Genomic DNA, 57,671 nt, shown 5'->3' with positions numbered 1-57,671 from the left:
ACAAGCAAGCGAACCAAGCCGCCCACCGCGGCGGACAAAAGCCGGTCACCACCGGTGAGAGGGGTCAGGTCACTGTGACCGCACCGATCGAGACCACCGGAGCGGCAGCCGAGGCACAGCCGGAGGCTGTGCTGGCGAACGCCACCAAGGGGCAGATCGAGGGCCGTTCCCTCGGGCAGATCGCCTGGACCCGGTTCAAGAAGGACAGGGTCGCCGTGGCCGGCGGCATCGTTGTCTTCCTGCTGATTCTCGTGGCGATCCTCTCCCGCCCCATCCAGGCCATGTTCGGCCTCGATCCCAACGCCTTCCACCAGGACCTGATCGACGCCAACACCTCGCTGCCGACCGGCGGTTTCGGTGGCATGAGTCTTGATCACCCGCTGGGTGTGGACCCGAAGTTCGGTCGGGACATCGCCACCCGCGTGCTGGAGGGCTCCTGGGTGTCGCTGGTGGTCGCTTTCGGCTCGACCATCCTGTCGAACGTGATCGGCGCGATCATGGGTGTCGTCGCGGGCTACTACGGAGGCCGTGTCGACTCGGTCATCAGCCGGCTGATGGACACCTTCCTGGCCTTCCCCCTCCTGCTGTTCGCGATCGCCATCTCCGCCACCCTCCAGGGCGGCGCGTTCGGCCTGAACGGACTGCCGCTCCACCTCAGCGTGCTGATCTTCGTCATCGGCTTCTTCAACTGGCCCTACCTGGGCCGGATCGTGCGTGGCCAGACCATGGCCCTGCGGGAGCGCGAGTTCGTCGACGCCTCCCGCGGCATGGGTGCCAAGGGCCCGTACATCCTGTTCCGCGAGCTGATGCCCAACCTGGTCGGCCCGATCATCGTCTACTCGACGCTGCTCATCCCGACCAACATCCTCTTCGAGGCGTCCCTGAGCTTCCTCGGCGTCGGCATCCAGCCCCCGCAGGCGTCCTGGGGCGGCATGCTCCGCGAAGCCGTGACGTACTACCAGGTCGATCCGCAGTACATGATCGTGCCCGGCCTTGCCATCTTCGTGACCGTGCTGGCGTTCAACCTGCTCGGTGACGGTCTCCGCGACGCTCTCGACCCCCGCAGCCGCTGACGCCTGCTGTCACCGAGAGCCCGACAAGTTTCCGACAATGGAGGGGAACCCACCCATCATGCGAAGGTCAGCGCTGGCCGCGATCGCGGCCATCGGCTCCGCCACCCTGCTGGTTGCAGGGTGCAGCAAGGCCGATGACAACAAGGACAGCAACGGAGGCGGCAGCTCTGCCGCGGCCAACGCGGCTACCACGGGTGTCGTCAACGCGTCCGACAAGAAGGGCGGGACGCTCACCTACGAGCTGTCCGACGTCCCGGACTCGTTCGACCCGGGTAACACGTACTACGCCTACATGTACAACCTCAGCCGGCTGTACGCCCGCCCGCTGATGACGTTCCAGCCGGGCCCCGGTTCCAAGGGCAACACCCTGGTCCCGGACCTCGCCGCGAGCAAGGGCGTCCCGAGCGACGGCGGCAAGACCTGGACGTACAAGCTGCGTACGGGCCTGAAGTACCAGGACGGCACGGCGATCACGTCCAAGGACGTCAAGTACGCCGTCGAGCGCTCCAACTTCGCGCGTGACGTGCTCTCCCTCGGCCCGAACTACTTCCAGCAGTTCCTGGTCGGCGGCGACAAGTACAAGGGTCCCTACAAGGACAAGAGCGCCAAGGGCCTCTCGTCCATCGAGACCCCGGACGACACCACGATCGTCTTCCACCTGAAGCAGGCCTTCCAGGAGTTCGACTACCTGGTCTCGGCCCCGCAGACGGCCCCGGTCCCGCAGGCCAAGGACAACGGCGTCGACTACGTCAAGAACATCGTGTCCTCCGGCTCGTACCAGTTCCAGAGCTACGAGGACGGCAAGCAGGCCGTGCTCGTCCGCAACAAGAACTGGGACGCGAAGACGGACCCGCTGCGCAAGCAGCTGCCGGACAAGATCGTCGTCAACCTGAAGGTCAACGCCGAGACGATCGACAAGGACGTCCTGGCCGGCGACGCGATCGACCTCGGCGGCACGGGTGTCCAGGCCGCCACGCAGGCCCAGGTGCTCACCGACGCCAGCAAGAAGGCCAACACGGACAACACCTACGGTGGCCGTCTGGTCTACATGGCGATCAACACCAAGCTGAAGCCGTTCGACAACGTCGCCTGCCGCAAGGCCGTCGAGTTCGCGGTCGACAAGGTCTCGGTGCAGACCGCCGAGGGCGGCCCGATCCGCGGTGACATCGCCACCACGGTGCTGCCTCCGGACATCCCGGGCTACACGAAGGCGGACGCCTACGCCACCGCGGGCAACAAGGGTGACGTGGCCAAGGCCAAGGAGCAGCTGAAGGCCTGCGGCAAGACGTCGATCAACACCAACATCACGGCCCGTTCGGACCGTCAGCCGGAGATCGACGCCGCCACGGCGATCATCAACTCGCTGAAGAAGGTCGGCATCAACGCCACCCTCAAGCAGTACCCGTCGGGCAAGTACTTCACCGACTACGCGGGTGTGCCGAACTTCGCCAACAAGCAGAACGTCGGCCTGATGATGATGCAGTGGGGTGCCGACTGGCCCTCCGGCTACGGCTTCCTGCAGCAGATCCTGAACGGCAAGGCGATCAGCCAGTCCGGTAACACCAACCTGTCGCAGTACGACAACAAGTCGGTCAACGACCAGCTGGCCAAGGCGATCGGCACGCAGGACGACACCGAGCGCAACACCATCTACACGCAGATCGACAAGCAGACCATGGACGACGCCGCCCTGGTGCCGCTGACCTACTTCAAGGTCCTGCTGGCCCGCCCGACCACCTTCACCAACCTGGTTTCCACGGCGGCCTTCAGCGGTCAGTACGACTACCTCAACATCGGCGTAGCGTCGAAGTAGCAGCCCCGGAAGGCAGGTGAAGGCATTGGTGCCCGCGGGCCGAGAGGCCCGCGGGCACCAGCGCCGATCCCCGTGATCTCGTACATCCTCCGTCGGACGCTCGCAGCGGTGATCCTGCTGCTGGTCGTCTCCGCGGTCACCTTCGCCATCTTCTTCGTGCTGCCGCGGCTCGCCGGGCAGACCGCCGATCAGTTGGCACAGCAGTACATCGGCAAGAGCCCGTCGAAGGCGGACATCGTCGCGGTCAAGCACAACCTCGGTCTGGACCAGCCCGTCTACGTCCAGTACTGGCACTTCATCAAGGGGATCGTCTCCGGCGCCACCTATGATCTGGGCCCGTCCACGGTGCACTGCAACGCGCCGTGCTTCGGCTACTCCTTCAAGACCCACCAGGCCGTCTGGCCGCAGCTGACCAACCGCATGCCGGTGACCCTGTCGCTGGCCCTCGGTGCCGCGGTGCTGTGGCTGGTCTCGGGTGTGGCGATCGGCGTGGTCTCCGCGCTGAAGCCGCGCTCCTTCTTCGACCGCACCTTCATGGGTGTGGCCCTGGCCGGCGTCTCGCTGCCCATGTTCTTCACGGGCAACCTGGCGATCCTGCTCTTCACGTACCAATGGCCGATCTTCGGCCGGACATACGTCCCGTTGACCGAGAACCCGGCGCAGTGGGCCAACACGCTCATCCCCGCCTGGTGCTCGCTGGCTCTCCTGTATTCGGCCATCTACGCGCGGCTCACCCGCTCGGGCATGCTGGAGACGATGAACGAGGACTACATCCGCACGGCCCGCGCCAAGGGCCTGCGCGAGCGCAAGGTCGTGGTCCGGCACGGACTGCGCGCCGCGCTCACCCCGATCATCACCGTCTTCGGCATGGACCTCGGTCTGCTGCTGGGCGGCGCGGTGATCACCGAGACCGTGTTCTCGCTGCACGGCATCGGCCAGTACGCGGTGCAGGCCATCGACGACAACGACCTGCCGCCGATCCTGGGCGTGACCCTGCTCGCCGCGTTCTTCGTCGTCATCGCAAATCTCCTGGTGGACCTGCTCTACGCATCCGCCGACCCGCGGGTGAGGCTCTCGTGACCGAACTCTCCAAGACCGGCGCGGCCGTGGGCGAGCCCACGCCGACCCACACGCCCGAGGCATTCCTCGAGGTCCGGGACCTCAAGGTGCACTTCCCGACGGACGACGGCATCGTCAAGTCCGTCGACGGCCTCAGCTTCTCGCTGGAGAAGGGCAAGACCCTCTCCATCGTCGGCGAGTCCGGCTCCGGCAAGTCCGTCACCTCGCTGGCCGTCATGGGCCTGCACCGGCTCGGCGCCCGTGGCAAGAACGTCCGGATGTCCGGCGAGATCTGGCTGGGCGGCAAGGAGCTGGTGAGCGCGTCCCCGGACGAGGTGCGCCGGCTGCGTGGCCGCGAGATGGCGATGATCTTCCAGGATCCGCTGTCCGCGATGCACCCCTACTACAAGGTCGGCGACCAGATCGTCGAGGCGTACCGGGTGCACCACAACGTCACCAAGAAGGTGGCCCGGACCCGCGCCATCGAGATGCTCGACCGGGTGGGGATCCCCGAGCCGGCCAAGCGCATCGACGGCTACCCGCACGAGTTCTCCGGCGGTATGCGCCAGCGCGCCATGATCGCCATGGCCCTGGTCAACAACCCCGAGCTGCTCATCGCGGACGAGCCGACCACCGCGCTCGACGTGACGGTCCAGGCACAGATCCTCGACCTGATCCGCGATCTCCAGAAGGAGTTCGGCTCCGCGGTCATCCTCATCACCCACGATCTCGGTGTGGTCGCCGAGATCGCCGACGACGTCCTGGTGATGTACGGCGGCCGGTGTGTGGAGCGGGGTCCTGTCGACGAGATCTTCGAGAAGCCGCAGCACCCCTACACCTGGGGCCTGCTGGGCTCGATGCCGCGCATCGACCGGGAGACCTCCGACCGGCTCATCCCGGTCAAGGGTCAGCCGCCGAGCCTCATCAACGTCCCCTCGGGCTGCGCCTTCCACCCGCGTTGCCCGTACGCGGACCTTCCCAAGGGGAACGTCACCCGCACGGTCCGTCCCGAGCTGCAGCAGGTCGACGGCGGCCACTGGTCCGCCTGCCACCTCTCGGCCGAGGACCGTACGCGGATCTGGACCGAAGAGATTGCGCCGAAGCTGTGAGCGACACGAACAAGACCGATGACGCCGTCATCCCGCAGCAGGCGTCGCCCTCGTCGGATCGTGACGTGCTGCTGAGGGTCGAAGGCCTGCAGAAGCACTTCCCGATCAAGAAGGGCATCCTGCAGCGGCAGGTCGGCGCGGTGAAGGCCGTCGACGGCATCGACTTCGAGGTGCGCAAGGGCGAGACCCTCGGCGTGGTCGGCGAGTCGGGCTGCGGCAAGTCGACCATGGGCCGGGTCATCACCCGGCTCCAGGACCCGACCGGCGGCAAGGTCACCTTCGAGGGGCAGGACATCACGCACCTGTCCACCTCGAAGATGCGTCCGCTGCGCCGCGACATCCAGATGATCTTCCAGGACCCGTACGGCTCCCTGAACCCCCGGCACACCATCGGCTCGATCGTCTCCGCGCCGTTCCGGCTGCAGAACGTGGAGCCGGAGGGCGGGGTCAAGAAGGAGGTCCAGCGCCTCCTGGAGCTGGTGGGTCTGAGCCCCGAGCACTACAACCGCTACCCGCACGAGTTCTCCGGCGGTCAGCGCCAGCGCATCGGCATCGCCCGCGCGCTGGCCCTGAAGCCGAAGCTGGTGGTCGCGGACGAGCCCGTCTCCGCCCTGGACGTCTCGATCCAGGCGCAGGTCGTGAACCTCATGGACGACCTCCAGGAGGAGCTCGGCCTGACGTACGTGATCATCGCTCACGACCTGTCGGTCGTCCGGCACGTCTCGGACCGGGTCGCGGTGATGTACCTGGGCAAGATCGTCGAACTCGCCGACAGCACCAAGCTGTACGAGTCGCCGATGCACCCGTACACCAAGGCCCTGATGTCGGCGGTGCCGGTTCCGGACCCGAAGCGCAGGGGCCAGAAGAGCGAGCGCATCCTGCTCCGCGGTGACGTCCCGTCGCCGATCGCGCCGCCGTCCGGCTGCCGCTTCCACACCCGGTGCTGGAAGGCGACGGCGATCTGCAAGACGACGGAGCCGGCGCTCGTGGAGCTCCGTCCCGGCCAGCGGGTCGCCTGCCACCACCCGGAGGGCTTCGAGGACCAGGCTCCGCAGGACACGGTGCTGCTGACCGTCGCCAAGGAGGCGGCCGAACTGGTCGCCGACGAGGTGCTGGCGGAGTCCGCGGAGACGTCGGCGGCGGTGGCGGCGGAAGTCGCCGGGACCGCCGAGCGGACCGAGTCGGCCGAGGCCGCGGAGACCACCGAGGAGGTTTCCGAGACCTCCGAGGAGGTTTCCCAGACCTCCGAGGAGGTTTCCGAGACCTCCGGGGAGGTTTCCGAGACCTCTGAGGCGGCTTCCGGGACTTCCGAGGAATCCGGGAAGTCCGAGTCCTCCGAGGGCGCGGGCCAGGAGCCGACCGGCAAGCAGGACTGACCGCTCGCCGAAGCGCGACACGTGAGAGTACCGGCAGGGGCCCACCCTGCCGGTACTTTTTCGTACCTGACGAGGAACGCGCGGGGCGCGGGGCCAGGAGTCAACCCGCAGGTGGCGCATGACAAGTTGGCAAAGTCATGGGCATGACCTGAGGGGAGCCTGCACAGTCGACCCTGTCCGGCTTGTCGGCACAAGTTCGAAAGGGACGACTCGTGAAATTCTCCCGTTCGGCACGTTTAGGGGCCCTCGCGACCGCGGCGGCCTCTTTTCTTGTCATAGCGGCCGCCCCCGCCCCCACCCAGGGCGCCCCGGGCATCGGCGACCCCTACTTCCCGCAGCTCGGCAACGGCGGCTTCGACGCCCGCCACTACGACCTCGACGTGGCCTACAACCCGGACACCGACCGTCTCGACGGCCGTACGACCCTCACCGCGCGGGCCACCCAGAACCTCTCCTCCTTCGATCTCGACCTGCAGAAACTGGAGGTCACGCGCGTCGAAGTGGACGGCAGGCGGGCCCGGTTCACGCGCACCGGCGACGAGATCACCATCACGCCGCGGGACGCGCTCCGCAAGGGCCGCGAGTTCACCGTCTCCGTCACCTACGGCGGGATACCCGAGCCGCTCAGCGGCCCCATCGTCTTCGGCTCCGAGTACGGCTGGATGAAGACCACCGACGGCGTCTTCGTCGCCTGCGAACCCAACGCCGCCTCCAGCTGGTTCCCGTCCAGCGACCACCCCTCCGACAAGGCCACCTACGACATCCGGATCAAGGCCCCCAAGGGTCTGACCGGCGTCTCCAACGGCCGGCTGGTCTCGACGTACGACAAGGGCGCCTCGACGTACACGCACTGGCGTGAGAACAGGCCCATGGCCACCTATCTCGCCACCGCCACGATCGGGAAGTTCGACGTGCGGACGGGGCGGACACCCTCCGGCATCCCGGTCTACGTCGCCATCGACCCGGTGCTCGCGAACAGCAACAGCGTCGACGTGTACGCCGTGACGGCCGCCGCCACCGACTACTGGTCCAAGCTCTTCGGGCCGTACCCCTTCGAGGAGACCGGCGCGATCGTCGACGACATGCCGGAGGCCGGGTTCTCGCTGGAGGTGCAGAGCAAGCCGGTCTACTCGGCGGTGCGCAACGAGACGACGATCGTGCACGAGCTGGCCCACCAGTGGTTCGGCGACTCGGTGAGCGTGGCGCAGTGGAAGGACGTCTGGCTCAACGAGGGCTTCGCCACCTACGCCCAGTGGCTGTGGGCCGAGCACCAGGGCACCAGCACGGCCCACGACACCTTCCTGGCCAACTACAACGCGCGCGGCGCGGACAACGCCTTCTGGCAGACCGTCGTCGCCGACCCGCAGCGCGACACGATGTTCGCCTCGGCGGTCTACCAGCGCGGCGCGATGACCCTGCAGATGCTGCGCGAACGCATCGGGGACACCGCGTTCTTCAAGCTCCTGCCCGCCTGGACGAAGCTGCACCGCTACGGCAACGCCGACACCGCCGACTTCGTCCGGCTCGCGGAGAAGATCTCCGGGCAGCAGCTGGACGGCCTGTTCCAGACCTGGCTGTACACCAAGGGCAAGCCGGCCCTGTGAGCCTGGCTTCGTAAGGTCTCCGCACCCTGACAGGTCACAATGTCAGGGTGCAGCTCCAGCAACTCTTCTCTCCCTCCGTCCAGCACACGCTCGATGTCATCGGCATCTTCGTGTTCGCGATCTCCGGCGCGCTGCTGGCCGTCCGCAAGAACTTCGACGTCTTCGGCATCGCCGTGCTCGCCGAGGTCACCGCGCTGGGCGGAGGGATCTTCCGGGACGTGATCATCGGGGCGGTGCCCCCGGCCGCCTTCACGGACCTCGGCTACTTCATCACCCCGCTGCTCACCGCGCTCGTGGTGTTCTTCCTGCACCCGCACGTCGAACGCATCCAGTCGGCCGTGCTGGTCTTCGACGCGGCCGGCCTCGGCCTGTTCTGCGTGACCGGCACGACGAAGGCGTACTCCTACGGCCTGAACCTGACCTCCTCGGTCGCCCTGGGGCTCGCCACCGCGGTCGGCGGCGGTGTGCTCAGGGACGTACTCGCCAACGAGGTCCCCTCGCTGCTGCGCTGGGACCGCGACCTGTACGCGGTACCGGCGATCGTCGGGGCCACCCTGGTGGCCGTGTGCATCCGCTACGACGCGCTGACCCCGCTCACCAGCGGACTCGCGGTCGTCACCGCCTTCGTGCTGCGTCTGCTCGCGATGCGGTTCCACTGGCGAGCGCCGCGTGCGTGGAACCGGCGGACGACGGTTCGCGAGGAGTAGCCCCGGTCCGGGGCCTGCTCTGGCCCATGTTCACCGTCAGCCACTCGAAGACGGACGGTACCTGGGGCCGCCACAGCGCCATGTTGTGACCGCCGGCGCTGCGCGGCAGGAAGACCACGTGCACGGTGGTCGGTGCCTTCGCGACCTGTCCGAGCGCCACGCCCGCCTGGTAGCCGTCGCCGGACTCGCCGGAGAGGTAGAGGGCGATCCGGGGAGGTTCGGCCGCCTTCCTCAGCAGCAGGTAGGGGTTGTTCCGCTCGCGCAGGCTCACGCTCTGCGAGGCCAGCGAATTGCGTTCGCCGATCGGGTCGTTGTATCCGGACAGGCTGACCGCGGCCCGGTAGCGGTCCGGGTGGGCGACGGCCAGCTTGACCGCGCAGTGCGCGCCCGCCGAGTACCCGGCCACCGCCCAGTTCGCGGGCGCCGCGGCGGCCCGGAAGTTGTCGGTCACCATCTTCGGCACGTCGATGCTGAGCCAGCTGTCCGCGTTGACCGTGCCCGGGATGTTGGCGCAGCCGGTGTCCACGCCGGCCAGCAGGTTGGTGCGCGGCGCCACGAGGATGAACGGGGCGACCCTGCCGCTGCGCATCAGCGGCTCCAGTTGCTCGTGCACCTTCAGGGAGCCGAACCAGGCCTTGGCGGAGCCGGGATAGCCGGGCAGCAGCTCCACCACCGGGAACCTGTGGTTGCGGTAGCCCGGCTGGTCGTACTGGGGCGGCAGCCAGACGTAGACCTCGGCGTCGACGCCCGAGACCCGGCCGCTGAGCTGGGTGACCCGGACCCCGCCGGCCGCGTGCATGGCCGGTCCGTCCGCGGCCGTGAAGTTCTGCCTCACCTTGGGCAACCGTTTCAGCGCTATGCCGCCGGTGCCGTCCCGGCCGAGGTTCGCGGCCTGCTGGACGTGGTCACCGGTACCGAGCAGGTCGGCCCAGTTGTCGTACAGGTTGTTCTGGTTGTTGACCAGGACGAAGATCAGCGTCACCGCGGTGGCCTGTGCGAACAGCAGCATCAGGACCCGGGCCGCCGCACGCACGGCCCGGGGGCCCCGCATCCTCGACCACAGGACGAGCGGGATTATGAGGGCGACCACGGACAGGACGATGGTCGTGTAGAGGAACGGAGTCCCGGTGAGGCTCATGCCCTCATAGAGGGGAATTCGCGGCTCCGGGTTACGGACGTGTCCGGACACTTACCTAGAAATTGCCGGAACCTCACCCGGCGGGGGGATCCCTTACCGGTGGGCCGCTGGTGCGTGCGTCACAAAAGCTACCGCTTAGTAATGAACTCTGTGTACTGTTCAGACATGCCAGAAGCAGCTTCCACGCGGGCCGTGATCGGCGACAGCGAGTTCGACCGCGACACCGCGGTCACCCGGCGCGAGCCCGGGGTCTACGACATCGACCTCTCGGCCGGCTGGACCATCATCAGCGCCGTCAACGGCGGCTATCTGCTGGCCGTCCTCGGCCGGGCCCTCGCGGACACGCTGCCGCATCCGGACCCGTTCACCATCTCCGCGCACTACCTGACCGCGTCCCAGCCGGGCCCGGCCGTGATCCGCACGGACACCGTCCGCACCGGCCGCACCCTCTCCACCGGACAGGCCTCGCTCTTCCAGTACGACGGCGACGGCAACGAGGTCGAACGCATCCGCGTCCTCGCCTCCTACGGCGACCTCGCCGCCCTCCCCGACGACGTCCGCACCACGGCGACCCCGCCCGCCATCCCGCCCATGGACCAGTGCTTCGGTCCCGAGGACGGCCCCGCGCCGGTCGACGGCAGCTCCGCCATCACCGAGCGCCTGATGCTCAAGCTGGACCCGTCGACCCTGGGCTGGGCCCTCGGTGCCCCCTCCGGCCGGGGCGAGATGCGCTCCTGGTTCGGGCTCGCGGACGGCCGGGACGCCGACCCCCTCGCGCTGCTCCTGGCGGTCGACGCGCTGCCGCCCACCGCCTTCGAGATCGGCCTCAAGGGCTGGGTTCCCACGGTCGAACTCACCGTCCACGTCCGCCACCGCCCCGCTCCCGGACCGCTGCGCGTCTCCATCACCACCCGCAACCTGGCCGGCGGCTTCCTGGAGGAGGACGCGGAGGTCTGGGACAGCGCCGACCGGCTGGTCGCCCAGTCACGGCAGTTGGCCCGCGTCCGGCTCGGCTGACGCCTCCGCCCGGCCCCGCCCTTCTGTCGCGGGGGCTGCCGACCGGCGGGTGAGCCGTGACGGCCGGGTCAGCTGTGGCCGCGGGTGATCCGTGACCGCAGCGTGAAGCGTGACCGCCGGGAGGACGTGTGCCCGCCGCCGCGGCCGGTGCCGGAGCGCGCCTAGTCCAGCCAGTGCTGCCGGCCGAGGCTGATCAGCCGCATCTGGCGGGCGGCGAGCTGGGTGACCCGCTCGCGCTCCGCCTCCGAGGGCTCCGGTGACTCCAGGGTCTCCAGGAACAGCGACGCGGTGATGAGCATCTGGTCCACGTAGAGGTGGGCGAGCATCAGCAGGTCCTCGTCGTTCCATCCGGCGGCCTCCGGATCCCCGGCCAGCTCGGACCCGACCTCCTCGGCGAACCGGGCCAGCTGCTCCCGGATGGCCTCGCGCACCGGCTGTACGCCGCCGTGCCGCTCCCGGGCGATGAAGCGGACGTGCGCCGGGTTCGCGGCCACATGGTCGGCGATCAGCCGCACGGCCCGGGTGATGCGCTCCGGGCCGGGTGCGGAGACGGTGGTGGCGACCATCGCGTGCAGGCTGCCGAGCGCCTCGTCGACCAGGGCGACGCCCAGGTCGGCGGTGGAACGGAAGTGCCGGTAGAAGGCGGTGGGGGCGACGCCTACGGCCCGCGTGACCTCGCGCAGCCCGAGACTGCTCAGGCTCTGTTCCTCCAGCAGTCCCAGCGCCGCGTCCAGGAAGGCCTGGCGGGTCTTCTGCTTCTGCGCCTGTCGGATGCCGAGGGTGTGACTCATGTCATCCAGTAAACAACTGTTCTCTGGAATTGGAAAGCCGCCGGAGTTGCTAGACTCGAAGTCAGTGAACAACTGTTACTACAACCGTTCACCCAAACTTAACGGAGGGGGGATCGAATCCCATGCTGTTCCTCGTCGCCGCACTCATGCTGCTCGGCGTGGTGCTGGGCACCGTGGCCCACGCGCCGCTCGGCGTCACCGCAGGACTCGCCGCCGTGATCGTCGTCTGGCTGGCCGTCTTCGCGCTCCGCGAGCGCGTCTCCCGCCGACGCCGCGCCTCGGCCAACTGACCGTCCGTCACGACTTCCAGGAGCTGAGCATGCTGCACCTCACCGCCCCGGCCGCGACCACCGGGCCGCGACCCCGTACCCGCGACGCCGACGGCATGGCCGTGGCGTCCTTCATCCTCGGCCTTCTCGGCCTCCTCGCCCTGAACCTCTTCCTGGGCCCGATCGCGATCGTCCTGGCCCTGGTGTCCCTGTGGCGCGGCACCGCCCGCAAGGGCCGCGCGTACCTCGGCCTCGCCCTGGGCGTGTCGGACCTGGCGGTCCTGGGCATCGCTATGGAGATCTCGAACACCGTCTCCTGGAGCCTGTAGAACGGCGCCCCGACGGGGTGAGGGGAACCGCGCGACCGGCCCCGCACGGCCGGCGGTGCCCACCGGCCGAGTCGACCCCCGGTACCCTCGGCCCGGCGGCGAAGCCCCCGTAGAATCGACGCCATCATGGCCTACCTCGACCACGCCGCCACCACCCCGATGCTCCCGGAAGCGGTGGAAGCACTCACCGCCGCCCTCCGCGTCAGCGGCAACGCGTCCTCCCTGCACGCCTCCGGCCGCAAGGCCCGCCGCACGGTCGAGGAATCGAGGGAGACCCTCGCGGCGGCGCTCGGCGCCCGCCCCAGCGAGGTCGTCTTCACCGCCGGCGGCACCGAGGCCGACAACCTCGCGGTCAAGGGCCTCTACTGGTCCCGCCGCGACGCCGACCCCGCCCGGACCCGTGTCCTGTCCAGCCCGGTCGAACACCACGCGGTGCTCGACGCGGTCCACTGGCTGGGCGAGCACGAGGGGGCGACCGTGGAGTACCTCCCGGTGGACACCCACGGCAGGGTCCGTCCCGAGGTGCTGCGCGAGGCGATCGCCCGCAACCCCGACGACGTGGCCCTCGCCACCGTCATGTGGGCCAACAACGAGATCGGAACGATCCTGCCGATCCGTGAACTCGCCGACGTCGCGGGCGAGTTCGGCATCCCCCTGCACTCCGACGCGGTCCAGGCCGTCGGTCAGACCCCGGTGGACTTCGCCGCCTCCGGCCTCGCCGCGATGACCGTCTCCGGCCACAAGGTCGGCGGCCCGTACGGCATCGGCGCCCTGCTCCTCGGCCGCGAGCACACCCCCGTACCCGTCCTGCACGGCGGCGGCCAGGAGCGGCACGTGCGTTCGGGCACCCTGGACGTCCCCGCGATCGCCTCCTTCGCCGTCGCGGCGGACCTGGCCGTCGGACGCCGCGAGTGGTTCGCCCGGGAGATCGGCGCCCTGCGCGACCAGTTGGTCGACGCGGTGCGCACCGCCGTGCCGGACGCCGTCCTCGGCGGCGACCCGGTGGACCGCCTCCCGGCCAACGCGCACTTCACCTTCCCGGGCTGCGAGGGCGACTCGCTGCTCCTGCTGCTCGACGCCCAGGGCATCGAATGCTCGACGGGCTCCGCGTGCACGGCCGGAGTGGCGCAGCCCAGCCACGTCCTGCTGGCCACCGGGGTCGACGCGGACCTGGCCCGCGGCACCCTGCGCTTCTCCCTCGGCCACACCTCCACCCAGGCCGACGTGGAGGCGGTCGGCAAGGCGATCGGCCCGGCGGTGGAGCGGGCCAGGGCCGCCGGGCTGAGCTGAGCCGGGCGGGCCCCGGCCGAGCGGCCGCCGCCGGCGTCCGCGCCCCGCGGGCGGCCCTCCCGGAAGCCGGTCTCAGGACCGTCCGGCCCGCCGGACAGGCTCAGGACCGTCCGGCCCGCCGGACCAGCCCCAGGTAGCGGTCCCAGTCCCAGTGCTCACCCGGGTCGGTGTGGTCCGTCCCCGGCACCTCGACGTGACCGATCACGTGCTCCCGGTCCGGCGGCATGCCGTACCGCCGGCATATCGCGGCCGTCAGCCGCGCCGAGGCCGCGTACATCGCGGCGGTGAAGTCCTGCGGCCGGTCCACGAAGCCCTCGTGCTCGATGCCGACACTGCGCTCGTTGTACGACCGGTTGCCCGCATGGAACGCCACGTCCAGCTCGCGGACCAGCTGCGTGATCCGCCCGTCCTTGCGCACGATGTAGTGCGCCGCCGCCTCGTGCGCCGGGTCCTGGAAGACCTTCACCGCGCTCGCGTAGCCGCCCTGGGTGACGTGGACGACCACCCGGTCGATCCGGTAGTCGTCCGGCCGGTTCGCCGTCCGGTAGTTCGCGGGCGACGCGGCCACCCAGCGCGCGCCCCTGAAGTCCACCGCGCCCGCCACCCGGGCCTTGCGCACCCCGGGCAGCCGCCAGTACAGCCGCGTCAGCTCGTCCTTGGTCAGTACCGCGGTGCCCACGGCCGCCGCCGCCCCGCCGACCAGCAGTGCCCGCCGCCCGATCCGCCGGTCCCCGTCACCAGTCTCCGCCCCCATGTGATCCCCAACGGATACCCGGGGGCCCCGGTTCCCGCGCCCCCGTACCCTGGAGGGGTTATGACTGACACCCCGCAGCGCACCCGCCCCCTCCGCGTCCTCGCCGCCATGTCGGGCGGCGTGGACTCCGCCGTCGCCGCCGCCCGCGCGGCGGAGGCCGGCCACGACGTCACCGGCGTCCACCTCGCGCTCTCCGCGAACCCCCAATCCTTCCGCACGGGCGCGCGGGGCTGTTGCACCATCGAGGACTCCCGCGACGCCCGCCGAGCCGCCGACGTCATCGGCATCCCGTTCTACGTCTGGGACCTCGCCGACCGTTTCCGCGAGGACGTCGTGGAGGACTTCGTCGCGGAGTACGAGGCCGGACGCACCCCCAACCCGTGCCTGCGCTGCAACGAGAAGATCAAGTTCGCGGCCCTGCTCGACAAGGCCCTCGCCCTGGGGTTCGACGCGGTCTGCACCGGCCACTACGCGAAGGTCGTGACGCTCCCCGACGGGTCCCGCGAGCTGCACCGCGCCTCCGACATGGCCAAGGACCAGTCCTACGTCCTCGGCGTCCTGGACGAGCGGCAGCTCGCCCACGCCCTCTTCCCGCTCGGCGACACGCTGACGACCAAGGACGAGATCCGCGCCGAGGCCGAGCGCCGTGGCCTCGCGGTCGCCAAGAAGCCCGACTCGCACGACATCTGCTTCATCGCCGACGGCGACACCCAGGGCTTCCTCGCCCGCCGGCTCGGCAAGGCCGAGGGCGACATCGTCGACGAGTCCGGTGCCAAGGTCGGCACCCACGAGGGCGCCTTCGGCTTCACCATCGGGCAGCGCAAGGGACTGCGCATCGGCACCCCGGCGGCCGACGGCAAGCCGCGCTACGTCCTCGACATCTCGCCCGTCGACAACACGGTGACGGTCGGCCCGGCCGCCGCCCTGGACGTCAGCGCGCTGACCGCGATCAGGCCCCGCTGGTGCGGCACCGCTCCCGCGGGCCCGGCCCGCTACACCGCCCAGCTCCGGGCCCACGGCGGCGAGACCGAGGTGGGCGCGGAACTGGTCGACGGCGAGCTGCGCGTCACGTTCACCGAGCCGGTCCGCGGCGTCGCACCCGGCCAGGCGATCGTCCTGTACGACGACACGCGTGTGGTCGGCTCCGCGACGATCGCCTCGACGGTCCGTGCCGCGGACGTGGCCCGCGCCTGAACGGGCACGGGCCGCGGGTCAGCCGGTGACCTCCACCTCGTAGAAGCAGAGGTGGTCCTTGATCTCGGCGACGTCGGACCTGGGGTCGGGGTAGGCCCACACCAGGTCCGGCGCGTCCGGCAGGGACCAGTAGGAGGCGGTGCCCTTGAAGGGGCACACGGTGTGGGTCTCGGAGGGCGTGAGGAGGTCCAGGCGGACGTCCTCCGCGGGGATGTAGTAGCGCACGGGACTCCCGGTCTCGCGCAGGACCAGCGGCCGGTCGCTCTCGGCCAGTACGGCGTCGCCGTGCACCACGCGCACGTGCCGGTCGCTCTTCTCGATGGTGATCGTGTGTCCAGAGGCCATACAGGGATGACAGCGGCGGCCGCCCGGTTGTTCCCGGGGCGGGCGAGCAGGCACCGAACGGAGGACACGGTCCGCCCACGCCTACGCTGGCCCCATGCGAATCTGTGTCTTCCTCTCCGCCGCCGACCTGGACGAGCGCTACACCAGGCCGGCCCGCGCCTTCGGCGAACTGGTCGGCAAGGGCGGCCACACCCTGGTCTGGGGCGGCTCCGACACCGGCCTGATGAAGGTCGTCGCGGACGGTGTCCACGAAGCCGGCGGCAGGCTGCTGGGCGTCTCCGTGGAGTTCCTCGCCAACAAGGCGCGCCCCGGCGCCGACGAGATGGTGATCGCCGCCGACCTCGCCGAGCGCAAGCGGCTGCTGCTGGAGAAGGCCGACGCCGTGGTGATCATGGTCGGCGGTACCGGCACCCTGGACGAGGCCACCGAGATCCTGGAGCTGAAGAAGCACGGCCGCACGGACAAGCCGGTCGTCCTGCTGAACACCGCCGGGTTCTACGACGGCCTGGAGGAGCAGTTCCGCCGCATGGAGGCGGAGGGCTTCCTGCCCCGGCCCCTGGCGGAGCTGATGCACTTCGCCGCCGAACCCGCCGACGCGCTCTCCTACCTGGAGGCGAACCGGGCCGCCGACTGATGCGAGCATGGCCCCCATGGCAACTCATGTGATCACCGGCGCCGGTTCCGGTATCGGCGCCGCCGTGGCCCGCCGTCTGCACGCGCGCGGGGACGAACTCGTCCTGCACGCGCGCGACGCGGGCCGCGCGAAGGAACTCTCCGCCGAGTTCCCCGGCGCCCACACCCTGGTGGGCGACCTGGCGGACCCGGACAAGCTCTCCTGGGCCTTCTCCCACCAGACACTGCCGGACCGGATCGACTCCCTGCTGCACGTCGCGGGCGTGGTCGACCTCGGCGGCATCGGCGAGCTGACCCCGAAGTCCTGGCGTCACCAGCTCAACGTCAACCTGGTCGCGCCGGCCGAGCTGACCCGCCACTTCCTGCCGCAACTGCGCGCCGCCCGCGGCCATGTGCTGTTCGTGAACTCGGGCGCCGGCCTGAACGCCAACGCGGGCTGGTCGGCGTACGCGGCGTCCAAGCACGGCCTCAAGGCGCTCGCCGACGCACTCCGGCAGGAGGAGCACGGCAACGGCGTCCGGGTCACCTCGGTCTACCCCGGCCGCACCGCGAGCCCGATGCAGGCCAAGGTCCACCAGCAGGAGGGCAAGGAGTACGACCCGGCGAAGTGGATCGACCCGGAGTCGGTGGCGACCACGATCCTCACGGCCCTGGACCTCCCGAGGGACGCGGAGATCAACGACCTGACGGTCCGGCCGGGCGCCTGATCAGGCGCCCCGCGGAGGGGCGTCCCGTGGCGGGGCGTCCCGTAAGGGGCGCGGGGAACTGCGCGACCAGCCCCCACGAGCCCGCACTTGAACGAAGAACCGTCGCACCCCCGCCGGTCACCGACCCTAGGCTTCCCACGTGAACGCAACCCCCTCCTTCGGCTCCGCGACAGCCATCGGCTCGCTCCCGGGCACCGACGCCCGCGAGGCCGCCAAGACCGCGACCGGCAGCTTCGAGGATTTCCCCTTCCTGCCCGAACTGCCCGCCCGCGGACCCGGCGCCGACATGATCGGCCGCACCGCGGGGCTGCTGGTCGAGCTGTACGCGCGCGTGGAGCCCAGCGGCTGGCGGCTCGGCGACCGGCCGGGCCGGGACACCCGGCGGGCCGTCTCCTGGCTGGGGGAGGACCTGGACGCGCTGGAGGAGTTCACCCAGGACTACGAGGGCCCGCTCAAGGTCCAGGCGGTCGGCCCCTGGACCCTCGCCGCCGCCCTGGAACTGCGCAACGGCGAAGTGGCACTCTCGGACCCCGGTGCCTGCCGCGACCTCGCCGCGTCCCTCGCCGAGGGGCTGCGCCTGCACCTCGCCGAGGTCCGCCGCCGCATCCCGGGCGCCCGGCTCGTCCTGCAGCTCGACGAGCCGTCCCTCACCGCCGTGCTGCGCGGGCAGGTGAGGTCGGCCAGCGGCTACCGCACCCACCGGGCGGTGGACCGGCAGGTCGTCGAGTCGACGCTGCGGGACGTCATCGGGGTCCAGGCCGGCGGCCCGGTGGCCGTCCACTCCTGCGCCCCCGACGTCCCCTTCGCGCTGCTGCGCCGCGCCGGGGCCGCCGCGGTCTCCTTCGACTTCTCGCTCCTCACCGAACGTGACGAGGACGCGATCGGCGAGGCCGTGGAGGGGGGTACCCGGCTGTTCGCCGGTGTCGTGCCGGGCACGGACACGGCATTGTCAGACCCTGCCGGTAGCGTCATGGGTGTCAGGACGCTGTGGCGCAGGCTGGGGCTGCAACCAGGGCTTCTCGCGGAGGCCGTGACGGTCACCCCGGCGTGCGGGCTCGCGGGTGCTTCTCCCGCGTACGCCCGGCAGGCGCTCGCCCACTGCGTCCGGGCGGCGAGATCACTCGCGGACAACCCAGAGTAACGGGAGGAAAACGGTGGCCGGCGACAAGCAGCAGGCGGAGACGGCAGTGCCCGCCGAGGCACGGGAGAAGCACGCGCGGCTCGCCGAGCAGATCGAGGAGCACCGCTTCCGGTACTACGCGAAGGACGCTCCCGTCATCAGCGACGCGGAGTTCGACAGGCTCCTCAGGGCGCTCGAGGAGCTGGAGGAGCTCCACCCCGAGCTGCGCACTCCCGACTCGCCGACCCAGAAGGTCGCGGGGTCCTACGAGACGGAGTTCACGGCGGTCGAGCACCGCTCGCGGATGATGTCGCTGGACAACACGTTCAACGACGAGGACCTCGCCGCCTGGGTCGAGCGGATCCACCGCGAACTGGGCGACCAGGAGTACCACTTCCTGTGCGAGCTGAAGGTCGACGGACTCGCCGTCAACCTCACCTACGAGCAGGGCCGCCTCACCCGGGCGGCCACCCGCGGCGACGGCCGCACCGGTGACGACATCACGCTCAACGTCCGTACGATCGCGGAGATCCCGGACCGGCTGCACGGCGACCGCGTCCCCGACGTGGTGGAGATCCGCGGCGAGGTCTACTTCCCGATGGAGAAGTTCGCCGAGCTCAACGAACGCCTGGTCGCCGCCGGTGACAAGCCGTTCGCCAACCCGCGCAACGCGGCGGCCGGTTCGCTGCGCCAGAAGGACCCGCGCGTCACCGCCTCCCGCCCCCTGCACATGGTCGTCCACGGGATCGGCGTCCTGGAGGGCTACGAGGGCCTGGACCGGCTCTCCGAGGGCTACCACCTGCTGAAGACCTGGGGCCTGCCCACCTCCCCGCACAACCGGGTGGTCGACGGCCTCGACGGCGTCCGGGAGTTCATCGCCCACTACGGCGAGAACAGGCACTCCGTGGAGCACGAGATCGACGGCGTCGTCGTCAAGCTCGACGAGATCCGCCTGCAGGGGCGTCTCGGCTCCACGGCCCGGGCCCCGCGCTGGGCGATCGCGTACAAGTACGCGCCGGAGGAGGTCAACACCAGGCTCGTCGACATCAAGGTGGGTGTCGGCCGCACCGGGCGGGTCACCCCCTACGCCCAGGTCGAGCCGGTCACGGTGGCGGGCAGCGAGGTGGAGTTCGCCACCCTGCACAACCAGGAGGTCGTCAAGGCCAAGGGCGTGCTGATCGGCGACACGGTGGTGCTGCGCAAGGCGGGTGACGTCATCCCGGAGATCCTCGGGCCGGTCGTCGACCTGCGCGACGGCAGCGAGCGGGAGTTCGTGATGCCGGCCGAGTGCCCCGAGTGCGGGACACCGCTGCGGGCCATGAAGGAGGGCGACATCGATCTGCGGTGCCCCAACGCCCGTGGTTGTCCCGCCCAGTTGAGAGAGCGTGTCGCCTACCTCGCGGGACGCGAGTGCCTGGACATCGAGCACTTCGGCGGGGTCGCGGCGGCCGCGCTCACCCGGCCGCTGGAGCCGGCCGACCCGCCGCTCGTCGACGAGGGCGACCTGTTCGACCTCACCATCGAGAAGCTGCTGCCCATCAAGGCGTACGTCCTGGACCCCGACAGCGGGCTGCCCAAGCGCGATCCCAAGACCGGTGAGGAGAAGGTCGTCACGGTCTTCGCCAACCAGAAGGGCGAGCCCAAGAAGAACACCCTCGCCCTGCTGCAGAAGATCGAGGAGGCGAAGACCCGCCCGCTCGCCCGCTTCCTCAACGGACTGTCCATCCGGCATGTCGGACCCGTCGCCGCGCAGGCGCTGGCCCGCGAGTTCCGCTCCATCGAGCGCATCGAGCAGGCCGGCGAGGAGGAGCTGTCGAACATCGACGGCGTCGGCGGCATCATCGCGAAGGCGCTCAAGGAGTGGTTCGCCGAGGAGTGGCACCGCGAGATCATCCGGAAGTGGAAGACGGCTGGAGTCCCGCTGGAGGACGAGTCGAGCGGTGAGGACGAGGGACCGCGGCCGCTGGAGGGCCTCACCGTCGTGGTGACCGGCACCCTGGAGCACTTCACCCGGGACGGCGCCAAGGAGGCCCTGCAGAGCCGCGGAGCCAAGGTGACCGGCTCGGTGTCCAAGAAGACGTCGTTCGTGGTCGTGGGTGACAACCCCGGATCCAAGTACGACAAGGCGATGCAGGTGAAGGTTCCGGTGCTGAACGAGGACGGATTTGTCGTCCTTTTGGAGCAGGGACCGGACGCGGCGGCCGAAGTCGCCCTTCCCGTGGAGGAGTAGCGGTTGAAGGCCACCCGTTCGGCGCATACCAGATGCATACGGGTGGCCAGGGCGCAATCGGGCAACCGTAGACGACCGCTGCCCGTGGAAGCCTTCTGCGGCCTACTGTTGAGGCGTGCACCTGCCGTGCCCAGCTGCGGTCGGGGCATTGCCGTGCTCCGGCAGGGCACGGACCGCATGGCGTGGGCACCGCCGGCTGTGAGAGGGACGGGAATGGAACCGACCGAGAGCGCCGCCCCGGAAGCGCGGCTGCCGCTGCGCCGCCGGGCGGGCGTGTGGCGGGGGACTCGGTGGACGGTACGGAGCGACCGGCGCATCGGCATGCCGGGAGTGAGCGCCGCGACGGACGCGCGCGACCCGCTGCCGCTGGCCGGCGTGGAGCCGCCGCCCGGACTGCCCGGCCACGAGGACGAACGCCAACTGTCCTGGCCCGCGCTGCCCGCCGCGGTCGTCGGGATCGCCGCGCTGGCCCTCGGTGCCGGCTTCTACCGTGCCTTCACGGACAACCACGCGCTCTTCCCGTCCGGCACGGTCGGCTGGTCGCTGGCCGTACTGACGGGCATCATCGTCGGCCACCTGGTGCTGCTCGGCCGCGCCCGCTGGTGGGGCGGCACCGGCTCCGGCGCCGCCCTGACCCTCGCCGTCCTGCTGCTCTACGGCTGGGTGCCGGCCGGCATGGTCAGCCTCACCGTGGTCGTCCTGGTCGGTATAGCCCGGCGCCACCGCTGGCGGCAGGGCGTCCTGCACGGCGCGGTGGACATCATCGGCATCGGTGCCGGCGCGCTGGTGCTGGGCGGGTGCGGCCGGGTGCCGACCGTCGAGTCGCCCTGGAACCCGGACAGCTGGAGCGTCGCCACCGCCCCCGAGGTCGTCCTCGTCGCGGTGGCCTATCTCGCGGTCACCCGCGCCCTGCTCTGGTACCTGCACACGCCGCGTGGCGGCGGGCTGCCCACCGTCGCGCGCACCGCGCTGATGCGCCAGGGCCTGGTCGCCGTGGCGCTGCTCGGCATCGCCCCGCTGGTCTGCGTGGTCGCCGTCGCCCAGCCGCTGCTGCTGCCGCTGTTCGCCATCCCGCTGGTCGCCCTCGACTCCACCCTGTGGATGGCCCGGGCCCGCGCGGAGGAGCAACTGCGCGACCCGCTGACCGGACTGCCCAACCGGCAGTGGCTCCTCGAGCGGATCTGGACCGCCCTCGACGACGCGGAACGCATCGGCGCCCGCTCCGCCCTCATGCTGATCGACCTCGACCGGTTCCGTTCGGTCAATGACACGCTCGGTCATCTCGCCGGTGACCGGCTGCTGTTGCAGATAGCCGACCGGCTGCGGGCCGCGCTGCCGCGCGGTGCGGAGGCCGCCCGGCTCGGCGGTGACGAGTTCGCGGTGTTACTGCCGGTCGCCGACTCCACGACGTCCGCGACCCGGGTCGCCCGCGGCCTGGTCTCGGCCCTCTCCTCCCCGCTCGACCTGGACGGACTCACCCTCGTCCTGGAGGCCAGCGCGGGCGTCGCCGTCTTCCCCGACCACGCGCTGGACGCCGAGGGCATGCTGCGCCGGGCGGACGTGGCGATGTACCAGGCGAAGCGGGACCGAACGGGCGTCGAGGTGTACGAGTCCAAGCGGGACTCCAACACCCCCGACCGGCTGGGGCTGCTGGGCGATCTGCGCCGCGCCCTGGACGCCCACGAGGTGCAGTTGCACTACCAGCCGAAGGTGCGCTTCGACGGGCAGGTGGCCGGCCTGGAGGCGCTGGTGCGCTGGGTGCACCCCGAGCGCGGCAAGGTGCCGCCGGACGAGTTCATAGCGATCGCCGAGTCCTCGGGTCTGATGCCCCATCTGACGGAGTACGTCCTGGAGACCGCGCTCGCCCAGGTCGCCCGGTGGCGGGCGCAGGGGCTGCGCGTGCCGGTGGCGGTGAACGTCTCGCCGCGTGACGTCCACACCCCGGGCTTCGCGGGTTCGGTGGCGGCGCGGCTGGCCCGGCACGGGGTCCCGGCGGGCGCCCTCCAACTGGAGATAACCGAGCACGTGCTGCTGGAGGACCCGCAGCGGGCCGCCGACACCCTGGCGGGACTGACCGGGCACGGCGTGAAGATGTCGCTGGACGATTTCGGCACGGGTTACTCGTCGTTGGTGCACCTGCGGCGGCTGCCGGTGAGCGAGCTGAAGATCGACCGGTCCTTCGTGGCCCGGCTGGCCGTGGACAACGAGGACGCGGAGATCGTGCGCTGCACGGTCGATCTCGCCCACTCGCTGGGCCTGCTGGTGGTCGCGGAGGGCGTGGAGGACGACGAGACCTGGGAACGGCTGCGGGACCTCGGATGCGACGCCGTCCAGGGCTGGCTGGTCGCCGCCGCGATGCCGCCGGAGGAGACGACGGCGTGGCTGCTGGCGCGGGGCTCGCGGGGGTGGCAGCGGCCGCGCGCAGCCCTGCCGGCCGCCGAGTGAGGGCGGTCGGCCCGCGGGCCTCCGGGTGACGGACGCCGGGTCCCTTCCGGGCCCAGGGCGGCGGGAGTGCCCCGGCCCCGAGACGGGGCGCGAGCTGTCACGGAGTGGTGAAGTGCGCGATCAGCAGCCTCAGCCTCTCCTCGTGGCCCCCCTCCGGGAGGCGGCCGCTGCGCATCAGGGTGACCAGGCCGTGCAGGGCCGCCCAGAAGGTCTCGGTCAGGAGGCCGGGGTCGTCGCCGGTCATGGCGATCGGCTCCACCGCCAGCAGGATCTCCCGGAACGCGGCCTGCAGGGGCTCCGGGGCCTCGGGGGTCGCGAACGGCAGGTCCACCAGGTACGTGAACATCGCGTCGTAGAGCGCGGGGCGCCGGCGGCCGAACGACGTGTACGTCTCCGCCACCGCCGCCAGCGCCTCCCCGGCGCCCCGCGCCGCCGTGCGCGCCGCCCGTAGCTCCGTCGCCAGTTCCGCGCAGCCCTGGACGGCCACCGCCGCCATGATCGCGTCCTTGCCCTTGAAGTGGCTGTACAGGACCGGCTGGCTGTACTCGATCTCGGCGGCCAGGCGCCGTGTGGTCACCGAGTCCCAGCCCTCCGTCTCGGCGAGCTCCCGTGCGGCCGTCACGATCAGCTGCTCCCGTTCGGCCCGCTCCCGCTCCCGGCGGTTCTGAATCGACATGCACGGAATTCTAGCAGCGCTAGCCAATCTGTCGATGCTCTGCTAGCTTCGCTCTTGTACCTAGCGATGCTAGAAAACACTCACAGGGGGCCACCGTGACCGTCACCGCCTACACGCTCGCCGTCGTACTCGACCTGTTCTGCCTCTTCCTCGGCTACCGGTTCCTGTTCCAGCCCGGGCCCGCCGCCGCCGGCTACGGCGTCCCCGCCGACCCGAAGGGCGACGCCGCCGCGTACCTCGCGGTCAAGGGCCTGCGGGACGGCACCCTCGGCGTCGTCGGCCTGGCGCTGCTGGCCTTCGCCGGCACCCGCGCCGAGGCATGGTTCATGGTTTCTGTGGCGCTCGTGCCGTTGTTCGACACACTGATAGTGCTGCGGCACGGCGGGGCGAAGGCCGTCGCCTTCGGGATCCACTTCGCCACCGCGGTCGTGGTGCTGGTCAGCGCCGCGCTGCTGTTCCTCGTGTGAACACCGCGTCCGTCAACATCGTGTCCATCAACAGGGGGTTCGGAAATGTCGTTGTTCGTACCGAAGTTCGATGATTCCGTGATCGTGCGGGAGGCCGACGCCGAGGTGGTCGGCGGCGATCCGACCAGGATCCGGCTGCTCGCCGACAGCAGCGCGACCGGCGGCGCGCTGTCCACCGTGCGGGTCACGCTGGGCGAGGGCGCCGACGGCGCCGTGCCGCACCTGCACCGCAACTCCGCCGAGATGTTCTACCTGCTCGACGGCGCCGCCGAAGTGCTCTCCGGCGACGACGTCGTCACCGCCGAACGCGGCGACCTGGTCGTCGTCCCGCCCGGCAGGCCGCACGCCTTCGCCGCCGTCCCCGGCAGCACCGCGGACATCCTGATCGTCATCACGCCGGGCGTGGAGAGGTTCGAGTACTTCCGCCACCTCCAGCGCCTGCGGCTCGGCGAGGCCACCCTGGAGAGCCTCCTGGAGGTGCAGGAGCGGTACGACAACCACTTCCTGCAGAGCACGGCCTGGGAGAAGCGCCACTGAGGCACGCGGGTGCCGTGGTTCCGGGCCCGGGGAAACCGTTTCACGGTCACCGGGCCCGGCCCCATAGGATTGGCTCCACACCACACGCACTCACCCCAGAGGATCGCTGCATGCCTGGCATCACGCGCGAGGAGGTCGCCCACCTCGCCCGGCTGGCGCGTCTGGAGCTGAAGCCCGAAGAACTCGACCACTTCGCGGGACAGCTCGACGACATCATCGGCGCGGTCGCCCGCGTCAGCGAGGTCGCCGACCAAGACGTACCGCCGACCTCGCACCCGCTGCCGCTGACGAACGTCATGCGCGCGGACGAGGTCCGTCCCTCGCTCACCCCCGCCCAGGCGCTCTCCGGCGCACCGGCCCAGGAGCAGCAGCGTTTCAAGGTGCCGCAGATCCTGGGGGAGGACTGATCCCGATGACGGACATCATCAAGCTCACCGCGGCCGAGACCGCCGCGAAGATCGCCTCCGGCGAGCTCACGGCCGTCGAGGTCACCGAGGCCCACCTGGCCCGGATCGACGCCGTCGACGAGAAGGTGCACGCCTTCCTGCACGTCGACCGCGAGGGCGCCCTCGCCCAGGCGCGTGCCGTCGACGAGAAGAAGGCCCGCGGCGAGAAGCTCGGCCCGCTGGCCGGCGTCCCGCTCGCGCTCAAGGACATCTTCACCACCGAGGGCGTGCCGACCACCGTCGGCTCGAAGATCCTCGAAGGCTGGATCCCGCCGTACGACGCCACCCTCACCAAGCGGCTGAAGGCCGCCGACGTGATCATCCTCGGCAAGACCAACATGGACGAGTTCGCCATGGGGTCCTCCACCGAGAACAGCGCCTACGGGCCTACCGGCAACCCCTGGGACCTCACCAAGATCCCCGGCGGCTCCGGCGGCGGCTCCTCCGCCGCGCTGGCCGCGCACATGGCCCCGCTGGCCATCGGCACCGACACCGGCGGCTCCATCCGCCAGCCCGCCTCCGTCACCGGCACGGTCGGCGTGAAGCCGACGTACGGCGCGGTCTCGCGGTACGGCATGGTCGCGTTCTCCAGCTCGCTGGACCAGGGCGGCCCGTGCGCCCGTACGGTGCTGGACGCCGCCCTGCTGCACGAGGTCATCGCCGGACACGACCCGATGGACTCCACCTCCATCGACGCGCCCGTCCCGCCGGTCGTCGAGGCCGCCCGCAACGGCAGCGTCCAGGGCATGCGCATCGGTGTCGTCAAGCAGTTCCGCGGCGAGGGCTACCAGCCCGGCGTCATCCAGCGCTTCGACGAGTCGGTCGAGCTGCTGAAGGAGCTGGGCGCCGAGATCGTCGAGCTGGACTGCCCGTCCTTCGACCTGGCGCTCTCCGCGTACTACCTGATCGCGCCCTCCGAGTGCTCCTCCAACCTCGCCCGCTTCGACGGCCTGCGCTACGGCCTGCGGACCGGCGACGACGGCACGCACTCCGCCGAGGAGGTCACCTCCCTCACCCGTGAGGCGGGCTTCGGCGCCGAGGTCAAGCGCCGCATCATGCTCGGCACCTACGCGCTGAGCAGCGGCTACTACGACGCCTACTACGGCTCCGCGCAGAAGGTCCGCACGCTCATCACGCGGGACTTCGAGAAGGCCTTCGAGCAGGTCGACGTGATCGTGTCGCCCACGACGCCGACCACCGCCTTCGCGATCGGCGAGCGCGCCGACGACCCGATGGCGATGTACCTGGCCGACCTGTGCACCATCCCGACCAACCTGGCGGGCAACGCGGCCATGTCGCTGCCCTGCGGCCTCGCCCCGGAGGACAACCTCCCGGTGGGCCTGCAGATCATCGCGCCCGCGCTGAAGGACGACCGCCTCTACAAGGTCGGAGCCGCTGTCGAGGCCGCCTTCGTGGAAAGGTGGGGGCACCCGCTCCTTGAGGAGGCACCGTCGCTGTGAGCAACGCACTGTCCAAGGCCAAGGGCTTCAAGAAGTCGAAGTCCGGTACGTACCTGTCGATGGCCACCACCGTGTTCGGCGCGGTCGGTGTCGCCAAGCAGATCAAGAAGGCCCGCGCCGAGCACGACACGCTCCGGCTCGTCGACGCCACCGTGTCCGCCGTCGCGATCGTCACCGGTTTCGCCCTGCTGTACCGCGAGCTGAAGCGGCTGGGCGACGACGACGTCCTGCTGGGCTGAGAGGGAAGTTTCACCGTGACCACCACGACCGACCTGGTGTCGTACGAGGACGCGCTGGCGTCGTACGACCCCGTCATGGGCCTTGAGGTCCATGTCGAACTCGGCACCAAGACCAAGATGTTCTGCGGGTGTTCGACCGAGCTGGGCGCCGAGCCCAACTCGCAGACCTGCCCGACCTGCCTCGGCATGCCCGGCGCGCTCCCGGTCGTCAACGCGATCGGCATCGAGTCGGCCATCAAGATCGGTCTCGCGCTCAACTGCGAGATCGCCGAGTGGTGCCGCTTCGCCCGGAAGAACTACTTCTATCCGGACATGCCGAAGAACTTCCAGACCTCCCAGTACGACGAGCCGATCGCCTTCGACGGCTACCTCGACGTGCAGCTGGAGGACGGCGAGACCTTCCGGGTGCAGATCGAACGCGCCCACATGGAGGAGGACACCGGCAAGTCCACCCACGTGGGCGGCGCGACCGGCCGTATCCACGGCGCCTCGCACTCGCTGCTGGACTACAACCGGGCCGGCATCCCGCTCATCGAGATCGTCACCAAGCCGATCGAGGGCGCCGGCGAGCGCGCTCCCGAGGTGGCGCGGGCCTACGTCCGTGAGCTGCGCGAGGTCATCAAGGCGCTCGGCGTCTCGGAGGCCCGCATGGAGATGGGCCAGATGCGCTGCGACGTGAACCTGTCGCTGCGCCCGCACGGCCGCGAGAAGTTCGGCACCCGCAGCGAGACGAAGAACGTGAACTCGCTGCGGTCCGTGGAGCGCGCGGCCCGCTTCGAGATCATGCGGCACGCGGCCGTGCTCTCCTCCGGCGGCACGATCATCCAGGAGACCCGGCACTTCCACGAGGACACCGGGTCCACGACCTCGGGCCGCGTGAAGGAGGAGGCCGAGGACTACCGGTACTTCCCGGAGCCCGACCTGGTCCCCGTCGCCCCCTCCCGCGAGTGGGTCGAGGAGATCCGCGCCGCGCTGCCGGAGATGCCGCTGGCCCGCCGCACCCGGCTGCTCGCCGAGTGGGGCATCTCCGCCGTGGAGATGCAGGCCATCATCAACGCCGCCGCGCTGGACCCGATCGTCGCCACCATCGACGCCGGATCCGACGCGGCCTCCGCCCGCAAGTGGTGGATGGGCGAACTGGCGCGCAGCGCCAACGAGTCGGGCAAGGCCCTGGACGAGCTGGCGATCACCCCGGAGCAGGTCGCCCGGGTCACCGCGCTGGTCGACTCCGGTGACCTGAACGACAAGCTGGCCCGCCAGGTCATCGAGGGCGTCCTCGCGGGCGAGGGCACCCCGGACGAGGTCGTCGACAAGCGTGGGCTGAAGGTCGTCTCCGACGACTCGGCGCTCGGCACGGCCGTCGACGAGGCCATCGCCGGCAACCCGGGCATCGCCGACAAGATCCGCGGCGGCAAGGTGGCCGCGGCCGGCGCCCTGGTGGGTGCGGTCATGAAGGCCACCCGCGGCCAGGCCGACGCGGCCCGCGTCAAGGAACTGATCCTGGAGCGGCTGGGCGTCAGCGAGGGCTGAGCGGCAAGCACGCGGTACGGCCCCGGAGGCGACGCCTCCGGGGCCGTACGGCTGTCCGCGGCGGGCCGCTGCCGTCCGCGGCGGTGGGGGGTCCGCTACCCGCGGCGGGCGACCACGCGGACGAATCCGAGCGTTCGGCCCTCGTCGGCGCGCACCATCTCCGCGACCCTGCGGGCCATCGTGCGGTGGAACTCCTCCGGGCTCTCCTCGGCGACGATCTCGCACCACAGCAGCCAGTCCCGCCAGCCGTCCGGCTGCCAGTCGGCGGTCTCGACCTCGACGGCGCCGCTGCGCGTCCAGTGCCGGCGCCACCAGTCGGCCGAGTGGAAGCACCAGTAGTCGGGCTCCCACCAGGGCGCCAGGTGCTCCGGCGGCTCGGTACCCGCGAGTTCCTCGCGCAGCGCGGGCACGACCACCCCGATCCGGCCGCCGGGCCGCAACAGCCGGGCGAGGGTGGGGAGGTACAGGTCGGCGGTGCCGAAGTACTGGTAGGCGTCGATGCTCACGATCGCGTCGAAGCCGCCCTCGGCGAAGGGCAGGTCGTGTGCCTCGGCGCGCACGGGCTGCACCCGGTCGGCGAACCCGGCCTCGGCGATCCGCCGGGCGTTGTCGTCGGCCTCGATCCACAGGTCGGCGGCGGTCACCTGGGCGTGGAACTCCCGGGCCAGGAAGACCGACGTCATCGCACGGCCGCAGCCGAGGTCGAGCACGCGCGCGCAGGGGCGCAGCGCGTCCAGACCGAGGGCGGGGGCCAGCCATTCCAGCAGCCACAGGGCGTGCGGGCCCATCTGGTTGTCGACCACCCAGCGGGGGTCGTAGGCGTTGCTGCGCGGGTAACGGGGGTGGGTCAGGCGGTCAGCGAGGCGGCCGGCCCCGGTCCTGGTGTCGGACATGGCTGAACGGGCTCCTTGTGATCTTCGTAGTGGAAGGCGATGCGTAGGAGCTCATTCGGACCGTCAAACAATGCACCCGCTTCGGTCGCCGGCGAGGGGCCGGTCAAGGCTGACCAGCGGAAGCTAGCAGTCCTCGCCGACATCCGCAGCAGGTTTCCCCGGGCGTGGGCGGTACGCTCGCCCGCCATGACGGGACACGCGGAATCCGACGCCGAACCGGAGACGGCGGAGGCGGCGGTCACGGAGGACGAGGATCCCCACGACGAGGATCCTCACGACGAGGATCCCCACGACGAGGATCCTCACGACGAGGATCCCTGGGAGGACGCCCGCCGGGCCCGCTGGACCGCCGCGGGGACCGGGGCCCTGCTGGCCCTGATGGGCCTGACCGCCTCCCTGATGAGGGTGGGCGGCGGTGTGCCCGTGCTGGTCCCGGCCGCCTACGGGGCGGGCTCGGCGGTGTGCGTGGCCGCGGGCGTGCTCGGGGCCCGGGGCCGTACCCGCAGAGCCCTCTGGCTGCTGATCCTGGGCGTCATGATCATGGCTCTCGGAGATCAGTTCGACTGATGTACCTGCCGGGACGGGGTTGCCGTCAACCGGTGGCCGCCGCGCATGAGAGGCTCGGTCCGCCGACAGCGGACGCGGTGGACTGGAGAGCAGCAGGATGTACGCGATATCCCTGGGTGACGACGGCGCCGAACTGCGCCCGCTGGAGCCCTGGCACGCCGAGGAGTTCCTCGCCCACCTGGAACGCGGGCGCGAGTTCATCGGACAGTTCATCTCCTTCGGGTCCAGGGAGACGGACGTGCCCTCGGCGCGGGCCATGCTCCAGCGCTACGCCGACCTGCGCGCCGCCGACACCGGTTCCCTGCACGGCCTGTGGCTGGAGGGCACGCTGGTCGGCGGAGTGCTCTTCCTGAACTTCGACGCCGAGCACGGGAACACCGAGGTCGGCTGCTGGCTGGAACCGGCCGGCACCGGGCGCGGCCTCGTCACGCGCGCGATGCGGGTGCTGCTCGACTTCGCCGTGGAGCAGCGTGGCATCCACCGGATCGAGTGGGTCGCCGCCTCGGGCAACGAGCCCAGCCTGAACGTGGCCCGCCGGCTGGGGATGACCCGCGATGGCGTACGCCGCCAGGCACACCCCTATGGTGGCGTACGGCACGACCTGGAGGTGTGGTCGATCCTCGCCCCGGAATGGCGCGAAGCACGCGCGCGTGCCGTCGCAGACGATCATTAAGACGCCTCTCAGACAGGATCCGTACGGTGCCGGACATGGGAACCAAGACAGCTGACGAGACCGGCGCCGAGACGGGCGCCGAAGCCACGACCGACGAGGAGAAGGTGAGCGTCACCAAGGCCGCCGACGACGTGACGGAGGACGGTGCCGAGGCCGCCGGCGGCACGGACCACGACCTCGACGCGGAGGACCTCGAGGACGACGCCGACCTCGCCGGGGAACCGGCCGACGCCGAGGGCCCGTCCGGTGTCGGCCAGGGTGCCGCGGCCGTCGTGTCCGTCGTGCTCGGCCTGGTCTCCCTCACCGGTGGCTGGATCGGCACGGTGGCCGCGGCCCGCGAGACGCTCGTCGGCCAGCTCCAGACCTCGTCGAGCGCGAGCGTCGCCAAGCAGGTCAAGGAGGTCTACGGCGATGCCTGGCAGACCACCGCGCTGTGGGCGGGCGCGTTCGCGCTGGTGGCGCTGATCACCGGCGTCGCGGTGATCGCCCGGCCCGCCTTCGGTGCCCCCGGCAGGCCGCAGGCGCCGTGGATCAAGTCGGTCGCGTGGGCGGGTGTCGCGCTCGGCGTCATCGGCCTGCTCCTGGCCGTCCTCAAGTACTCCGACGCGCTCCTCGGACTGCCGTCGACCAGCTGACACGGCATCGGCCGCGAGGGGCCTCAGCACGTCCGTAAGCACCTTAGGGACGGTCTGAGGCCCCTTACGCGTGTCCGGGCTCCGGCGGCCGCCCGAAGATGCGGAACTCTCCCGATGTGGCGTACCCCCCGGGGAGACGAAGGTGGAGGCATCGCGAGAAGCGAGTCCCGATCACCGACTCTCACCAGGAGAACCGTCATGTTCGAGTTCGAACTCCACGAGATCCGCGCCGCCGAACTGCAGCGCAGGGCCGCGGAATCCCGCATGGTCCGCGAGGCCGTCCTGGCCCGCCGGGCCGCCCGCCGCGAGCGGGCGGCCGCCAAGGCCGCCGTCCCTGAGGGGCTCCATACCGTCCGCCCCGGCCGGCGCCGGCTTCCGGGCACGGTGTGAACGGGGGACCGGGCGGCGCTCGCCGCCGCCCGGCGGCAGCGGACCCGGGGACCGGTGGCCGTACGGGGGTCGACCACCGGTCCCCGGGACCACCGTCGCCCGCCGGGCCGTCGCCGGCCGCACCACCGCGCACCGCACCGGCGGCCTGCGCACCGCCCTCCGTGGCGCCGTCGGTCCGCGCGTCGGCGGCCCGCGCGCTGTCGGCCCCCGCGTCGACGCCCCCCGCACCACCGGGCCGCGTGCAGTCGGGTCGTACGACAAGCGCGCCGGTGTTGTGGAAAACCGCTGCCGCCCCCTCCGGGCCGCGTGCGATGCTCGGGCCCGTGGAAACCAGGTCCGTGAGTCCCGTGTTCGTAGGCCGCAGCGATGAGCTGGGGACGCTGAAGGACGCCCTGGCCCGTGCCGAGGCCGCCGAGCCGCAGGCGCTGCTGCTCGGCGGTGAGGCCGGAGTCGGCAAGACCCGGCTGGTCGAGGAGTTCGCGGCGGCCGCCTGCCGCCAGGGTGCGGTCGTCGCGCTCGGCGGCTGCGTGGAGATCGGCGCCGACGGGCTGCCGTTCGCCCCCTTCTCCACCGCCCTGCGCGCGCTGCGGGCCGCGATGCCCGACGAACTGGCCGCGGCCGCCGCCGGACAGGAGGACGAACTGGCCCGGCTGCTGCCGGAGTTCGGCGAGGCCCCGGCCGGCCGCCACGACGAACAGGGCATGGCCCGCCTCTTCGAACTCACCGCACGACTGCTGGAACGGGTCGCCGCCGAGCGCACGGTGGTCATCGCCCTGGAGGACCTGCACTGGGCCGACGCCTCCACCCGCCACCTCCTGTCCTATCTGCTGCGCACCCTGCGCACCGGCCGCCTGGTCGTCCTCGCCACCTACCGCGCCGACGACATCCACCGCCGCCACCCGATGCGCCCGCTGCTCGCCGAACTCGACCGGCTGCGCACCGTCCGCCGCATCGAACTCGCCCGGTTCACGCGGGAGGAGGTCGGCCGCCAGATGGCCGGCATCCTCGCCGCCGAACCCGACCCCGCCCAGGTCGACGAGATCTTCGAGCGCTCCGACGGCAACGCCTTCTTCGTCGAGGAACTCGCCGTCGCCTGGGCCGAGGGCTGCTGCACCGGACTCACCGACTCGCTGCGCGACCTGCTGCTCGTGCGGGTCGAGGCGCTGTCCGAGAGCGCCCAGCGGGTCGCCCGGATCGTCGCCGAGGGCGGCTCCACCGTGGAGTACCCGCTGCTCGCCGCCGTCGCCCGGCTCGCCGAGGACGACCTCATCGAGGCCCTGCGGACCGCCGTCGGCGCCAACATCCTCACCGCCACGCCCGGCGGCGACGGCTACCGCTTCCGCCACTCCCTGGTCCGCGAGGCCGTCGCCGACGACCTGCTCCCGGGCGAGCGCTCCCGGCTCAACCGGCGATACGCCGAGGCGCTGGAGGCCGACCCGAACCTCGTGCAGGCCGACGCGCGCGTGACCCGGCTGGCCAGCTACTGGTACCAGGCGCACGATCCGGCCAAGGCGCTGCCCGCCGTCCTCGACGCCTCCGTCGTGGCCCGCCGCCGGCACGCCTACAGCGAGCAACTGCGCCTCCTGGAACGGGCGATGGAGCTGTGGGACACGGCACCCGGGGAGGTCCGCGCCGCGCTGCGGCCCGTCGACTACACCGACGTCTACCCTCCCTGCGGCTGCGATCCGGTCACCACACCGCTGCGCTATCTCGACCTGATGGCGGAGGCGGCGGTGGCGGGCCGGTTCTGCGGGGAACGCGAACGCGCCCTGAAGATCGCCAAGAGGGCGCTGCGGATCATCGAGGACGACGAGGACGGCGACCCCCTGCGCGCGGCCTGGTTCTGGGTACAGCGCTCCCGGCTGGTCCAGGACCTGGCGCGGGGCGACGGCCGGCAGGAACTCGGCACCGCCCAGGACCTGGTGCGCGGCCTGCCGCCCTCGGAGGTGCACGCCGACGTGCTGGCCAACGTCGCCAACTGGTGCATGCTCCACGAACCCGGTCCCGAGGCCTTCGCCGCCGCCGAACGGGCCGTGGAGTACGCGCGCATGGTCGGTGCCCGGGAGATCGAGCTCAACGCCCGCATCACCATGGGCTGCCTCATGGTCGACGCGGGCGACGTCGAGAACGGGATGGCGGAACTGCACCGGGTCAAGGAGACCGCCCTCCACGAGGGTGCCACCGGGGTCGCGGCCCGCGCCTACGTGAACCTGCCCTCCGAGCTGCACTCGGTCGGCCGCAGCAGGGAGGCGGTGCCCCTCCTGCGGGAGGGCCTCGCGTTCGCCCGCAGGTACGGCCTGCTCGACTCCGAGCTGTGGATCTGGGGCAACCTCTCCGACTCGCTCTACACGCTCGGCCAGTGGGACGAGGCCGCCGAAGCCGCGACGGGCGCCCTCGGCTCCGCGGCCGGCGCCAAGCCCCGTGGCGCCGGCGCTCTGCGGCTCGCCCACATCGCCCTCGCCCGGGGCGAGGTCGCCGAGGCCGGCCGTCAACTGGCCATCGCCCACGAGCACTACGGCCCCCACGACCCGATGCCGCAGGCACTGCTGCCCGTCGCCCGGATCGCCGTCGGCGTCGCCGCCGAGGAGGGCCGGTTCCTCGACGCCCGAGCCGAGCTGGACCGTGCCCTCGGTGCCGGCTTCCCGCCGGGCACCCAGCGCTACGGCTGGCCCCTGCTGCTGGCCGCCGCCGCTGCCGAGGCCGACGCCCGTGCCCTGCCCGCGCTGGCGGACGGCAGAGCCGAGGTCCTGGACCGGCTCGCCGAGGCCGTCCGCAAACTCACCACCGGGGCACCCCTGTGGGTGGCGTACGAGCGCTGGACCCGCGCCGAACTGCACCGCGCCCGGGGCACCGACACCGCCGCGCTCTGGTCGGACGTGGTCACCGACTTCGAGTGCCTGGACAACCCCTACGACCTCGCCCGGGTTCGCCGCCGGCTCGCCCAGGCCCTGCTGGAAGAGGCCCCCGGGGAGGACGAACGCGACCGTGCGACGGAACTGCTCCGGCTGGCCGGTGCGGTCGCCGGCCACCTCGGGGCCCGTCCGCTGGCCGAGGCGGTGGCGCGGCTGGCGCAGCGCGCCCGCCTCAGTCTCATCGACGGCACCGTGCGCCGGGCCCCGGACCCCGCCGAGAGCCTCGGCCTGACCAACCGGGAGCGGGACGTCCTGCGGCTGGTCTCGGCGGGCCGCACCAACCGCCAGATAGCCGAGGAGCTGTTCATCTCCCCGAAGACGGCCAGCGTCCACGTCTCCAACATCCTGGGCAAGCTCGGTGTCTCGGGGCGGGGAGAGGCCGCCGCGATGGCCCACCGCCTGGCCCTGTTCCCGCAGGAGCACACCGACCGCGCCGCCGCCGGTCAGCGCACCTGAAGCTCCAGGATCCGGTCGTCTCCCGGCTTCGGCGCGCCCCGCCCGTCGGTGTTGCTGGTCACCAGCCACACCTTGTCGCCGCCCGCCGCCACGACCGTCCGCAGCCGCCCGTACCGTCCCTGGAGGAAGGCCTGGGGCGCGGCGCCCGCCTCGGTGCCCTTCAGCGGGATGCGCCACAGCCGCCGGCCCTTGAGCCCGGCCATCCAGATCACGCCGTCGACGTAGGCGATGCCGCTAGGGGAGGCGTCGTCGGTGTGCCACTGGGCGATGGGGTTCACGTACTTGGCGTCGGAGGACCGGCCCTCGGCGTCCGGCCAGCCGTAGTCGCCGCCGGGCTTGACGGCGTTCAGCTCGTCCCAGGTGTCCTGGCCGAACTCCGAGGCGAACAGCCGCTGACGGTCGTCCCAGGCCAGGCCCTGCACGTTGCGGTGGCCGTAGGTGTAGACGGGGGAGCCGGGGAACGGGTTGCCGGGGGCGGGGTCGCCCTCCGGGGTGAGCCGCAGGATCTTGCCGCCGAGGGAGTCCCTGTCCTGGGCGAGACCCCGCTGCCCGCTCTCGCCGGTACCGGCGTAGAGCATGCCGTCCGGGCCGAAGGCGATCCGCCCGCCGTTGTGGATGAACCCCTTGGGGATGCCCTTGAAGATCGTGTCGGGGGCGCCCAGCTGCTCCCCGGCCGGCTTGGCCTCGTCCCAGAGCATGCGTACGACGCGGTTGTCGGAGGCCGAGGTGAAGTACGCGTAGATCATGTGGTCGGAGGCGAAACCGGGGGAGAGGGCGATGCCCAGCAGACCGCCCTCGCCGGCCGCGGACACCCCGGACACGGTGCCCAGTTCGGTCTTCTTCCCGGTCTTCTCGTCGACCCTGCTGATCGTCCCGTCGTCACGGTCGGAGACCAGCAGACCGGCGCCGTCCGGCAGCGGTGCCAGCCCCCACGGCGACTTGAGCCCGCCGGCGACCGTACGCACCACCGTGACCGAGCCCTTGGCGGGCGCGACCGGCTCCGTCCGGCCGGCCGACGGGGAAGCACTCGCCGGCGTACTCACCGCCCAGGGCGGCGGGGGCCCGTCCCGGCCGTCACCGCCCGAGGAACACCCGGTCGCGAGCAGGAGCCCGGCCGCGGCCAACACGGCGGTCAAGCCTCGACGTTGCACGATCACGGTCCCTTCAGCACGCCTGACGCCCCCGCGACCGACGGTAGTGCAGCGCCCCCTCGGAGGCGCGGGACTCTGCCGATTTGCGGCTCCGCCGCGCGGGCGCGACCAGCCACCCCGGAGCCGCACCGAACCAACGGGCGGACGACGGCGATTGCCCGCTAATCCCACGACCCCTGCGCGGCCGGCAGCGAGCTCAGCTCGGCGATGTCCTCCGCACTCAGCCGGATGTCCACCGCCCCGGCGTTCTCCGTCACCCAACGGCACTGTTTCGTCCCCGGCACCGGAACCACGTGCCGCCCCCGGTCCCGTACCCACGCCAGCGCCACCTGAGCCGCGGTGACCCGCTCCCCGTGCCGCCGGGCGACCCGCCGGAGCCCCACCAGGATCGGCTGGTTGGCCGCCATCATCTCCGCCGTGAAGCGCGGGTGCCGGGCCCGCACGTCGTCCGGTTCGAACCCCTCGCCGGGCGTGAGCGTGCCGCTGAGGAAGCCGTTGCCCAGCGGCATCGCGGCCAGGAAGCCCACACCCCGCGCCTCGCACCACGGCAGCAGCGCCTCCAGCGCCTCGGGTGACCACACCGACAGCTCCGCCTGCACCGCGCTCACCGGGAACACCTGCTGCACCCGCTGCAACTGGCGCAGGGTCGCGTCATGCAGCCGCGCGCCGGATCTGCGCCCCCCACGCGCCCCCAGGGCGCACAGCCCCAGCGCGCGCACCTTGCCCGCCTGCACCAGTTCCGCCATCGCGCCCCAGGTCTCCTCCACGGGGACCTCGGGATCGGCCCGGTGCAACTGGTAGAGGTCTATGACGTCGGTCTGGAGCCGCCGCAGGGACGCGTCGCAGGCGCGCTTCACATACCCGGGCCGGCCGTTCGCCACGATGTGCTGGTCGCCGACCAGCAGACCCACCTTGGTCGACACGAAGGCCTCGGCGCGCCGCTCCCTGAGCACCCGCCCCAGCAGCAGCTCGTTGGTGAACGGGCCGTACATGTCGGCGGTGTCCAGCAGCGTCACGCCCAGGTCCAGCGCCCGGTGCACCGCCCGCACCGATTCCTCACCACGCTGCCGGGACCCGCTGTAGGCCCAGCTCATCGGCATGCACCCGAGTCCGACGGCCCCCACCGCGAGCGCCCCCGCGCCGATCGTCCTGCGCTCCACCGGCCCGTGAACCTCCTTCTCGAACCCCCAACCTAACCTCTGCCTCCGGCCGGCTCTGACATAGCCTCCTGACATGACCCGCGACGCATGGCTCCCCATCCCGCCGAAGGACTTCCAAGGGCTCCCGGAAGGGCTCGACTACCTCTTCTGGGACGGCGGGCAGGACTTTCCCGGTGATCCCGCCGACTGCGCCGTCTACGTCGTCCCCTACATGAAGCGGCAGAACGTCAAGGTGCTGCCGCTGCAGCGGATGCGGAACGTCCGCCTCATCCAGACCCTCACCGCCGGTGTCGACGACATGATCGCCGCCCTCGATCTCATCGTGCCCGGTGTCACGCTGTGCAACGCCCGCGGGGTGCACGACGCGAGCACCGCCGAACTCGCGCTCACGCTCACCCTGGCGTCCCTGCGCGGTGTCCCTGGGTTCGTGCGGGCCCAGCAGCGGGAGCACTGGGAGAGCGGCTTCCACCCGGCCCTCGCCGACAAGAGCGTGCTCATCGTGGGCTACGGTGCGATCGGTTCGGCCGTCGAGGACCGGCTCGTGCCGTTCGAGGTCGCGCGGGTGGCGCGTGTCGCGCGCTCCGGGCGCGCATCGGCGCGCGGTCCCGTGCATCCGCTCACCGAACTGCCCCGTCTGCTTCCGGAAGCAGACGTCGTCATCGTCTCCACACCCCTCACGGACACCACGCGTGGCCTGGTCGACGCGGAGTTCCTCGCGCGGATGAAGGACGGCGCACTGCTGGTGAACGTCGCGCGCGGGGCCGTGGTGGACACCAAGGCGCTGCTCGCCGAACTGGAGAACGGCCGTCTCACCGCGGCCCTGGACGTCACCGACCCCGAGCCGCTGCCTGCCGGACATCCCCTGTGGCAGGCGCCCGGAGTGCTGATCAGCCCGCACGTCGGCGGCCCCACCTCGGCCTTCCTGCCGCGTGCCAAACGCGTCGTCACCGACCAGTTGAACCGCTTCGTGAACCGGGAGCCGTTGCGGAACGTGATCCTTACGACGGGATCCACCGACAACTGACCATCCGGGCAACCCGCCCACGATCCGCTTCCGGCACGGTCCGCGACCTTCCGGGCGCGGTGCGTACGCGCATAGCCGCTGGTCGTCACGGAGCGTAGAGAAGCTATGTCCCTGAGTGACGATACTGGTGTATCGTCCCGACAGGGGCTGCGCCGCGCACCGTTCGGCGCCGGGGATGGACATCTCAGACATGTGAGGGGGGCGACGGGCGATGCACGGCCTATGGACGAACGATCCGACGCGGCGGAGCCGCCGGCGGCGACCCTGGCGCACTGCTGCGCGCAGACGCGGCCACCACACCAGCCATCACCACCACCGCAGGCACAGCGCACGCAGGAGGCATGCCCACCCGGCGCACCGGGATCCGAGGGACCCGGGCGCGGCGCGGACCGGGAGGGTCCGGTGACAGCGCCGACGCCTGTGCCGACCCCCCTTCCCGGAGCGCTGCGGGCACAGCCTCCGGCGGGGAAGCCGCGTTGCCGTCCGCCGGCCACCGGCGGCGGGACCGGCGTGGTCCGTCAACTCGTCCTGGCCCTGATCTGCGCGGGATACGCCGTCGGTTCCGCGTTCGACTGGGGCTCGAACCAGATCGCCCTGTTCATGGGCGACTTCGGTCTGACCGCGGCCGCCGGCACCGCCGCGGTGTCCTGCTTCTTCTACGCCCGCTCGCCGCGGGTCCGCTTTCGACCCGCGTGGCTGCTGTTCGCCCTCTCCTCGGCGATGGCGGCTCTGGGCAACGCGGTCTGGGGGTGGTACGAGGTCGTGCTCCAACGGCCCGTGCCCAGCCCCAGTTACGCCGACCTGTTCTTCCTGTGCTTCGCGCCGCCGGCCATCGTCGGTCTCCTGGTCCTGGCCAAGCGGCCGATGACCAAGGCCGGGTGGATCTGCCTGGGGCTCGACGCCTGGCTGATCGGCGGCTCGCTGGTCACCCTGTCGTGGAGCCTCGCGCTCGCCCAGGCCGCCCGGCTCGACGGGCCCAGCGTCGCGCACACCGCGCTCTCGCTGGCCTATCCGCTGCTGGACATCGCCCTGGTCAGCATGGTGCTCGCCCTGCACTTCCGGCGCTCGCCGGGCAACCGCACCGCGGTGAACACCGCGATCGGCGCGCTCGCCCTGACCGTGATGTGCGACGCCCTGTTCACCTCGCCGCTGCTGCACAGCAGTTACCGCTCCGGCCAGCTCCTGGACGCGGGCTGGTTCGCCGGCTCGCTGCTGCTGGCGTACGCCCCCTGGGCCCCGCCCAGGCCGGCGGCGGAGCCCGAGTCGCACGCGCGCGTGGTGCACGAGCACGTGCCCGGCGCGCGGACCGGGCCACCCCGCCAGGCCGCCGCACCGGGCGGCGAGCACGGCCGGTACACGGCGGGCCGCCCGCTGACCGGCTCGCTGGCCGCGCTCACCCCCTACCTGGCCGCCGCCGTGTGCACGCTGGGCATCCTCTACAACGTGCTGAACGGCCGCAGCCCGGACCACGTCGTCCTGATCACCGCCGGCTGCGTGGTCCTCGCGCTCGTCGTGCGCCAGGGCATCATGCTGCTCGACAACATCACCCTCACCCAGGAACTGGCGCACCAGGAGAACCACTTCCGCTCCCTGGTGCAGGGCTCCAGCGACGTCATCATGATCGCCGCGCCCAACGGCATCCTGCGGTACGTCTCCCCGGCCGCCGCCGGGGTCTACGGACGGCCCGCCGAGGAGCTGGTCGGTTCCGAACTGGGCAACCTCATCCACCCGGAGGACCTGGGGTGCGTGGTGCACGAGGTGCGCCGCTTCCTCGCCACCGGCCCGCTGGAGGAGGCCACCACCCGCATCGAGTGCCGTTTCCGGTCCGGGGACGGGGGCTGGCTCAACGTCGAGTCCACCGTCAACCGGCACCACGGCGGCCTCATCTTCAACAGCCGGGACGTGACCGAGAGGGTGCGGCTGCAGGCACAGCTCCAGCACAACGCCGAACACGACCCGCTCACCGACCTGCCCAACCGCGCCCTGTTCACCCGGCGGGTGCAGCAGGCCCTGTCCGGCCGCCGATCCTCCGACCGGGGCCCGGCCCTGCGGAACACGGCGGTGCTCTTCATCGACCTGGACGGGTTCAAGGCCGTCAACGACACGATCGGGCACCAGGCCGGCGACGAACTGCTCGTCCAGGCCGCCCGCCGGCTCCAGGACGCGGTACGCCACGGCGACACCGCGTCCCGGCTGGGCGGCGACGAGTTCGCCGCGCTGATCGTCGGGGACCACACACGTGACCGCAGTGCCCGGGAGCGGCACATCCTGGAGCTCGCCGACCGCCTCAGGGTGACCCTCTCGCAGCCGTATGTCATTGACGGCAACGATGTCCGTGTCAACGCGTCCATCGGCGTCGCCTTCGCCGAACCGGGCCTCGGCGCCGGAGAGCTGCTGCGCAACGCCGACCTGGCGATGTACCGCGCCAAGTCGGCCGGAAAGGGCCGCGTCGAGCTGTACAGGCCACAGATGCAGCAGGACGTCGTACGCAAGGCGGAGCTGGCCACCCGGCTGCGGGCCGCGCTGCACGACGGCGAGTTCACGCTGCTGCACCAGCCCGTGGTGTGTCTGGAGAGCGGCCGGGTCGACTCGGTCTCCGCGCAGGCGCGCTGGCGCTCCTCCCAGGGGGTGCTGTTCACGCCGGCCGAGTTCCTGCGGGTCGCCGAGGACAGCGACAAGACCGCCGAGCTGGACCGCTGGATCCTCCAGGAAGCGGTCGAACAGGCCGCCGAGCGGGCCGCCAACGGGCTCGTGGTGCCGGTCGCCGTCCGTACCAGCGCCCGGCGGCTGCTCGACCGGTCCTCGCCGCTCGGCTCCGTGGAGGCCCTGCTCACCCGGCACGGGCTGCCGTCGGGTGCGCTGGTCCTGGAGCTGTCCGACACCGACCCCAGGGTTCCGCTGGACGAGCTGGAGCGCCGTCTGACGGTGCTCAGCCGGCACGGTGTCCGGATCGCGCTGGACGGCTTCGGCAGTGGCTACGCGGCGATCACCGCGCTGCGCAAGCTCCCCGTCGACCTGCTCAAGCTCGACCGCAGTCTGGTCGAGGGGATCGTCGAGTCGCCGCGCCTGCACAAGATCACCAGCGGGCTGCTGCGGATCGCCGGCGATCTCGGGCTGCAGTCGGTGGCCGAGGGCGTCGACCTGCCCGAGCAGGTCACGGCGCTGCGCGCGATGGGGTGCACGCACGGGATGGGCATGGCCTTCTCCGGGCCGGTGGACGAGTACCGGCTGCGCCGGGCGCTCGGTTCCGGCCACTATCCGGTGCCGCACGCACCGGCCGAACCGGCGTTCGCGGGCGCCGGGGGCGGGGAACGGACCATGGAGAGGGGCGCGGGGGTGTACACCAGTGGTGTGCCCGCGGTCGCCGGCGGGGTGACCGCCGTGTTCGGAGGCGGCAGTGCCCTTCGCTCACATAATGAGACTCCCGTCCCACCCACTTGACACGTGGTGCGCGTCAGAGGGAGGGTCAGTTCCATGCGCACCCGAATTCTCGTACTTGGACAGCGCGTCGGCTGAGCTGGGACCCGCCGGAGAAGGATCCGGAATCCCCAGCGACCACACCGGCGCGCTCCCCTCGCTTGCCTTACGGCACGAGGGGTTTTTTGTTGCACCAGCACCAGACGTACGGCGGCAGAAATCCGTACGAAACTCGCAAAAACCCTCAGCATCGAGAAGAGAATGCCGATGACCGAGCAGAGCGCCGCGGCCCACCATCCGCAGCCGCGGCCCCGTTCCGGAGGACAGCAGACCCCGACCGTCGAGCACGTCTCGGGTGCCAAGTCCCTCATCCGCTCGCTTGAGGAGGTCGGCGCTGACACGGTATTCGGTATCCCCGGCGGCGCGATCCTGCCGGCCTACGACCCGCTGATGGACTCCACCCGGGTGCGCCACGTCCTGTGCCGGCACGAGCAGGGAGCCGGTCACGCGGCGACCGGCTACGCGCAGGCCACCGGCAAGGTCGGCGTCTGCATGGCGACGAGCGGGCCGGGCGCGACGAACCTGGTGACGCCGATCGCGGACGCGCACATGGACTCGGTGCCGCTCGTGGCGATCACCGGCCAGGTCGCGTCCTCCTCGATCGGCACGGACGCCTTCCAGGAGGCGGACATCGTCGGCATCACCATGCCGATCACCAAGCACAACTTCCTGGTCACCAAGGCCGAGGACATCCCGCGGACCATCGCCCAGGCGTTCCACATCGCCTCCACCGGGCGGCCCGGCCCGGTTCTGGTCGACATCGCCAAGGACGCCCTCCAGGCGAAGACCACCTTCTCCTGGCCGCCGGTCATGGACCTGCCGGGCTACCGTCCGGTGACCAAGCCGCACGCCAAGCAGATCCGCGAGGCCGCCAAGCTGATCACCTCCGCGAAGCGGCCCGTCCTCTACGTCGGCGGCGGCGTCATCAAGGCCGGTGCCACGGCCGAGCTGAAGGTCCTCGCCGAACTCACCGGAGCGCCCGTCACCACCACCCTGATGGCGCTCGGCGCGTTCCCCGACAGCCACCCGCTGCACGTGGGAATGCCGGGCATGCACGGTGCGGTCACCGCCGTCACCGCGCTGCAGAAGGCCGACCTGATCGTCGCCCTCGGAGCCCGTTTCGACGACCGCGTCACCGGCAAGCTGGACAGCTTCGCCCCGTACGCGAAGATCGTCCACGCCGACATCGACCCCGCGGAGATCGGCAAGAACCGCGCCGCCGACGTGCCGATCGTCGGTGACGCCCGCGAGGTCATCGCCGACCTGGTCCAGGCGGTGCAGAAGGAGCACAGCGAGGGCCAGCAGGGCGAGGCCGCCGCGTCGAAGTACGCGGCCTGGTGGAAGGACCTCAACCGCTGGCGCGAGACCTACCCGCTGGGCTACGACCTGCCGGAGAACGGCTCGCTCTCCCCGCAGCAGGTCATCGAGCGGGTCGGGCAGCTCGCCCCGGAGGGCACGATCTTCGCGGCGGGCGTCGGGCAGCACCAGATGTGGGCCGCGCACTACGTGCAGTACGAGCAGCCCGCCACCTGGCTCAACTCCGGCGGCGCCGGAACCATGGGCTACGCCGTCCCGGCGGCCATGGGAGCCAAGGCCGGACAGCCCGGGCGGACCGTCTGGGCGATCGACGGCGACGGCTGCTTCCAGATGACCAACCAGGAACTGACCACCTGCGCCCTGAACAACATCCCGATCAAGGTCGCCATCATCAACAACGGCGCCCTCGGGATGGTCCGCCAGTGGCAGACCCTCTTCTACAACCAGCGTTACTCCAACACCGTGCTGCACTCCGGGCCCGACGACGTCAACCCGGACGCCCGCGGTACCCGGGTCCCCGACTTCGTGAAGCTGTCGGAGGCCATGGGCTGCTACGCCATCCGGTGCGAGTCGCCGGACGACCTCGACAAGGTCATCGAGGAGGCGAACTCCGTCAACGACCGCCCGGTCATCGTGGACTTCATCGTCCACGAGGACGCGATGGTGTGGCCGATGGTGGCCGCCGGCACCTCCAACGACGAGATCCTGGCCGCCCGGGACGTCCGCCCCGACTTCGGCGACAACGAAGACGACTGAGCGAGAGAGACGTACAAGACCATGTCCAAGCACACGCTCTCCGTTCTGGTGGAGAACAAGCCGGGCATCCTCGCCCGGATCGCCGCGCTGTTCTCCCGGCGGGGCTTCAACATCGACTCGCTGGCCGTCGGTGTCACCGAGCACCCCGACATCTCCCGCATCACGATCGTGGTCAGTGTCGAGGCCCTGCCGCTGGAGCAGGTGACCAAACAGCTCAACAAGCTCGTCGAAGTGCTCAAGATCGTCGAACTGGAGCCGGGATCGGCGGTCCAGCGGGAACTCGTCCTGGTGAAGGTGCGCGCCGACAACGAGACGCGCTCCCAGGTCGTCGAGATCGTCCAGCTGTTCCGCGCCAAGACCGTCGACGTCTCCCCGGACGCCGTCACCGTCGAGGCCACCGGCAGCAGCGAGAAGCTGACCGCCATGCTCAAGATGCTGGAGCCGTTCGGCATCAAGGAGCTCGTGCAGTCCGGCACGATCGCGATCGGCCGCGGGGCCCGCTCGATCACCGACCGGTCGCTGCGCGCACTCGACCGATCTGCGTAAGTCTGGAACAGGGCGGCCGACGGCTGTCGGCCGCCCGTATACCGAGACCCCGCGTCTTCCCTTCCCCCCGCCGTCATACGGTGGGACGCACCGTCCGCACACCAAGGAGAGAACCCAAAGTGGCCGAGCTGTTCTACGACGCCGACGCCGACCTGTCCATCATCCAGGGCCGCAAGGTCGCGGTCATCGGCTACGGCAGCCAGGGCCACGCCCACGCCCTGTCGCTGCGCGACTCCGGTGTCGACGTGCGTGTCGGTCTGCACGAGGGCTCCAAGTCCAAGGCGAAGGCCGAGGAGCAGGGCCTGCGCGTGGTCACCCCGGCCGAGGCCGCCGCCGAGGCCGACGTCATCATGATCCTGGTGCCGGACCCGATCCAGGCCCAGGTCTACGAGGAGTCCATCGCCCCGAACCTGAACGACGGCGACGCGCTGTTCTTCGGCCACGGCCTGAACATCCGCTTCGGCTTCATCAAGCCCCCGGCCGGCGTCGACGTCTGCATGGTCGCCCCCAAGGGCCCGGGCCACCTGGTGCGCCGTCAGTACGAGGAGGGCCGCGGCGTCCCGTGCATCGTGGCCGTCGAGCAGGACGCCACCGGCAACGGCTTCGCGCTGGCCCTGTCGTACGCCAAGGGCATCGGCGGCACCCGCGCCGGCGTCATCAAGACGACCTTCACCGAGGAGACCGAGACCGACCTGTTCGGCGAGCAGGCCGTCCTGTGCGGTGGTACGGCCGCCCTGGTCAAGGCCGGTTTCGAGACCCTGGTCGAGGCCGGCTACCAGCCGGAGATCGCCTACTTCGAGTGCCTGCACGAGCTGAAGCTGATCGTCGACCTCATGTACGAGGGCGGCCTGGAGAAGATGCGCTGGTCGGTCTCCGAGACCGCCGAGTGGGGCGACTACGTCACCGGCCCGCGGATCATCACCGACGCCACCAAGGCCGAGATGAAGCAGATCCTCGCCGAGATCCAGGACGGCACCTTCGCCCGCAACTGGATGGACGAGTACCACGGCGGTCTGAAGAAGTACAACGAGTACAAGAAGCAGGACTCCGAGCACCTGCTGGAGACCACCGGCAAGCAGCTGCGCAAGCTGATGTCGTGGGTGAACGAGGACGCGTGAGCCCCAGGTGACAGGGCCGGAGCGGCATGCTCCGGCCCCGTTGTCCACCCCGTCGATCACGGACGGGTGATCCTTCCGCCAAGGCGCGGGACGACCGGCACCACGCCACTACACTGCCGTACTACATACGCGTCAGGCCCACAGCGTCGTGCGTCTCCACGCGGCCAGTACCCCTCCACCGCCAGCGGCCGTCGGGACGGCCGTCCGCATTGGACATGTGAGGACTCACGTGAGCTCGAAACCTGTCGTACTCATCGCTGAAGAGCTGTCGCCCGCCACCGTCGACGCGCTGGGCCCGGACTTCGAGATCCGGCACACGAACGGAGCAGACCGAGCCGAGCTGCTCCCGGCCATCGCCGACGTGGACGCGATCCTGATCCGCTCCGCCACCAAGGTCGACGCCGAGGCGATCGCCGCGGCGAAGAAGCTGAAGGTCGTCGCACGAGCCGGCGTCGGCCTGGACAACGTCGACGTCTCCGCCGCCACCAAGGCCGGCGTGATGGTCGTCAACGCTCCCACCTCGAACATCGTGACCGCCGCCGAGCTGGCCTGCGGTCTGCTGATCGCCAGCGCCCGGCACATCCCGCAGGCCAACTCGGCGCTGAAGAACGGCGAGTGGAAGCGCAGCAAGTACACCGGTGTCGAGCTCGCCGAGAAGACGCTCGGCGTCGTCGGCCTCGGCCGCATCGGTGCCCTGGTCGCGCAGCGCATGTCCGCCTTCGGCATGAAGGTCGTCGCCTACGACCCCTACATCCAGCCCGCCCGCGCCGCCCAGATGGGCGTCAAGGTGCTGTCGCTGGACGAGCTGCTCGAGGTCGCCGACTTCATCACCGTGCACCTCCCGAAGACCCCCGAGACGGTCGGTCTGATCGGCGACGAGGCGCTGCGCAAGGTCAAGCCGTCGGTGCGGATCGTCAACGCCGCGCGCGGCGGCATCGTCGACGAGGAGGCGCTGTACGCGGCGCTCAAGGAGGGCCGGGTCGCCGGCGCCGGCCTGGACGTGTACACGAAGGAACCGTGCACCGACTCCCCGCTCTTCGAGCTGGACCAGGTCGTCTGCACCCCGCACCTCGGCGCCTCCACCGACGAGGCCCAGGAGAAGGCGGGCATCGCGGTCGCCAGGTCGGTCCGGCTGGCGCTCGCGGGTGAGCTGGTCCCGGACGCGGTGAACGTCCAGGGCGGGGTCATCGCCGAGGACGTCAAGCCCGGTCTGCCGCTGGCCGAGCGGCTCGGCCGCATCTTCACCGCGCTCGCCGGCGAGGTCGCGGTCCGCCTCGACGTCGAGGTGTACGGCGAGATCACCCAGCACGACGTGAAGGTGCTGGAGCTGTCCGCGCTCAAGGGTGTCTTCGAGGACGTCGTCGCCGAGACCGTGTCCTACGTCAACGCCCCGCTGTTCGCGCAGGAGCGCGGTGTCGAGGTGCGTCTGACCACCAGCTCGGAGTCGGCCGACCACCGCAACGTGGTCACCGTGCGCGGCACCCTCGGCAGTGGCGAGGAGGTCTCGGTCTCCGGCACGCTGGCCGGCCCGAAGAACCTGCAGAAGATCGTGGCGGTCGGTGACTTCGACGTGGACCTCGCGATCGCCGACCACCTGCTGGTGCTGCGCTACGAGGACCGGCCGGGCGTGGTCGGCACCGTCGGCCGCATCCTCGGCGAGGCGGGCATCAACATCGCGGGCATGCAGGTGGCCCGGTCGATCGCGGGCGGCGAGGCGCTGGCCGTGCTGACCGTCGACGACACGGTGACCTCCGGTGTGCTGGCCGAGGTGGAGGCGGAGATCGGCGCGACCTCGGCCCGTTCGGTGAACCTGGTCTGAGCCGTCGTCCGGGGGCCGCCGCCCCCAGGCCGCCGCTCTCGGCCTGAACGGCCTCGTCGGCAAACGCCGGACGGGCTGGGAAACCAGCCCGTCCGGCGTTCCTGTGTCCGCTCACTCGCCGACCTTCCGCAGTGTCACCCCCGCTCCCACCGCCGCCAGCACCAGCAGCACCGCCCCGGCGATCGCCGCGCCCTGCATCCCGCTGGTGAACGCCTCCCGTGCGGTGTGCAGCAGCGCGTCTCCGGTGTGCCCCGGCAGCCGGCCCGCCGCGGCCAGTGCGCCGCCCAGCGTCTCGCGGGCGTCGGCCGGGGCGGTGGCCGGCATCTCGTGGCGGTAGACCGCCGTGCCGATCGACCCCAGCACCGCCATGCCGAGCGCCCCGCCGAACTCCGCGCCGGTCTCCAGGAGCGAGGAGGCGGTGCCCGCCCGTTCCACCGGCGCGCTGGTCATGGCGAGGTCGGTCAGCTGGGACACGATGGCTACCATTCCGCAGGCCAGGACACCGGCCCCGGTGAGCACCAGCCACAGCGAGTCGGTGCCGACGAGGGCGAGCAGGGTGAATCCGCCCGCCATGGCCGCGAAGCCGCCGGCCACGACGTGGCCCCGGTCGACGCCGCGCTGGACGAGCTGGGCCGTGAGCGGGCCGGCGACCCCGATGAAGACCGAGGGCAGCAGGCTCCACAGCGCGGCCTCCAGCGGGTTCTTGCCGAGCACCGCCTGAAGGTACTGCGTGGTGAAGACGGCCGAGCCCATCATGGCGAGCGAGGCGACGAGGTTCAGGACCAGCGCCGGGGTGAAGCCACGGCCCCGCAGCAGGGCCGGCGGGATCAGCGGGGAGTCGCCGGTGCGCTGGCGGCGGACGAAGAGCACGGCGAAGAGCAGGCCGACGGTGATCGAGACGACGTACAGCGGGTGCCAGCCCTCGGAGGGGATCTCCTTCATGCCGTAGACGACCGGGAGCACGGCGGCCATGGACAGGGGAACGCTCAGCCAGTCGAAGCGGCCGGGGGAGGGGTTCCTGGACTCGGGGAGCAGGATCGGGCCGAGCACCAGCAGCAGCACCATCGCGGGCAGGTTGACCAGGAAGACCGAGCCCCACCAGAAGTGCTCGACCAGGACGCCGCTCATCACCGAGCCGAGCGCGATGCCGCCGGTCATCACCCCGGACCACAGGCCGATCGCCTTCGCGCGCTGGCCGGGGTCGGTGAACATCGTGCGCAGCAGGGCCATCGTGGACGGCATCAGGGTCGCGCCGCCGATGCCGAGGATCGCGCGGGCGGCGATCAGGGTGGCGGCGCTGTCGGCGTACGCGGCGAGCAGCGAGGCACCGCCGAAGGCCGCGGCGCCGAACAGCAGCAGCCGGCGGCGGCCGATGCGGTCGCCCAGCGCGCCCATCGTCATCAGCAGACCGGCCAGGACGAAGCCGTAGATGTCCAGGATCCACAGCTGCTGGGTGCCGCTCGGGCGGAGGTCGGCGCCGATCGCCGGGAGGGCGAAGTAGAGGACCGAGACGTCCATCGAGACAAGGAGCAGCGGAAGCATCAGGACGCCGAGTGCGGTCCATTCGCGGCGTCCCGCACGGGAGTTGGTCTCGGGTGTGCTCGTGGTCGTGCTCGTCGGGTTCGTCATGCCAAGGAATGTACGGCCGTATTAAACGCTTGTCTAGAACGCATGTATAAGTCATTCGTCTAGGACGCTTGTATGGATCCGGGGTAGGGTGGCCCGCATGGGACACCGTGAGGATCTGCTGGAAGGCGCCAAGCGCTGCCTGCTGGAGAAGGGGTTCGCGCGGACGACGGCGCGCGACATCGTCAAGGAGTCGGGGACCAACCTCGCCTCGATCGGCTACCACTACGGCTCCAAGGACGCGCTGCTCGCCCAGGCCTACATCGCGCTGGTCGAGGACATGTCCTTCGAGGGCGGCGACGGCGGACTCACCGGCCCGCCGGGCTCACTGGAGCGGTTCCGCGAGGTGTGGTCGAACATCGTCGACAGCATGCGGGCGCCGGGCTCGATGTGGCGGCTCGGCGCGGAGATCGTCACGATGGGCGATCAGATGCCGGAGGTGCGCGACCAGTTGGCGCGCGCCCAGCGCGAGGGCGGCCGGGGGCTGACCTCGCTGATGATGGGCGTGCCGGAGGAGGAGGTCTCCGACGAGCGGGCCGACACCCTGGGCGGCTTCTACATGACCCTGATGTCGGGCCTGATCTCGCAGTGGACGTTCGACCCGAAGACCGCGCCCGACGCGGACACCCTCACCGAAGGCCTCCGCCAGATCATCGAGGCCGCCGGCCCGGCGTGACGCCGGCCGTCACAGCCGTCCCGCCTTCAGCGCCATGTGCAGCAGCAGCCGGTCCTCGCCGTCGTCCAGGTCCAGGCCGGTGAGCTGTTCCACGCGGGACAGCCGGTAGTACAGGGTCTGCCGGTGGATGCCGAGGGCCGCGGCCGTGCGGCCCGCCTGGCCCGCGCAGTCCAGGTAGGCCTCGGCGGTGCGGGCCAGTTCGCGGTGGGCCGGGGTGAGCAGAGCGGCCGTCGCGGGGTCGTGCGAGGCCTCCGGCGGCAGCGCGGTCAGCAGCCGGTACGGACCGATGCGCGCCCACTCGGCGACCGGTCCGAACCGCGGCTCGGCCAGTGCGGCGCGGGTGGCCGCGGCGGCCTCCTGCCAGCTCGTCGCCAGTTCGGCGAGACCGGTCCGGGCCTCGCCCACTCCCGCGGCCCGGCCCTGGGCCGTCGTACCCGTGAACCCGGCGGCGACGGCGGCGGCGGTGCGCGCCCCGGCCCCGCGCGCGGCCGCCGGCCGGGCGGTCCGGACCTGCTCGGTCTCCTTCAGCAGCCGGGCGGCGGCCGTCAGCGCCGGGGTCGTCGCGTCCGTGCTGCGCAGCCGGACCAGGACGGCGAGGCTGTGGCCGGCCGCCCCCCACGGCAGCGTGCACAGCGCGGTGGCGTGCGGGACCGTGCGCGGCGACGGGGCGTCGTCCGGGTCGGCGGACGGCCAGGGGGCCACGCAGACGATCGTGTGCGGGCCGTCCGCGCGGGCGCCGAGGGCGGTACGGAACTCGGCCACCGCCATGTCCCGCTGCCAGCCGTGCTCCGCGACCAGCACCGCCCGCAGCTCCCTGCCGAGGCCCGCGCCCGCCTGCGCCTCGTCCGCGAGCAGGGCGCCGATCCGTCCGGCCACCCCCATGGCCGCGGCCAACTGGGCGTCGGTCGGACCCGGATCGTCGTCCAGGAGCCAGACGTAGCCGAGCACCACACCCCGATGGCGTACCGGCAGGCAGATCCTTCCCCGGTACACGCCGGCCTCCGGCGTCGGCGGGATGCGGACCGGTCCGGTCGCCCGGGTGATGCCGAAGCCCTCGAACCAGGTGCGGACCGCCGCCGTGGAGCGCCGGGTCAGGATCGACCGGGCGCGCACCGGGTCCAGCGCCGACGGGTCCAGGTCGCCCTCGCTGTCGTACGCCCCGAAGGCGAGCAGTTCGAAGTCGCGGTTCTCCAGGGTCGCCGGGACGCCCAGCAGCTCGGAGATCTCGTCGACCAGCTCCTGGTAGTCACCCTTGAATTCCGACGTCACCCGGGCATTCTCCCGCAATTCCCGGGCTCGTTCATACATCTGTCTGAGATCGGCGGCACGGATGCGTGACAGCTGTCGATGGCCCACGATCGGAGAGATCCCTAACTTTCACGGTGGTTCTCCGTGCCGTGTCCACCTCGTCGGATCGCGGCCGTTCTGGCATGTGTTGTGGAGGTGCCCCGTGCTGGGTCCCGTGATTCTCGCCGCGTCGCGCAGCGACCGGATGCGACGTCTGATCTCGGCCGCGCCGGTGACGAAGCAGGTCGTCGACCGCTTCATCCCCGGTGAGACGGTCGACGACATCGTCCCGATCATCGAACAGCTCACCGGCCGCGGCCTGGAGCTGACCATGGACGTCGTCGGCGAGGACATCACCACGCCGGAGCAGGCCACCGCCGCCCGGGACGCCTACCTGGCGCTGATCGACCGGCTGCGGGACCTCGGTCTGGGCGAGCGCGTCGAGATGTCCGTGAAGCTGTCGATGTTCGGCCAGGCGCTGGCGGGCGGTCACGAGCTGGCCCTCGCCAACGTCCGCCCGGTCGTCGAGGCCGCCGCCGCCATCGGCACGACCGTCACCCTGGACGCCGAGGACCACACCACCCTCGACTCGATGTTCGCCATCCACGAGGAGCTGCGGAAGGACTTCCCGCAGACCGGCTGCGTCATCCAGGCCTACCTCTTCCGCACCGAGGCCGACGCCCGCCGCCTGGCCGAGGCCGGCAGCCGGGTCCGGCTGGTCAAGGGCGCCTACAAGGAGCCCGCCGAGGTCGCCTACCAGCAGAAGCACGAGATCGACAAGGCGTACGTGCGGATCCTGGGGACCCTCATGGAGGGCGAGGGGTACCCGATGGTCGGCTCCCACGACCCGCGCCTGATCTCCATAGCCCAGGAACTGGCCCGGCGCGCCGGGCGCAAGCCGGACGAGTACGAGTTCCAGATGCTGTACGGCATCCGCGGCGACGAGCACCTGCGGCTGGCCGCCGAGGGTCACCGGATGCGGGTCTACACCGCCTACGGCACCGACTGGTACGGCTACTTCATGCGCAGACTGGCGGAGAAGCCGGCGAACCTGCGCTTCTTCGTCCGCTCCATGCTCAGCAAGGGCTGAGCCGGCCCCTCCCGCCCGCCACCTCGCAACACCCGCTCACGTACAAGGAGTTACGGATCTCATGGACGCTGTGACCCAGGTCCCCACCCCCGTCAACGAGCCGGTGCACGGCTACGCCCCCGGCTCTCCCGAGCGCGCCCGCCTGGAGGCGAAGCTCAAGGAGCTGGCCGAGAACCCGATCGAGCTGCCGATGACCATCGGCGGCGAGAAGCGGCTCGGCGGCGGCGAGCAGTTCCAGGTCGTCCAGCCGCACAACCACAAGGCAGTCATCGGCACCGGCCGGCACGCCACCCGGCAGGACGCGCAGGACGCCGTCGACGCGGCCCTCGCCGCCGCCCCGGCCTGGCGCGCGATGTCCTTCGACGACCGCGCGGCGATCATCCTGCGCGCCGCCGAGCTGCTCTCCGGCCCGTGGCGCGAGACCATCGCGGCCTCCACCATGCTCGGCCAGTCCAAGACCGCCCAGCAGGCCGAGATCGACAGCCCCTGCGAGCTCGTCGACTTCTGGCGCTTCAACGTCCACTACGCCCGCCAGATCCTGGCCGAGCAGCCCCCGGCCAACTCCCCGGGCGTGTGGAACCGCATGGACCACCGCCCGCTGGAGGGCTTCGTCTACGCGATCACCCCGTTCAACTTCTCGGCGATCGCGGCCAACCTGCCCACCGCCCCCGCCCTCATGGGCAACGTGGTGGTCTGGAAGCCGTCGCCGACCCAGACCCACGCCGCCGTGCTGCTGATGCAGCTGCTGGAGGAGGCCGGGCTGCCCAAGGGCGTCATCAACCTCGTCACCGGCGACGGCATCGAGGTCTCCGAGGTCGCCCTGGTCCACCGCGACCTGGCCGGCGTCCACTTCACCGGCTCGACCAAGACCTTCCAGCACCTGTGGAAGACGGTCGGCAACAACATCGAGAACTACCGCACCTACCCGCGTCTGGTCGGCGAGACCGGCGGCAAGGACTTCGTGGTCGCCCACCCGTCGGCCGACCGCGCGGTGCTCAAGACCGCGCTGACCCGCGGTGCCTTCGAGTACCAGGGCCAGAAGTGCTCGGCGACCTCCCGCGCCTACATCCCGGCGTCCATCTGGAACTCCGGCTTCAAGGAGGAGTTCGCCGCCGAGATCGAGTACCTCACCATGGGTGACGTCACCGACCTGTCGAACTTCATCGGCGCCGTGATCGACGACCGCGCGTTCGCCAAGAACAAGGCCGCGATCGACCGGGCCAAGGAGGACCCGACCTGCACGATCGTCGCGGGCGGCTCCTACGACGACTCGGTCGGCTACTTCGTGCGTCCGACCGTCGTCGAGTGCTCCGACCCGGACAACGAGGTCTTCCGCACCGAGTACTTCGGCCCGTTCCTCGCCGTGCACGTCTACGAGGACGACAGCTACGACGAGATGCTGACCCAGATGGAGTCGGTGTCCGAGTACGCGCTGACCGGCTCGGTCATCTCCGGCGACCGCGCGGCCGCCGCGTACACGATGGAGAAGCTGCGCTACGCGGCCGGCAACTTCTACATCAACGACAAGTCGACCGGTGCCGTCGTCGGCCAGCAGCCCTTCGGCGGCGGACGCGCCTCCGGCACCAACGACAAGGCCGGCGCCCCGCAGAACCTGCTGCGCTGGACGCTGACCCGCGCGATCAAGGAGACGCTGGTCGCCCCGACCGACTACTCCTACCCGCACATGGGCTGACCCTCAGCCCGCCCGAGCACGGGCCGGGAAGCCTGACCCACGAGCAGGCTTCCCGGCCCGTTCCCATGTCCGGCGCCCGGCCCGTTCCCGTCAACCCGCCGACGCCGATACTGGGTTCATGTCTCTCCGCCTCGCGCACACCGCAGACCTGGACCCCGCCGACCTCCGCGCGGCGCGCGCCCTGCTCCACGACGCGTTCGACGGGGACCTCACCGACGCCGACTGGGAGCACGGACTGGGCGGTGTGCACGCCCTCGTGCACGACGGGGCCGGGCTGGCCGCGCACGGCTCGGTGGTCATGCGCCGGGCCCGGCACCGGGGCGCCTGGCTGCGGGTCGGATACGTCGAGGCCGTGGCCGTGCGGGCCGACGCCCGCCGCCGGGGGCTCGGCGGGCAGGTGATGGCCGCGCTGGAGCGGATCGTCGACCGGGCCTACGACCTCGGGGCGCTCGGCGCGAGCGACGACGGCGCCCAGCTCTACACGGCCCGCGGCTGGCAGCGCTGGCCCGGCAGGATCTGCGGCCTGTCACCGGACCGTGGGATCGTGCGCCTGGCGGAGGAGGAGGGCCACGTCTTCGTGTGGCCCGGTCTCACCGGCGCCCTCGACCCGGCCAATGAACTGGTCTTCGACTGGCGGGACGGTGACGTCCTGTAGCCCATCTGCCACACCTGTGCCACCCGTCGAAAGCCCAGCTCACGGCCGTATGCCCGGCTCCGCCGTCTCAGATAGTAGGAAGTCCGAGTAATTGTGCAGACAGAAGCGGGCCGCTCCCTTACTTTTGTAGGAGCCGAACGTCTCGCTCGATCAAGCGAATGGCGGTCGTGAGCCGGGCCCCGTGCAGGCAACCCCTGCGGCACCGCTCCCCGCCCCTTCCGGCGTCTCGCAACCCCCCAGTGCCGTACTCCATGGATGCCGAAGGAGTCGATTCCCATGGCCGAGACGACCGTCCGCCGCCGTGTCCGTCACGTGTCCCGGACCAGCGAGTCCGAGCGCAAGAACGCCGCCGCCGCCCTCCAGCGCGCCCTCGACCGCCGCGACAACGGCGGCGAGACCGGCCACTGATCCCCTCCGGGAACAGCGGTAACACGTGTAACACCCCTTGACCGGGAGCCGACCCGCACGGGGTACGGCGCGACCGGGACGGCCGCGCCGTACCCCCGGGGTCAGCCGCCCCGGCGAATCTCGAAGTGGTCCACTCGCGCACCGCTCTGCGCCAGCGCCGACACCCGCAGCCTCGGGGTGGTACCGGCCTCCGCCTCGACCCTGAGGAACGAGTAGCCGGTGTACCGCACCCGCGACCACTCCACCGTCTCCGGCACGTTGTGCTGTCCCTTGGCCCAGTGGAAGCTGCTCACCGCGTCGTGCCGGGTGACGTGCCCCTCGTAACTGTCCTTGACCCCGGACGGGAACGAGTACAGGTTCCGGCCGCCGCCGCCCGCGGTGACGTACACGATCCCGTCCCGCGTCGGGTCGGTGGAGCCGCCGACCGGCACCGCGCGGCCGACCGCGCCGTCCTTCACCGCGTCCGTGCGCTCGTAGACGTGGTTGTGCCCGTTGACGACCAGGTCCACCTGGTACTTGGCGAACAGCGGCAGCCAGGCGGCCCGGATACCGCCGTCGGAGGCGTGCGAGGACGTCGAGTACGCGCAGTGGTGGAAGAAGACGACCACGAAGTCGACGCCCGGCGCGGCCCGCAGCTCCTTCAGCCTCCGCTCCAGCCACGCCGTCTGCCGGCCGCCGCTGTAGCCGAGGTTGGCGGGGATCTCGTACGACACGTCGTTGGCGTCCAGCGCCACGAAGCCGACGTTGCCGTAGGTGAAGGAGTAGACGCCCGGCGCCCCCTGCGGGTCGAAGCCGTTGTCGGGGAGGGCGAAGCGGGCGTACTGGCCGCCGTACCCGTCGGGGGAGTACCAGGCCTCCATGTCGTGGTTGCCGGTCGTCACCATCCAGGGGACCGAACGGGCCACCGGGTCGTTCTGCCGCAGGAACCGGTCCCATTCGCGGGCGTCGTAGCCGTCCGAGGTGCTGCCGGTGCCGTTGCCGTCGGCGTAGCAGATGTCGCCCGCGTGCAGGTGGAAGGCCGGGTCCTGCTTCAGCAGCGCGTTGTCGGCGGCCTGGCCGGCGTTGCTGACGCCCTGGTCGCCGAAGGCCGTGAACACGAAGCGCTCCGGGCTCGCGGGCGCGGTGCGCATCGGGGTGATGGCGGAGCGGTGGCCGGGGGCGGCCGGGTCCCAGCCGTCGTGTCCGACGCCGTAGTAGTAGGTCGTACCGGGGGCGAGGCCGTCCAGGGCCGCGTGCACGTAGTACTGCTCGACCACCGGGCGCACCCCCCGCACCCCGGGTGTGTGCAGGTGCCGGATCTCCGCGGCGACCCGCCGGCCGAGGTCGTCGGGCCGGGTGCCGATCCGCACGAACGGCTTCCGCACGGCCGCGGGCACCTGCCAGGAGATCCGCATCTGCGTCCTCGGGTCGGCGCCGAAGGCCAGATGACGGCCGAACGGCGCGACCGCCGCGCCGTGGACCGCGGAGGTGGCCGGTGCCGGGTTCGCGGACCTCGCCGGCTTCGTCGCACAGCCGGCGAGCAGTCCGCCGCCCGCGATCGCGCCCGCCGTCACCAGCGTGCGGCGGCTCACCAGCCGGTCGCGCAGGTACTCGTACTGCTCGGCCATGCTCATGCGGGCGGCGAGCCGCGGCGGAATGCCGAAGTCGGGGATGTCCATACGGGTCACGATGCCCAGCGCCGGCCAACACCGGTCACACGTACAGGTGAACGCAGGGCGACGGGACGACCCGCCGCGTCCGCATGGCGGACAACGTGTGTCATCCCATGGGACGCGGAGTAGGGTGCCGACATGTCTCGCAGCATCGATCTCGCAGTGATCCCCGGTGACGGCATCGGGCAGGAAGTCGTGGCCGAAGGCCTCAAGGTCCTCTCCGCCGTCCTCCCGGAGGACGTGAAGCTGGAGACCAAGGAGTACGACTTCGGCGCCAAGCGTTACCACGCCACCGGTGAGACCCTCACCGACGCCGACCTCGACGCGCTGAAGCGGCACGACGCCATCCTGCTGGGCGCCATCGGCGACCCCGGCGTCCCCTCCGGTGTCCTGGAGCGCGGCTTCCTGCTCAAGCTCCGATTCGCCTTCGACCACCACGTCAACCTGCGCCCGTCGAAGCTCCTGCCGGGTGTCGCCACCCCGCTGGCCGGCGAGCCGCAGATCGACTTCGTCGTGGTCCGCGAGGGCACCGAGGGCCCCTACACGGGCAACGGCGGCACCATCCGCAAGGGCACCGAGCACGAGGTCGCCACCGAGGTGTCCGTCAACACCGCCTACGGCGTGGAGCGGGTCGTCCGGGACGCGTTCGCCCGCGCCCAGGCCCGGCCGCGCAAGAAGCTCACGCTGGTCCACAAGAACAACGTGCTGACCTTCGCCGGGCATCTGTGGACGAACGTCTTCAACAAGGTGGCCGCGGAGTTCCCCGAGGTCACCACGGACTACATCCACGTCGACGCGGCGACCATCTACCTGGTCACCGACCCGGCCCGGTTCGACGTGATCGTCACCGACAACCTCTTCGGCGACATCATCACCGACCTCGCCGCGGCCGTCTCCGGCGGCATCGGCGTCGCCGCGAGCGGGAACATCAACCCGTCCGGCGAGTTCCCCTCGATGTTCGAGCCGGTGCACGGCTCCGCGCCCGACATCGCCGGCCAGGGCAAGGCGGACCCGACCGCCACGGTCCTGTCCGTCGCCCTGCTGCTGCGCCACCTCGGCTACGAGGCGCAGGCCGTCCGGATCGAGGAGGCCGTCACCGCGGACCTCACCGAACGCCAGGGCGGCCCCGCCCGCTCCACCTCGGAGATCGGCGACGCCCTCGCCGTACGAGTAGCAGGCTGACCCGCCGCGCTGCCGATCGACTTCGAAGCCGCCGGGTCGCACAAGCGCCCGGCGGCTTCCCCATGTCCGCCGCCGGGTGCCACCATCGATCCCGGGTCCGCATTCACCCCGATTCCTTCCGTACCGGCCCCCGCGAGATAATCGAACGCG

Annotated in this window: 51 protein-coding genes; 40 read left to right on the top strand and 11 right to left on the bottom strand. The window is 71.2% G+C overall.

Features of this window, described 5'->3' with window-relative positions; all coding sequences use genetic code 11:
• The first annotated feature begins 74 nt into the window (after positions 1-74).
• From ACFY3I_RS30780 to ACFY3I_RS30750, 7 genes are all read left to right on the top strand, one after another.
• The gene (locus ACFY3I_RS30780) at positions 75-1,073 is read left to right on the top strand and encodes an ABC transporter permease (RefSeq protein WP_390864361.1); all 999 of its coding nucleotides are present in this window, start codon (positions 75-77) and stop codon (positions 1,071-1,073) included.
• Between the two features lie 37 nt (positions 1,074-1,110).
• Entirely contained in the window at positions 1,111-2,886 is a 1,776-nt protein-coding gene (locus ACFY3I_RS30775) for an ABC transporter substrate-binding protein (protein ID WP_390864360.1), read from the top strand.
• Between the two features lie 72 nt (positions 2,887-2,958).
• On the top strand, positions 2,959-3,966 hold the full coding sequence (locus tag ACFY3I_RS30770) for an ABC transporter permease (RefSeq protein ID WP_390864359.1): 1,008 nt from the start codon (positions 2,959-2,961) through the stop codon (positions 3,964-3,966).
• On the top strand, positions 3,963-5,054 hold the full coding sequence (locus tag ACFY3I_RS30765) for an ABC transporter ATP-binding protein (protein ID WP_365293824.1): 1,092 nt from the start codon (positions 3,963-3,965) through the stop codon (positions 5,052-5,054). The genes ACFY3I_RS30770 and ACFY3I_RS30765 overlap by 4 nt, the downstream gene beginning before the upstream one ends.
• Complete coding sequence (locus ACFY3I_RS30760; protein WP_390864358.1) at positions 5,051-6,430, top strand: ABC transporter ATP-binding protein; 1,380 nt, start codon at positions 5,051-5,053, stop codon at positions 6,428-6,430. The genes ACFY3I_RS30765 and ACFY3I_RS30760 overlap by 4 nt, the downstream gene beginning before the upstream one ends.
• A 212-nt stretch (positions 6,431-6,642) precedes the next feature.
• On the top strand, positions 6,643-8,034 hold the full coding sequence (locus ACFY3I_RS30755) for a M1 family metallopeptidase (RefSeq protein WP_390864357.1): 1,392 nt from the start codon (positions 6,643-6,645) through the stop codon (positions 8,032-8,034).
• A 47-nt stretch (positions 8,035-8,081) separates the two neighbouring features.
• Positions 8,082-8,741, top strand: a complete 660-nt coding sequence (locus tag ACFY3I_RS30750; RefSeq protein WP_351932240.1) for a trimeric intracellular cation channel family protein — start codon at positions 8,082-8,084, stop codon at positions 8,739-8,741.
• Here the strand turns inward: ACFY3I_RS30750 and ACFY3I_RS30745 are convergent.
• Positions 8,650-9,879, bottom strand: a complete 1,230-nt coding sequence (locus ACFY3I_RS30745) for an alpha/beta hydrolase (RefSeq protein ID WP_390864356.1) — start codon at positions 9,877-9,879, stop codon at positions 8,650-8,652. The genes ACFY3I_RS30750 and ACFY3I_RS30745 overlap by 92 nt on opposite strands.
• Before the next feature lie 165 nt (positions 9,880-10,044).
• On the opposite strand from ACFY3I_RS30745, the gene ACFY3I_RS30740 reads away from it, so the two are divergent.
• Positions 10,045-10,896 carry a thioesterase family protein gene (locus tag ACFY3I_RS30740; protein ID WP_365293832.1) on the top strand — a complete coding sequence of 284 codons (852 nt, stop codon included), beginning with the start codon at positions 10,045-10,047 and terminating at the stop codon, positions 10,894-10,896.
• Between the two features lie 161 nt (positions 10,897-11,057).
• Here the strand turns inward: ACFY3I_RS30740 and ACFY3I_RS30735 are convergent, their stop codons facing one another.
• Entirely contained in the window at positions 11,058-11,687 is a 630-nt protein-coding gene (locus ACFY3I_RS30735) for a TetR family transcriptional regulator (RefSeq protein ID WP_365293833.1), read from the bottom strand.
• A 122-nt stretch (positions 11,688-11,809) separates the two neighbouring features.
• On the opposite strand from ACFY3I_RS30735, the gene ACFY3I_RS30730 reads away from it, so the two are divergent.
• The 3 genes from ACFY3I_RS30730 (at position 11,810) to ACFY3I_RS30720 (ending at position 13,575) form a co-directional block, all read left to right on the top strand.
• Positions 11,810-11,977 carry a hypothetical protein gene (locus ACFY3I_RS30730; RefSeq protein WP_365293835.1) on the top strand — a complete coding sequence of 56 codons (168 nt, stop codon included), beginning with the start codon at positions 11,810-11,812 and terminating at the stop codon, positions 11,975-11,977.
• A gap of 32 nt (positions 11,978-12,009) precedes the next feature.
• Positions 12,010-12,285 (top strand): DUF4190 domain-containing protein, encoded by a 276-nt coding sequence (locus tag ACFY3I_RS30725; RefSeq protein ID WP_390864401.1) that lies wholly within the window; start codon positions 12,010-12,012, stop codon positions 12,283-12,285.
• A gap of 126 nt (positions 12,286-12,411) precedes the next feature.
• Complete coding sequence (locus ACFY3I_RS30720; protein WP_365293839.1) at positions 12,412-13,575, top strand: cysteine desulfurase family protein; 1,164 nt, start codon at positions 12,412-12,414, stop codon at positions 13,573-13,575.
• 100 nt (positions 13,576-13,675) lie between these two features.
• On the opposite strand, the gene ACFY3I_RS30715 is transcribed toward ACFY3I_RS30720, so the two are convergent.
• On the bottom strand, positions 13,676-14,329 hold the full coding sequence (locus tag ACFY3I_RS30715; RefSeq protein ID WP_390864355.1) for an N-acetylmuramoyl-L-alanine amidase: 654 nt from the start codon (positions 14,327-14,329) through the stop codon (positions 13,676-13,678).
• Positions 14,330-14,389: 60 nt separating this feature from the next.
• Here ACFY3I_RS30715 and mnmA point away from each other — a divergent pair, with 60 nt between their 5' ends.
• Positions 14,390-15,523: a tRNA 2-thiouridine(34) synthase MnmA gene (gene mnmA / locus ACFY3I_RS30710; RefSeq protein ID WP_390864354.1), complete on the top strand. Its 1,134-nt coding sequence runs from the start codon at positions 14,390-14,392 to the stop codon at positions 15,521-15,523.
• 18 nt (positions 15,524-15,541) lie between these two features.
• Here mnmA and ACFY3I_RS30705 read toward each other — a convergent pair whose 3' ends face one another.
• Complete coding sequence (locus tag ACFY3I_RS30705; protein ID WP_390864353.1) at positions 15,542-15,868, bottom strand: DUF427 domain-containing protein; 327 nt, start codon at positions 15,866-15,868, stop codon at positions 15,542-15,544.
• A gap of 94 nt (positions 15,869-15,962) precedes the next feature.
• On the opposite strand from ACFY3I_RS30705, the gene ACFY3I_RS30700 reads away from it, so the two are divergent.
• The 5 genes from ACFY3I_RS30700 to ACFY3I_RS30680 all read left to right on the top strand — a co-directional run bounded on the left by ACFY3I_RS30700 (position 15,963) and on the right by ACFY3I_RS30680 (position 23,003).
• On the top strand, positions 15,963-16,502 hold the full coding sequence (locus ACFY3I_RS30700; protein ID WP_365293847.1) for a TIGR00730 family Rossman fold protein: 540 nt from the start codon (positions 15,963-15,965) through the stop codon (positions 16,500-16,502).
• Between the two features lie 16 nt (positions 16,503-16,518).
• Positions 16,519-17,208 (top strand): SDR family oxidoreductase, encoded by a 690-nt coding sequence (locus tag ACFY3I_RS30695; protein WP_390864352.1) that lies wholly within the window; start codon positions 16,519-16,521, stop codon positions 17,206-17,208.
• Positions 17,209-17,347: 139 nt separating this feature from the next.
• Positions 17,348-18,349 carry a methionine synthase gene (locus ACFY3I_RS30690; RefSeq protein WP_390864351.1) on the top strand — a complete coding sequence of 334 codons (1,002 nt, stop codon included), beginning with the start codon at positions 17,348-17,350 and terminating at the stop codon, positions 18,347-18,349.
• Between the two features lie 13 nt (positions 18,350-18,362).
• A complete protein-coding gene (gene ligA / locus ACFY3I_RS30685) occupies positions 18,363-20,558 on the top strand; it encodes an NAD-dependent DNA ligase LigA (protein ID WP_390864350.1) in 2,196 nt (731 codons plus the stop codon).
• Between the two features lie 213 nt (positions 20,559-20,771).
• On the top strand, positions 20,772-23,003 hold the full coding sequence (locus tag ACFY3I_RS30680) for a putative bifunctional diguanylate cyclase/phosphodiesterase (protein ID WP_390864349.1): 2,232 nt from the start codon (positions 20,772-20,774) through the stop codon (positions 23,001-23,003).
• 97 nt (positions 23,004-23,100) lie between these two features.
• Here the strand turns inward: ACFY3I_RS30680 and ACFY3I_RS30675 are convergent, their stop codons facing one another.
• On the bottom strand, positions 23,101-23,679 hold the full coding sequence (locus tag ACFY3I_RS30675; protein WP_390864348.1) for a TetR/AcrR family transcriptional regulator: 579 nt from the start codon (positions 23,677-23,679) through the stop codon (positions 23,101-23,103).
• A 95-nt stretch (positions 23,680-23,774) separates the two neighbouring features.
• Between ACFY3I_RS30675 and ACFY3I_RS30670 the strand changes: the two genes are divergently transcribed.
• The 6 genes from ACFY3I_RS30670 to gatB all read left to right on the top strand — a co-directional run bounded on the left by ACFY3I_RS30670 (position 23,775) and on the right by gatB (position 28,358).
• Positions 23,775-24,146 (top strand): DUF4267 domain-containing protein, encoded by a 372-nt coding sequence (locus ACFY3I_RS30670; protein WP_390864347.1) that lies wholly within the window; start codon positions 23,775-23,777, stop codon positions 24,144-24,146.
• A 45-nt stretch (positions 24,147-24,191) separates the two neighbouring features.
• Entirely contained in the window at positions 24,192-24,683 is a 492-nt protein-coding gene (locus ACFY3I_RS30665) for a cupin domain-containing protein (protein WP_390864346.1), read from the top strand.
• A 110-nt stretch (positions 24,684-24,793) separates the two neighbouring features.
• Positions 24,794-25,090, top strand: a complete 297-nt coding sequence (gene gatC, locus ACFY3I_RS30660) for an Asp-tRNA(Asn)/Glu-tRNA(Gln) amidotransferase subunit GatC (RefSeq protein WP_018544665.1) — start codon at positions 24,794-24,796, stop codon at positions 25,088-25,090.
• Between the two features lie 5 nt (positions 25,091-25,095).
• A complete protein-coding gene (gene gatA / locus ACFY3I_RS30655; RefSeq protein ID WP_365293860.1) occupies positions 25,096-26,589 on the top strand; it encodes an Asp-tRNA(Asn)/Glu-tRNA(Gln) amidotransferase subunit GatA in 1,494 nt (497 codons plus the stop codon).
• On the top strand, positions 26,586-26,828 hold the full coding sequence (locus ACFY3I_RS30650; protein WP_351323461.1) for a hypothetical protein: 243 nt from the start codon (positions 26,586-26,588) through the stop codon (positions 26,826-26,828). The genes gatA and ACFY3I_RS30650 overlap by 4 nt, the downstream gene beginning before the upstream one ends.
• A gap of 15 nt (positions 26,829-26,843) precedes the next feature.
• The gene (gene gatB / locus ACFY3I_RS30645; RefSeq protein WP_365293862.1) at positions 26,844-28,358 is read left to right on the top strand and encodes an Asp-tRNA(Asn)/Glu-tRNA(Gln) amidotransferase subunit GatB; all 1,515 of its coding nucleotides are present in this window, start codon (positions 26,844-26,846) and stop codon (positions 28,356-28,358) included.
• Between the two features lie 95 nt (positions 28,359-28,453).
• Here gatB and ACFY3I_RS30640 read toward each other — a convergent pair whose 3' ends face one another.
• Positions 28,454-29,251 (bottom strand): SAM-dependent methyltransferase, encoded by a 798-nt coding sequence (locus ACFY3I_RS30640; RefSeq protein WP_390864345.1) that lies wholly within the window; start codon positions 29,249-29,251, stop codon positions 28,454-28,456.
• 186 nt (positions 29,252-29,437) lie between these two features.
• Between ACFY3I_RS30640 and ACFY3I_RS30635 the strand changes: the two genes are divergently transcribed.
• The 5 genes from ACFY3I_RS30635 (at position 29,438) to ACFY3I_RS30615 (ending at position 34,884) form a co-directional block, all read left to right on the top strand.
• Positions 29,438-29,818, top strand: coding sequence for a hypothetical protein (locus ACFY3I_RS30635; protein WP_390864344.1), 381 nt, complete (start codon positions 29,438-29,440; stop codon positions 29,816-29,818).
• Between the two features lie 97 nt (positions 29,819-29,915).
• Entirely contained in the window at positions 29,916-30,491 is a 576-nt protein-coding gene (locus ACFY3I_RS30630; protein WP_390864343.1) for a GNAT family N-acetyltransferase, read from the top strand.
• Between the two features lie 35 nt (positions 30,492-30,526).
• Positions 30,527-31,126, top strand: coding sequence for a hypothetical protein (locus ACFY3I_RS30625; RefSeq protein ID WP_365293871.1), 600 nt, complete (start codon positions 30,527-30,529; stop codon positions 31,124-31,126).
• A 198-nt stretch (positions 31,127-31,324) separates the two neighbouring features.
• On the top strand, positions 31,325-31,516 hold the full coding sequence (locus tag ACFY3I_RS30620; RefSeq protein WP_365293872.1) for a hypothetical protein: 192 nt from the start codon (positions 31,325-31,327) through the stop codon (positions 31,514-31,516).
• Between the two features lie 311 nt (positions 31,517-31,827).
• Positions 31,828-34,884, top strand: coding sequence for an AAA family ATPase (locus ACFY3I_RS30615; protein WP_390864342.1), 3,057 nt, complete (start codon positions 31,828-31,830; stop codon positions 34,882-34,884).
• Here the strand turns inward: ACFY3I_RS30615 and ACFY3I_RS30610 are convergent.
• Positions 34,872-36,020 (bottom strand): PQQ-dependent sugar dehydrogenase, encoded by a 1,149-nt coding sequence (locus ACFY3I_RS30610; protein WP_390864341.1) that lies wholly within the window; start codon positions 36,018-36,020, stop codon positions 34,872-34,874. The two genes, ACFY3I_RS30615 and ACFY3I_RS30610, sit on opposite strands and share 13 nt — an antisense overlap.
• 176 nt (positions 36,021-36,196) lie before the next feature.
• Positions 36,197-37,195: an aldo/keto reductase gene (locus tag ACFY3I_RS30605; protein WP_365293877.1), complete on the bottom strand. Its 999-nt coding sequence runs from the start codon at positions 37,193-37,195 to the stop codon at positions 36,197-36,199.
• 73 nt (positions 37,196-37,268) lie between these two features.
• On the opposite strand from ACFY3I_RS30605, the gene ACFY3I_RS30600 reads away from it, so the two are divergent.
• From ACFY3I_RS30600 to serA, 6 genes are all read left to right on the top strand, one after another.
• Entirely contained in the window at positions 37,269-38,219 is a 951-nt protein-coding gene (locus ACFY3I_RS30600; protein ID WP_390864340.1) for a 2-hydroxyacid dehydrogenase, read from the top strand.
• Between the two features lie 402 nt (positions 38,220-38,621).
• The gene (locus ACFY3I_RS30595; protein ID WP_390864339.1) at positions 38,622-41,660 is read left to right on the top strand and encodes a putative bifunctional diguanylate cyclase/phosphodiesterase; all 3,039 of its coding nucleotides are present in this window, start codon (positions 38,622-38,624) and stop codon (positions 41,658-41,660) included.
• A 237-nt stretch (positions 41,661-41,897) separates the two neighbouring features.
• Entirely contained in the window at positions 41,898-43,769 is a 1,872-nt protein-coding gene (locus ACFY3I_RS30590; protein ID WP_365293882.1) for an acetolactate synthase large subunit, read from the top strand.
• 21 nt (positions 43,770-43,790) lie between these two features.
• Positions 43,791-44,315, top strand: a complete 525-nt coding sequence (gene ilvN, locus ACFY3I_RS30585; protein ID WP_365293884.1) for an acetolactate synthase small subunit — start codon at positions 43,791-43,793, stop codon at positions 44,313-44,315.
• Positions 44,316-44,434: 119 nt separating this feature from the next.
• Positions 44,435-45,433, top strand: coding sequence for a ketol-acid reductoisomerase (gene ilvC / locus ACFY3I_RS30580; RefSeq protein ID WP_365293886.1), 999 nt, complete (start codon positions 44,435-44,437; stop codon positions 45,431-45,433).
• Between the two features lie 229 nt (positions 45,434-45,662).
• Positions 45,663-47,252, top strand: a complete 1,590-nt coding sequence (gene serA / locus ACFY3I_RS30575) for a phosphoglycerate dehydrogenase (protein ID WP_365293888.1) — start codon at positions 45,663-45,665, stop codon at positions 47,250-47,252.
• Between the two features lie 111 nt (positions 47,253-47,363).
• Here serA and ACFY3I_RS30570 read toward each other — a convergent pair whose 3' ends face one another.
• Positions 47,364-48,881 carry an MFS transporter gene (locus ACFY3I_RS30570; RefSeq protein ID WP_390864338.1) on the bottom strand — a complete coding sequence of 506 codons (1,518 nt, stop codon included), beginning with the start codon at positions 48,879-48,881 and terminating at the stop codon, positions 47,364-47,366.
• 97 nt (positions 48,882-48,978) lie between these two features.
• Here ACFY3I_RS30570 and ACFY3I_RS30565 point away from each other — a divergent pair, with 97 nt between their 5' ends.
• A complete protein-coding gene (locus tag ACFY3I_RS30565; protein ID WP_390864337.1) occupies positions 48,979-49,554 on the top strand; it encodes a TetR/AcrR family transcriptional regulator in 576 nt (191 codons plus the stop codon).
• A 9-nt stretch (positions 49,555-49,563) separates the two neighbouring features.
• Here the strand turns inward: ACFY3I_RS30565 and ACFY3I_RS30560 are convergent, their stop codons facing one another.
• Positions 49,564-50,823: a PucR family transcriptional regulator gene (locus ACFY3I_RS30560; RefSeq protein ID WP_390864336.1), complete on the bottom strand. Its 1,260-nt coding sequence runs from the start codon at positions 50,821-50,823 to the stop codon at positions 49,564-49,566.
• 181 nt (positions 50,824-51,004) lie between these two features.
• Here ACFY3I_RS30560 and ACFY3I_RS30555 point away from each other — a divergent pair, with 181 nt between their 5' ends.
• The 4 genes from ACFY3I_RS30555 (at position 51,005) to ACFY3I_RS30540 (ending at position 54,687) form a co-directional block, all read left to right on the top strand.
• Entirely contained in the window at positions 51,005-51,931 is a 927-nt protein-coding gene (locus ACFY3I_RS30555) for a proline dehydrogenase family protein (protein WP_390864335.1), read from the top strand.
• 61 nt (positions 51,932-51,992) lie between these two features.
• Positions 51,993-53,624 (top strand): L-glutamate gamma-semialdehyde dehydrogenase, encoded by a 1,632-nt coding sequence (pruA, locus tag ACFY3I_RS30550; protein ID WP_390864334.1) that lies wholly within the window; start codon positions 51,993-51,995, stop codon positions 53,622-53,624.
• 118 nt (positions 53,625-53,742) lie between these two features.
• Positions 53,743-54,279 (top strand): GNAT family N-acetyltransferase, encoded by a 537-nt coding sequence (locus tag ACFY3I_RS30545; RefSeq protein WP_390864333.1) that lies wholly within the window; start codon positions 53,743-53,745, stop codon positions 54,277-54,279.
• Between the two features lie 276 nt (positions 54,280-54,555).
• On the top strand, positions 54,556-54,687 hold the full coding sequence (locus tag ACFY3I_RS30540) for a hypothetical protein (RefSeq protein ID WP_089098576.1): 132 nt from the start codon (positions 54,556-54,558) through the stop codon (positions 54,685-54,687).
• A gap of 101 nt (positions 54,688-54,788) precedes the next feature.
• Here ACFY3I_RS30540 and ACFY3I_RS30535 read toward each other — a convergent pair whose 3' ends face one another.
• A complete protein-coding gene (locus ACFY3I_RS30535) occupies positions 54,789-56,345 on the bottom strand; it encodes a purple acid phosphatase family protein (protein ID WP_390864332.1) in 1,557 nt (518 codons plus the stop codon).
• Between the two features lie 132 nt (positions 56,346-56,477).
• On the opposite strand from ACFY3I_RS30535, the gene ACFY3I_RS30530 reads away from it, so the two are divergent.
• Positions 56,478-57,521, top strand: a complete 1,044-nt coding sequence (locus tag ACFY3I_RS30530) for a 3-isopropylmalate dehydrogenase (RefSeq protein ID WP_390864331.1) — start codon at positions 56,478-56,480, stop codon at positions 57,519-57,521.
• The last annotated feature ends 150 nt before the right edge of the window (positions 57,522-57,671 follow it).

It is taken from the genome of Streptomyces sp. NPDC001068, assembly GCF_042897315.1.
Lineage (GTDB): Bacteria > Actinomycetota > Actinomycetes > Streptomycetales > Streptomycetaceae > Streptomyces.
Note: the sequence above shows the minus strand (reverse complement) of the source record. Positions and strands in the feature narration are given on the sequence as shown.

Coding starts and splice junctions, on each gene's coding strand:
- ACFY3I_RS30775 (WP_390864360.1), top strand. CDS start 1,111: ATGGAGGGGAACCCACCCATCATGCGAAGGTCAGCGCTGGCCGCGATC.
- ACFY3I_RS30745 (WP_390864356.1), bottom strand. CDS start 9,879: ATGAGCCTCACCGGGACTCCGTTCCTCTACACGACCATCGTCCTGTCC.
- ACFY3I_RS30740 (WP_365293832.1), top strand. CDS start 10,045: ATGCCAGAAGCAGCTTCCACGCGGGCCGTGATCGGCGACAGCGAGTTC.
- ACFY3I_RS30735 (WP_365293833.1), bottom strand. CDS start 11,687: ATGAGTCACACCCTCGGCATCCGACAGGCGCAGAAGCAGAAGACCCGC.
- ACFY3I_RS30730 (WP_365293835.1), top strand. CDS start 11,810: ATGCTGTTCCTCGTCGCCGCACTCATGCTGCTCGGCGTGGTGCTGGGC.
- ACFY3I_RS30720 (WP_365293839.1), top strand. CDS start 12,412: ATGGCCTACCTCGACCACGCCGCCACCACCCCGATGCTCCCGGAAGCG.
- ACFY3I_RS30715 (WP_390864355.1), bottom strand. CDS start 14,329: ATGGGGGCGGAGACTGGTGACGGGGACCGGCGGATCGGGCGGCGGGCA.
- mnmA (WP_390864354.1), top strand. CDS start 14,390: ATGACTGACACCCCGCAGCGCACCCGCCCCCTCCGCGTCCTCGCCGCC.
- ACFY3I_RS30705 (WP_390864353.1), bottom strand. CDS start 15,868: ATGGCCTCTGGACACACGATCACCATCGAGAAGAGCGACCGGCACGTG.
- ACFY3I_RS30700 (WP_365293847.1), top strand. CDS start 15,963: ATGCGAATCTGTGTCTTCCTCTCCGCCGCCGACCTGGACGAGCGCTAC.
- ACFY3I_RS30695 (WP_390864352.1), top strand. CDS start 16,519: ATGGCAACTCATGTGATCACCGGCGCCGGTTCCGGTATCGGCGCCGCC.
- ACFY3I_RS30680 (WP_390864349.1), top strand. CDS start 20,772: ATGGAACCGACCGAGAGCGCCGCCCCGGAAGCGCGGCTGCCGCTGCGC.
- ACFY3I_RS30675 (WP_390864348.1), bottom strand. CDS start 23,679: ATGTCGATTCAGAACCGCCGGGAGCGGGAGCGGGCCGAACGGGAGCAG.
- ACFY3I_RS30665 (WP_390864346.1), top strand. CDS start 24,192: ATGTCGTTGTTCGTACCGAAGTTCGATGATTCCGTGATCGTGCGGGAG.
- gatC (WP_018544665.1), top strand. CDS start 24,794: ATGCCTGGCATCACGCGCGAGGAGGTCGCCCACCTCGCCCGGCTGGCG.
- gatA (WP_365293860.1), top strand. CDS start 25,096: ATGACGGACATCATCAAGCTCACCGCGGCCGAGACCGCCGCGAAGATC.
- ACFY3I_RS30640 (WP_390864345.1), bottom strand. CDS start 29,251: ATGTCCGACACCAGGACCGGGGCCGGCCGCCTCGCTGACCGCCTGACC.
- ACFY3I_RS30635 (WP_390864344.1), top strand. CDS start 29,438: ATGACGGGACACGCGGAATCCGACGCCGAACCGGAGACGGCGGAGGCG.
- ACFY3I_RS30630 (WP_390864343.1), top strand. CDS start 29,916: ATGTACGCGATATCCCTGGGTGACGACGGCGCCGAACTGCGCCCGCTG.
- ACFY3I_RS30625 (WP_365293871.1), top strand. CDS start 30,527: ATGGGAACCAAGACAGCTGACGAGACCGGCGCCGAGACGGGCGCCGAA.
- ACFY3I_RS30620 (WP_365293872.1), top strand. CDS start 31,325: ATGTTCGAGTTCGAACTCCACGAGATCCGCGCCGCCGAACTGCAGCGC.
- ACFY3I_RS30615 (WP_390864342.1), top strand. CDS start 31,828: ATGCTCGGGCCCGTGGAAACCAGGTCCGTGAGTCCCGTGTTCGTAGGC.
- ACFY3I_RS30600 (WP_390864340.1), top strand. CDS start 37,269: ATGACCCGCGACGCATGGCTCCCCATCCCGCCGAAGGACTTCCAAGGG.
- ACFY3I_RS30590 (WP_365293882.1), top strand. CDS start 41,898: ATGCCGATGACCGAGCAGAGCGCCGCGGCCCACCATCCGCAGCCGCGG.
- ilvN (WP_365293884.1), top strand. CDS start 43,791: ATGTCCAAGCACACGCTCTCCGTTCTGGTGGAGAACAAGCCGGGCATC.
- ACFY3I_RS30570 (WP_390864338.1), bottom strand. CDS start 48,881: ATGACGAACCCGACGAGCACGACCACGAGCACACCCGAGACCAACTCC.
- ACFY3I_RS30565 (WP_390864337.1), top strand. CDS start 48,979: ATGGGACACCGTGAGGATCTGCTGGAAGGCGCCAAGCGCTGCCTGCTG.
- pruA (WP_390864334.1), top strand. CDS start 51,993: ATGGACGCTGTGACCCAGGTCCCCACCCCCGTCAACGAGCCGGTGCAC.
- ACFY3I_RS30545 (WP_390864333.1), top strand. CDS start 53,743: ATGTCTCTCCGCCTCGCGCACACCGCAGACCTGGACCCCGCCGACCTC.
- ACFY3I_RS30540 (WP_089098576.1), top strand. CDS start 54,556: ATGGCCGAGACGACCGTCCGCCGCCGTGTCCGTCACGTGTCCCGGACC.
- ACFY3I_RS30535 (WP_390864332.1), bottom strand. CDS start 56,345: ATGGACATCCCCGACTTCGGCATTCCGCCGCGGCTCGCCGCCCGCATG.
- ACFY3I_RS30530 (WP_390864331.1), top strand. CDS start 56,478: ATGTCTCGCAGCATCGATCTCGCAGTGATCCCCGGTGACGGCATCGGG.